Source organism: Vibrio sp. 2033 (assembly GCF_033339735.1).
This window is the reverse complement of sequence record NZ_JAWOVC010000010.1, coordinates 115,343-164,148: the sequence shown is the minus strand read 5'-3', so window position 1 is coordinate 164,148 and position 48,806 is coordinate 115,343. Positions and strand designations below refer to the sequence as shown.

Here is a 48,806-nt window from a genome sequence, read left to right as displayed (position 1 = left end):
TTTAAAATACAAAACGCCCGATGAAGTACATCGAGCGTTTTAGTTAAAAAGTGTCAACCCATATCAGGACGGGTCATTTTGCTTACGCGAGCTTAAAACTTGTAATCAACACCAACGTACAGGCTGTCAAAATCAAAATCTTCGCTGCCACCGTTTTCGGCATCAATACTTACCGAAGAAGCACGGTAGCCACCAGATACAACCAAACCTGAAGCGAACTCATAACCAGCCTCAACACCGTAGTTAAAGCCTACATCACGACCATCATCGGTAACAGTGCTAGATGATTTCACTTCATAAGAAACACTCATTACACCAAGGCCAGCAATCGCACCAACATAGAAGCCTGTACCTGCAAATTGGTATTTAGGCTTCGCATTGAAATTGAACGCAGAAGCATCAACACTAAATTTAACCGGCCACCCCATGTAAGAAAATGTTTCTTCAAAGTCGCCAAAGTATATGTACTCACCTTCAAAAGCTAGTTTGAAGTTTTCTGAATATTGAAGCTCTTTACCTACAGCAAAGCTAAGACCTGTCGCAGAAAAATCTTTTGACAAGCTTTTAACTTTAAGATCTGAATTTACCAAATCAGCACCAACATACCAGTTACCTTTTGCTTGAACTGATGCTGAAGCAACCACTGCACCTAAAGCCAATAATGGCAATACTTTTTTCATTATAATTTCCTAATTTTTCATACTGTTAGACAGCTTTTAAAAGCGCGGAGATTATAAATAGAGTTGAATACTTTCCTATTGATTTGTTTATAAAATGAGACACAAAACATAAACATGAACAATAAAACGTTTGCTTGATTAAACTCTAAACAGCTCGAGTCCTATTAAGTACTAGAGTTACCACAAGTAGCAAGTTTCCAAACCAGTCGCGTTTTTCAGTATTTTTACAGCAATATAATCCTTACGTTTACGGCTTTATTTATTACTCAATAGAGTGTATTTCATGAAAACAAGTTGGCTTGATATGCTGATTTAAAGTGTTTAGGACTGTCTTACTAAAGGTTTGTGCATCTCTAAGTAGCTGTTTAAAATAGTCAGATTATTGAGCTCACACTTGGGCAGTGAGCAGTGCCGACGGGAAATTTACATGGCAAAGCTAAAAGATATCGCCATTGAAGCGGGCGTCTCACTTGCAACCGTATCGCGGGTTTTGAACAACGACCCAACGTTGAGCGTTAAAGAAGAAACCAAATACCGCATTTTGGAAATTGCAGAAAAACTGGAGTACCGCACCAGTAGCTCGAAGAAAGGCATCAAAGAAGTTAAGCAAAAACATCACTTTTTAGCCTTATATAACTACAAACAAGAAACAGAGGTGAATGACCCTTACTACTTATCAATTCGTCATGGGATTGAAACGCAATGCGACAAATTAGGTATTACGCTAACCAATTGCTATAACAGTGAAATTGATGTTGAAACGAAAAAGATAACAGGTGTCCTTTTAGTCGGAAATGTCGACCAAAAGGTAGTAGATAAATTACCTAAACGTCTAGCCGATAGCATCTGCTACATAAACTTTTCAGATCCAACCTGCCCTTATGATTGCGTTGATGTCGACCTTATTCGAGTCAGTAGGCAAGTAGTTGATTTCTTTGTACAACGAGGCTACCGCCGCATCGGTTATATTGGCGGTCAAGACAAGCACGACGCAGCTGACACTCGTGAAAATGTGTTTTTGGACTATGGCTATCTAAAAGGCGTGGTTGCAGAACAAGATATACACTATTGTGCCTGCTCTAGTTTGTCCGGTTATAACTTAGCGAAAGAGATGCTAGCCAAAGGTGACTTCCCGAAAGCAGTATTCATTGATTCAGACTCCATCGCGATTGGCATAGTACGTGCAATCCATGAATTTGGCTTAAAGATACCAGAGGATATTACGTTGATTAGTATGAATGATATTCCTACTGCTCGCTTTACCTTTCCGCCGTTGTCTACAATTCGTATTCACTCTGAGTTGATGGGAACTCAGGGAGTGAACTTACTGGTGGAAAAATACCGAGATGGACGCTTACTCCCTCTTCATGTATACGTGCAAACAGAGCTTAAACTACGTGGTACAACTCAATGATACCTTTTCCATTAATCTCTTTTATGAATTAAACCTGGAACATCCCCCCCCTAACCCAAGACATTCATTTTGCACAATCAGTACTGTTTCGGTGTAACGCCGATAACTCAGCGGGTAGTAAGAAGTTCAACAACAAATCACTCTAAGCACCATGAGTGCCCCAAATGTTTATCATTTAGAGGTGATGGTCGAAGAAACCAACTCGCGTAGCCAAATGCCTTTGTCTTCATTGTTTCGGCTGGAATGCCACAGCATAGCAATATCAAAATCCGCAACGGCGATCGGCGGCTTAACGGTAACGAGATCGTCCGAAAAGCCCTCCGCCAATGCCATTTTTTCTGGCACGATGGCAATGAGATCGCGCTTTTTCAATAGATGCCGAATAGTGAGAAAGTTGCGCGACGCCACGGTGACTTTGCGGCTCAAGCCATGTTCTGCAAGCTTTTGGTCTACTTGTGTCTTTAAGCTCCCATCGGGACTTACCAGAGCTTGCTCTATGTTCGCGAACGCTTCCAGAGACAGCTGTGTTTCCCCTTTCAATGCCTGTTTATCACACATACACACGTGTTTTTCCGTGTACAAGTACAAGCTCTCAAAGTTGTCATCCAACACTGGCATGCTGCCAATAATGACATCGATCTTTTCGTGCTCAGTTAATGCCACGTAGTTGCTACGATTGACGTTAATAAAACTGATCTGGGCCTCTGGTGCGCGCTGGCGTATTTCGTCATAAAGCCGAGGAGCAAAAATAAACTCGGCATAATCCGTTAATCCAATGCGACATACACCCGCGTAATTTTCAGGTTGGAAGGCAGACTTAGTGAGCAAGTCTTTGGCGATAGAATCCAACAAGTGATGCACAGTTGGCGCGATGTGGTGAGCGTGCTCGGTGGGCTCCATCTTGTGCCCTTTTCGCTCAAAAAGCGGGGCGTCAAACAACAACCTTAAACGAGACAAACTATGACTCATCGCCGACTGGCTAACGTAACTTTTCTCTGCCGCGACGCTAACGCTTCGATAGCGATACAAGTAGGAAAACGTCACCAATAAGTTCAAGTCAATGTTGCGCCACTGAATGTCCTCTTTCACTCCAACATCCTCATCCCATTTCATTCATAGATGAAATTAAAATCATCAATTTGAGTCATTTTAGAGCATTCGATAAATTAGCAACAATGCTTTTTAGATAAACAGGCTCGACATGTTCACCATATTCAAAACTTTTTTCTGGCTGGGTTGGTTCAGCTTCGGCGGCCCGGCGGCTCATATTGGTTATTTTCGCCAAACATTTGTTGAGAAACTGAAATGGCTTGATGACAGCGAGTACGCGCAAATTGTCGCGCTCAGTCAGTTTTTGCCGGGACCGGGCTCAAGCCAAGTTGGCTTTGCTTTAGGCTATAAACGTGGCGGTTTAGGTGGCGCATGCGCAGCATTTGTCGGATTCACGCTTCCTTCAGTGGTCATCATGTTGGCGCTGGCGATGGTGAGCAGCCAAATCACCGACACCGCAGTGTTCCAAAACATCGTTCACGGCCTAAAACTGCTCGCAGTCGTCGTCGTGGCGGATGCGACTTGGGGCATGTACAAAAACTTCTGCCAAAGCAAACTGACCGCGGGTTTGTGCATCGCGACTGCGATTGCGTTGCTGGTGGCACCAAGCATCATGACGCAAATGTTCGTGTTGATCGCAGCAGGTTTTGTCGGAATGCGGTATCTGAAGAAAGACTCCGCGCCATCAGCCGAGTCGTTTAAACCGTCTATCGCGCCATTGGCTCTATTTGCGATGCTTTTACTCGGCTTACCGTTAGTGGCTCATACGTTACCTTTACTTGGGCTGTTTAGTGATTTTTTCCAAGCTGGTAGCTTAGTGTTTGGTGGCGGTCATGTGGTTCTGCCGCTTCTGCAAAACATTGTTGGCGACCAGCTCAGCCAAGATGCATTTTTAACAGGCTACGCCGCTGCACAAGCTGTACCAGGGCCAATGTTCACCTTTGCGACTTTTATCGGTTATGAGCTTTCGGATACGCCAATTTTAGGTGCGCTGTTCGCAACGCTTGGCGTATTCCTCCCAGGGTTTCTTTTACTACTTGGCGTTCTTAAGAACTGGCAAGCACTGGCAGGAAAACCGCTGGTCTCCGGCGCCATCAACGGTGTAAATGCCTCGGTAGTAGGGTTACTACTCGCGGCACTTTACCAGCCAGTATTTAGCAGCGCAGTTGTTGCTCCCATCGACATGGCGTTAGTGGTTGCAGGTTTTTATCTACACAAAAAGCTCAACCTTTCGGTTCTGTGGATGATCGTGTTTTTTGTGGCGGCAGGCCTTGTCACGGGCATGATGTAGCCTGCTGATACGCCAACTATTGAATCCAGATAAACCACGGGTACTCAAATACGAGTGCCCGTTTTCTCAACTAAGCTTAATGATATTGGAAGGATAGAGATGACGGATCATCAATGGAACAAGACAACAATTACGAGCTCAACCTTAGCTGGCAGCAAAAAGCATCGGCTTTACTCACATCAGTAAAGAATGAGTTATTGAACGATAAGATTTTCTACACCTATTGCTTTATATCGACTGCTGTCATTTATCTTTGTTCTTTGTATCTCGATTTCCCTATCGATTACTCTTTTACCACTTACCTTGAAACACTCATACAAGCTTTGTATGTCACAGGTTTAAGCTGGTGTATCTACTATTATTTCTATCTCATACTGCGCAAAGAAAAACAGCCAGCAAAGCGCTTCATACGAAAACTGAAGCATCTTATTTTTCCGCTGTACCGACCTGTATCAGTGTTTGTTTCGATGATGGCACTCAACCTGATTTTCTCTAATCACACGTTTTTGAAATCGCTGATTCCAATCATCAATCCATTCAAGTGGGATCTGACCTTTGCGAATATTGATTCGTTGCTACACTTCGGGTTTGCTCCGTGGGAGTTGACCCATGCATTATTCTCCAATGCTTGGGCCTCATTAGGGCTAAATGTAGCCTACAACGCATGGTTTTTTTGTATGTGGGGCATACTCATCTTTTTCCTTATCTACAAAAAATACCCGTTGGTAAGGCAACAGTTTTTACTCACGTTCGCATTGTCTTGGATGATTCTTGGTGTCTTCTTCGCCACGTTGCTTTCTTCAGCAGGCCCATGTTATGTGGAGCTTATCACTGGAGATGAACAGTTTGTTCCTCTGATGAAAACGCTCGAAGTCCAAAGCCAATATCTTACCAATGTAGACGCTGGGCAATTGTGGGCATTGCCTACACAGCAATATCTTTGGGATGAGTACATCGCGAATGCCAATGGTATTGGCTCTGGCATTTCGGCAATGCCGAGTTTGCACGTTTCCATTGCTGTTTTGATGGCGCTATCAATTTATAGACTCAACAAAACCATCGGCTACTTTGCTTACGCTTTCGCAGTCATCATTCAAATCGGTTCGGTACATTTAGCCTGGCATTATGCGATTGATGGCTACCTCGCAACACTCTTGACGGTGATGTTATGGAAGATAGTTGGTTGGGCTTTACGGCGCTATGCTTCTTACCCTGAAAGAAGCGAATGACGGCTAATTGAACAAACACCTTTGCAACGGGCTACTCCCCATAAATGAAAAAGCCACTCTATCTTGCAGAGTGGCTTTCTTTTAAAAGGGTCTTCAAATTTATTGGAGAAGCGCGGTAGAGGTATCCCCTCGCTCTCTCACCATTGCCAATGCTCGTTCTAGGTTTTTATTTGCCAGTTCATAGTAGGCAGGGTTCTTATCAATAGCCTGTTGTAAATAAGGAATCGCCTCTCCTGGTTTGCCTTGAAGGATCAAGAAATAGCCAACATTGTTGAGCGCTTCGGGTTCTGTCATGTGTCGACTAAAAATACTCAGAGCTTGTCGTGGCTGATCTTTAGCTAAAGCAATGAGACCTAAATTATTGATTCCTCTCTCATCTCCTGGCTTGATACTTAGTGCGGCTTGAGTAAAGTGCGCCGCTTTTGAGTAAGCTTTTTCCATGTAGTAGGAGTAGCCAAGGCTGACCAAAGCGTTTACGTTTCTTGAGTCAATATCCAACGCTTTTCGAATTAACGCCTGCGCAATATCGTGGTCGCCACGAATGTCGTAAAGCACACCTAGACCGGAGTAAGCAGAGACTGGTGATTTATCATCATAGCGATATGTTGCAACGCTCTCTGCAGTAATGTTGTCTTTAGTGATGGTAGGATCGCCATCCATGCGAATTTGGTCAGCATTCAAAGCGCGTATGTAGTAGCTTTTCCCGACGTCCTTTTCTCCACGCTTCGTGTATAAAGTACCAAGCTCAGTCAGGGAGCCAATATGATCGGGGTTCTCAGCCAAAGATGCTCGAAATGATTTATCGGCGAGTTCTGAATTCTCCCTAGCTAAATGGATGCGCCCCACGGTGTACAAGGTTTTATCTTTATGGACCGCATTAGGGAAAGAGAGCGAGCGAATATATTCATACAAGGCTAAGTCGACATTTTTGTTGCTTAATGCAATATCCCCTCGTGAGATTGCCTCTTCCTCTGTTTTGGGAGGTTCATCATTAGTGAGAGACTCAACGGGCTTACCTGAGTACAGCGTTGAATCGAAATCTGATGACTGTTCAGTTGTTGAACATGCGGTAAGCACCAACAACGAGATGATGACGTATTTCTTAATCCACATAACGATCCCTATTTTGCTTTTTAATTAGAAAATGCCTCAGCCAATGAAATTAACGCAGGTCCGATAGCCACTATAAAAAAGCAAGGCCAAATAAATAGCACCATTGGAAACATCATTTTGACTGGGATTTTTGCAGCAATTTCTTCTGCTGCTTGTTGACGCTTATCCCTGTAGTCTTCGGTATATTCACGCAAGGAGTTGACTAAACTCCCCCCTATTCGAGAGGCATGGCTAAGCATACTTACCAGCCCCATTAATTCTTCTAACCCTGTCCTTAATACTAGCTCCCTCAGCGCTTCTGGCATTGGTTTGCCCGCTTTAATTTTGTTGCACACCGTATCGATTTCATCAGCAAGCTCTGGGTGAGAGATAACCAATTCATCAGCAACCCGACGCAACGCTGCATTAAAGCCAAGCCCTGATTCGGTACAAACCACCAGCAAATCAAGCATGTCGGGCACACCTGCACGAATCGCTTGCTGACGCTTGTTCACCATTCGACGTAAAATAAAATCAGGAAATAAAAGCCCAATAAATACGGATAACGCCATATACGTGTACAGGTATTTAGATTCCGGAACCGAGAAATACACCAGTGCCGCCACCATCACACCTAAGATCGTCGTGACCGATTTAATGGCATAAAACATCGATAATGCATTGCTTTCATGAAACCCAGCATGCATCAGCTTATTGCGTGTCGTTTGGCGCTCTTTTTCACTGGTTGGGGAAGTTAAAGGCGCTAACGACTCCAAGGTGTCTGACATTTTTTTGTTGTGATGAGAGACTTCTTTCTTATCACCAGACAATTCGGCTAACTTTCGTTTAATTGGCGAGTTAACCCCGATAATTATCGAGCCTAACGTCATCACAACCAACACTGTAGTGATGAGGATCAACCCCATAAGCAGTGTTTCTTGGCCGACAGCAAAATCGTTTAACCATCCTTGAATACTTTCCATGGCTACACCTCAATATTGACGATTTTACGAATCCAAAGCGTGCCGATAAACAACGCTACCATCCCACCAATGACCATTTTGATCCCCATTGGATGCGTGTGGAGTAACTCAATATACTCAGGTCGAACAAGGGAAATGATGACGTACAAACCAAAAGGCGCTAATACTAATACCCATGCCGACATTCGAGATTCCGCCGAAATGGTTTTTATTTTTCGAGCGAGTTTGAAACGAGCACGTAGGATATGGGAGAGCTTCTCAATGTTTTCGACTAAGTTACCACCCGTTTCCTTTTGCAGTAACACCGCACTGGAGAAAGCAAGCATAGATACGGTAGGAGTTCTCTCCGACATTTGCATAATCGCCAAGCGGAGGTCATAACCATAGTTGAGTAAGTTAAAGGTATTCATGAACTCAGGACCAAGCGGTGCACTAACCTCTCTGCCTACTTCTCCAAACCCCTGCGTAATTGGCTGCCCTGCCTGCAAAACTCGCTTGATGATATCGAGAGCCTCTGGCAGTTGCTCTTCAAATTTCATTAAACGATCAGCAATCCTTTTCTGTATGTAGAAGTAAACAGACACCCAGCAAGCAAACGCAACGCCAGCACAGAGGTACCAAACTTGCCCGAACAAGAACAGAAATAGACCAACAGCAGTCCCTCCGAGGAATGTGAGGAAAATAAACCGACTGAACCCCATGTGTATCCCAGCCAGTTCCAACTTCTTCTTAAAGTTATCGAACAGGCTAAACCTCACAAGCCATCGCTCTAATGGCGATAGATTCTTGAGCGAGTTTTCCCTTAATAAAGAAATACTCTCTTGATCAATATGTTTATGGCTTTCGTGTATCCGCTTGATTAATTGCTTATGCTTAACCTTTTTACCCGCAGAAGGCAGAATTAACGCTTGGCTAATAAAGAATACGGACAAAAACAGCAGTACAAGAAAAAGGGGGAATTGACTATCCATAGCAATCTCCTAACGGGCTTTTTCATTGAATATTTCAAATGGTACGTCTAAGCCTCGTTTTACTAATTGGTCATGGCAGCTTGGTACAATCCCTGTAGCCATGTAATCACCTAACACATTGCCTTCTTGATCGACCCCTCTTCTTTGGAAGGTGAAGATCTCCGACATGGTAATAACGTCACCTTCCATGCCATTGATTTCTTGTACGCTAACCATGCGACGTTTACCGTCTTCCTGACGATCCATTTGCACAACAATATTGATGGCCGACGCGATCTGCGCTCTCAAGTTTTTTGTCGACACATTCCACCCTGCCATCGAGAACATATTCTCAATCCGGCTCAACGCATCTCTTGGTGTATTCGCGTGGATAGTAGCCAAAGACCCATCGTGACCCGTGTTCATTGCGGATAGCATATCCACCGCTTCTGAGCCACGAACCTCACCAACAACTATCCGATCGGGACGCATACGTAGTGAGTTTTTTACTAAATCACGCTGAGAAATTTCACCCTTACCCTCGATATTGGAAGGACGTGTTTCCAAACGGATAATATGTGGCTGTTGGAGTTGTAACTCTGCTGAGTCCTCAATGGTTACAATGCGTTGGTCGCTAGGAATAAAGCTCGACAAAATATTTAGCGTGGTTGTTTTACCAGAACCTGTACCTCCAGAAATCAGGATATTCATTTCCCCCACAACCGCCGCATTAAGAAACTTCGCCATTTCAGGAGACAACGATCCAAGTTCTAATAGGTTATCCATATTCAAACGTTCAACAGCAAAACGTCGAATAGAAACTGAAGGCCCATCAATAGCAAGAGGAGGTATAATCGCATTAAAACGTGAGCCATCTTTGAGTCGAGCATCCACCATGGGTGAAGCCTCATCGATCCTTCGACCCACTTGGCTTACAATACGGTCGATAATATTGCGCAAATGGCGTTCGTCTAAAAAGGTGTGCGGTGTTTTCTCCAACTTACCAAAACGTTCGACGAAAATATTTTTCGGGCCATTTACTAAGATATCTGAGATTGTTTGATCTTCAAGAAGTGGCTCAAGAGGCCCTAGGCCGAACACTTCATCTTCAATTTGATGTATTACGCGGTTTCGCGCTTCTGAACTCAATGGGTGTGTTTGATCTTCCGCAATGAGCTGAACAACCGCTTCGCGCAACTCCTCTTTCGCGCGATCTTCTTGCAAGTGCGATAGAAGCCCGAGATCCAAGGTATCCAGTAGTTTCTTGTGGTAGTAGTGTTTTATCGAGAGATCTTGTTCTAATTGCTTTTTCTGCTCCTCGATCGCTTTCATCTTGGCTTCTACCGGCGACAAAGACTTTTGCTCATCTGACGAGTCTTCATCAGATTTTGCCAACTCGACATTCACAACTTTGGATTCTTTTGTTTCATCTACGGAATTGAAAGAACTCCCGACGCCTTTCCGTTTGAAAAACATAACTCCCCCTTACTAAGAAAATAGTTTTTTTATCCAACTTTGATTCTCTTTGGTCGGACTTTCTAATAAGTGCGATATTTCAGCCAAAGACGCTTTCAGCGCACTATTTTTCTTAGATTGAACAATTGGGTTGCCCAAATTAGCGCTCTCGATAGCAATAGCAAAGTTATTAGGTACTAAGTGTATTGCATGTCCACTAACCGCATTTTCAATGTCTTTCAACGATATTGTCGATTTCTTTTCAAAACGATTAACAATTAGTTCAACCTGATGACTACTTAAACCATAGTCTAATTCTAAAGAACGTATATAACTAACAGCATGCTTCACCGAGGTAACATTCTGTTGCAGAATCAAAAAAACATGTGTTGCCGGAGAAACAATTTGTTGGTAAACGTGCTCAACGCCATGAGATAAATCCACAATAATATGTGAGTAAAACTGCCTCAAAATAGGTAATAATTTACTAACTTGAACCGCATGCTTGTAATTACCTTTTGGATCATTTTGGTTAAAACACAAATAATTCAAACCTGAAGGATGCTGGTAGACTAGTCCTTCTAGTGATAATTCATCTAAATCATTAACAGAATCAATCACATCATTAATATTGTATTTAGGCTTACAGTTTAAATAATCAGCGGCATCACTAAACTGCATATCCAAGTCAACGAGCAACACTTTACTCTTAGCATAGCTTGATAATTCTATTGCTGTATTAATAGCCAAAGTGGTTGCTCCAGAGCCACCTTTTGTATTAATAAACAATGTTAGATCGCCCATTTTCTTATTGGCAATCTTTTCATCCGCGGTAGATTTTAATAAAGGATATAGCTCGCCAAAATCAACCGAACGAGACAAATAATCTGTTGCCCCAAGCCTTAATGCCATTTTAAGGGATGCAGTATCGTTCTCGTCGCCAAATACAATCAAAGCGGTATGATTATGCTGTAAACTGCTGTCACTAGAATAAACATGAGCCACTTTCTGAGCCCAGCTTTCACCGGTTTCAATATAAATGAGATCAGGAACTTGCTTATTTTTCACAAAGTCCAAGTTAAAGGTATCTAGCTCTATCCAATCAATATTTAGATTTACACACCTTGATAGTTCATCAGCAATGTGAATTTTAAAATTTGATGTAGAATAAACTATCCAAATAATCAAGTTAGTTTTTAAACTTTTATGTGTTTCATTATCCATTTTGACTGGTTTCAACATAAAGCTACTCCGCGGAACAATCCGAATAAACAGCTGGGTTATCAGCTTCAGGCTTTAATACACCTAAGCTTTCTGCCGGCAATACAGTTTCAAAAGCAGGCGTTTTTCCTACTGCACTAATAAGCGCAGCTAACACAAAAAACTTAAATTCATAATCAACTGCTCTTGCTTGAACATATTTTATTTTTGAAAACTGAGCATCTAACACTGTAGATGCTGCAGGTGGAGTACTCAAAAAGTCCGACACATCAACAGTTGCACCTGTATCGTCTAAATATTCGATTTGTAAATTATTAGCGGTAAAACCTGAAGGATATAGACTCTCCAAAGCTTGATGATTAGGTATTTCATCACGTTCAGAAATAAAACAAACCGTAGCAAGTCGTGCCGCTCGCCTGGTAATTTCGTTGACCATTTGCACTGAATAAAAGTAGATTGCAAACTCAATAATCATGAACAGTACTAACATTACCGCAAGTGCAATTAACGAAAACTCAACTTGGGTCAGTCCTTTCTGTTTCCTTATCCATTGTTTCATGGGCTAGTCCTCATTGACGCAGAAGAGCCAATACTGAAAGCCAAAGAGGTTCCGGTAAAAGGTAAGGTTGAGAAAATAGGCTCATAATTATAAGTAGCCGATATGGTGACAACCTTATTGGTGTCCGTTGGTTGAGTCACAATAATGTCAGCAGCTTCAATATAGTCGATTACCGGCGTACCAACGCCACTCGGCGTGCCATAGATCACCACATTTTTAATATCAGATTCTTCAGCTATGCCTTCAAAATCTAACGTGCCATAAGTATCAACCACGGCATACCGTGCGCCATTTTGCAACGCTTTGTTGACCTCTGTGTATTGAATAAAAGCTCGGCTCACGTCGATAACTAATACGGTCAGCATCAGTAGCACTGGCAATGCAAGAATAAACTCTATAATTGCCAGTCCTTTCTGGTTAGCCATCTTTTTCATCTGATGCTTTCTATTGGAGTACATCATATTAAGACCCTCCACTTGACGGGTCTTTGTATAGAACGATTTTGTATGGCCCAACTCCATCTTCATCCGGATCTACCCCAGACGACGCATTTTTTACCGTACAATCCTCTAGAAACTGACCGAATATTTCCGATTCATTCCCCTTGTTTTGCACTTCCTGAGTAACAAAAAAGCATCCTAGGCCCAGTACTTCTAAATCCATCTTGCCGCCTTTTTTTGGAGCTTCATCACAACGAACGATCGGCACTCGTAATACCCTTCTATCGGTTTTCCCATCCGCTCGGTAATATTGCGACTTGCACGCGCCGGGCCCACCCGTACAAGCGGCTAACCCTTCGACATAATCAGCATAATAAAACGCATCGTTATCAACGGCCGGGTCTTCCGCATCCTGATATTGTTGTTGGTAATTGTCGTATGTTACGTTGGACTCTTCGATGTACTTATCTGAAGTAATGCCTTCATCTGGCTTACCCCCATCAAATCTCGTATTTAGACCTTGCGCTACTGGTCCCGTACCTTTACCAGTCTCTGTTGTGACTAAATCACCGACTGTTATGCACTCCTCAGTATCCCCTGCCAGCATTTCTCTTACTGTATTTTTACCGGAACCAAAGTCTAAAAGGTGATAGTTACCCGAACCAATGCCACCATCCGTGTGCCCTGATGGTTTCAATACATGAATAGTGTCAGCATCTCGATCTTGTGCACCATTGTAATTTGGGTTTGAAGAAGGAATGTATCCCCACGCCAGATCAGCTGAGCCTACATCGCCACACATAGCAATAGGCGACACGTTACATGTAGTAATGCTTGGCGCACTTGGTCCTGCAACAGCACTCGCTGACACCCCTTTGTCGAGCCCAAACATGCCACTTAAATACTGTGTCAACAGAACATTACTAACGGCAACACGAACATAGATGTCGCTGTCACTGCCCAAAGAGAACTCTCCAGCTTCAACAAATGAGCCTTTAGCGTTCGAATTTGAGAAAGTTACATCTATGTTTTCCCCCGTGTAAACTAATTCTTGGTTACCATCAGACGCAGCAGAATGAGTCAGAGCATCATTCGCCGCCTGCGTCGCTAAACTAAGCCGCTCAGCCAAATCTGCCGCGTCGGTCCTTTCATCGACGACAACCGCAGCCGCTAATGCAGCGGAGTCGACCGCGTTTTGTAGTCTTGTTTTATTGAGTACTTGGTGATTCAAATCAATACCAAAGGCTGCAACACCAAGTAAAAATAATAAAACTAAACTAATTAATACCAAGGTAATCCCTTTCTGAGCTCTCCTTGGCGCTATATGCATATTCCTTCGCATAGCCCCTCCTAAGTGAACGTATCACTTAATCATCTTTGGCTACCCCATTGTTGTTATATACCTCTAAGCTAACTTGTGTGCGCTCACCACTACCTTCCGGTAAGTAGCCCAAATTCTCATACCAGGCTTCTGGATTCAGAGTTTGTTCAGCGCGCAGCTGGCTAACCGAGATACCAAGCTCGGGGTCATTCGCACAGCCAAACAAGCCGAATGATGTGAAACAAATGGTCATTATCATTATGCTTTTCATCTTGTTCTCCCACTTATAGACTGTGCCCAAATTTGCCCTCAGAGCCACCTTCTGACGAACCGTATTGAATAAAATTGTTGTTAGTATCTTCTTCACTGATGTCGTTTAGCTGGTACCTATCGAAATCCAACTCAGCACCTTTACCAAGCAAATAGAACTCCACATCGTTTGGAGCAACAAAACCATCTGTTGGTAGCGTGATTCGACGTCGATCAATTGGGGTTGCTAATCGAGGAGTAACCAGAATGACTAGTTCTGTTTCCCCAGAGGTAAATTCTTCACTCTTAAACAAGCGGCCTAACACAGGTAGATCACTCGCACCAGGTATACCATTCGCAACGTTACGCGCGTTTTCACTCAATAGCCCCGCAATACCAATGGTTTGACCATCTGCTAGCTCAATCGTTGTACCAGCACTTCGTTTTGTGATTGGTGGAATAAAGAAAGTGGCATTCACTTCGTTTGGATTAAACGTCAACACACCAGAATTGGAAATTTCACTCACATTGACGTTCAGTTTGAGATTGATTCTCTTATCGCTCAAAATAAACGGAACAAAGTCGAGTTGAACACCGTACTCTTTGTAGTCGATGGTAATGCCATCTTCATTTGGTACTGGAATTGGGAATTCACCACCAGCGACAAACTCGGCTTGCGTACCACTTAATGCGGTAAGGCTAGGCTCTGCCAGCACTTTCGCTACGCCATTTTGCTTCGCCACATCAAGCGCAAAGGTAAACAAGGTATTACTGTCAATAAACGATCCGAGAAAACCGAAATCTTCGACTGTTGGGACGTTCAAAATCGGTCCAATGCCATCAATACCGCCACCAGCAGTCGTACCACCCCAAGTAAAGTCCCCACTTCTTTGGAAAAAGTGGAAGTTTGAGTCGAAGCGTCTTACAAGTGTGCGCTGTACTTCGGCAACGGTAACTTCTAGCGTCACCTGTTGAGCACCACCAATAGAAAGTAGATTGATGACCATACTTTCATCATCTTTAGAGCTATCATCTTCTTCATCTGCCGCTTCACCCAAAGCAAAGGTTTCAGCAATTTTGACCGCAGTGTCCATGTTTTGCTGACTGCTGACCAAGCCTCTAAGTACCACTTTTTCTTGCGCACTGTGCACTTCGATATTTTCATCCGGCAAGAACTGATAAAGCTTCGACTTAAGCGTATTTAGATCATGCGTGACTTCCACGTTAAACTGCTCAATTAACCGGCCTCTGCGATCCCACACCGACACATTCGTGGTACCTAACTTCTTACCAATAAGAAACAGCTCGTTCGATCTGAGCACTAAAATATCCAAGACTTCTGGATCCCCTAACGTCACTTTCTTTGCTTGGCCTGATATCATCAATTGAGTTGATTGGTGATGTGCAACGGTTACGACTTTTCCTGACTGCGCCGTAGCTGCGTTAACAGACAAGCTGACGAAAAGTAACTGGCTAACAAGTAATATTATTGTTTTCATAATTCACCTAATTGCTGACTCGGACACTGGATGCCTGAGATCCCTTAATAATGGTCACACTAGGTCGTGGCGTGTATTTTCTTGCTACAACAGGTTTATCCACTTCATGAGGGTTGCGCAGAGCAAGCTGTATATCGCCTTTGCTGTTCGCCGATAAGAGCTTTTCTGCCTCTTTCGGTGTTACTTCTAAAGTCACAGCGCGTACAATCACGGGTTTGTTATCATTCGTTTTGGCTGTTTGGTCCACCGCAAGAACATTGATATTTTTAAGCACTGTTTTTGTTGTGGCGTTTTTACCTTGTCCATAACTCACTGTATTCAGGACATCGACCTTGTTGCCTGGTAACAAAAAACCTGCCACACCGATAACGTCATTTACGCGAATAGTGATTGCTCGCTTGTTTTCTGGAATTAATGCAGCAAGTGTTGCGCCTTCACCAGGTAGGGCAAGGCGATGAGGGTTAACAAGTTCACCCGCGTAAATAGTATTGGCAACGATTCTTCCCAATGCCTGTTCTTTTACTTTCAATGTTTCATCATCTATCCAGTCCACTTCCATGAGCTTAGTAGACAAATGTTTCTCAGAGAGAATAGTTCCTGGTTCTAGCTCCATGGCGGCAACTAAAACGGGATGCCTTTCGACCTCTTCTAACTCGACTGTTGGTTGGTTTCTGCCATCCATCCATTGTTTAGCTATCAACACGGCAGCAAGGCCGAAAACAATGGAGAGTAGCAATAGCATGATGACTTGAGTCCGACTCATAATTTAGATCTCCCTATTCATCCACTGTGAAATACAGTCCCCAGGCACGAGTTAAAATGTCTGATGAGACGACTTTTCGTTTTCCTTCAAAAACGAGAACGTCTCTGCTAATGCCCAAAAGATCTTTAGGTAAGCATGGATAATTAGGCATTTTATTTTCACGGTGCAATTGATTTAATGTGTCAAAGAATTCAGGCGACAACGCGAGTTGCAAGTCTTTGGACAGCGATAACCAAAGCGCTTTATAGTCATCATCACCAAGTGGCTTAAACTCAATTTTGTACCCCAGACGGCGTAAAAAAGCAGGGTCAGCAATTTTGCTTGGTGCAAAATTGGATGAGAATGCCAAAGTAAGCATAAATGGCACCGTTACTTGTTGACCATTTGGCAGCGCCAGATGGTCAAATAAGTATTCCATTGGAACGATCCATCTATTTAGCAAGGCATCAACAGGCATTGACTGACGACCGAGATCATCAATCACTAAGATTCCGTTGTTAGCCATCATTTGAAGTGGCGCAATCCATACACGATTATGCTCGCTGTGGTTTACCTCAAGCATCTCCAATGTCAGCTCACCGCCCACTTGAATGTTTGGTCTTTCACAAAGAACCCAGCGTTTGTCGTAATGGGTTTCCAACTTAACGAAAACCTGAGAATGGGAGTTGTCTAAACGACGGTGATGATGCTCTGAGAACACTTTGATGATGTTGCCATCGGCATATACGGCGTAAGGAATAAACACCGAAGTGTTCATTGCATTGAGCACTCTTGATGCAACGTAACTTTTACCAGTACCCGCGTGGCCGTAAAGCAACAAAGCTCGTCCAGAGTTGATAGCAGGTCCGAGAACAGGAACTAAGTGATCCGAGCCAAAAACATCAGATAATGCACGCTCTACATCGATACGGGTAACAGGGTTTTTGCGTAGATCTTGTCCTTCAACAACGGTCCAATACTCTTCCAAAGAAACTGGAACAGGACCGATATATGGATCTTTTCTATATGCAATGTCTGCTTCCGCAAGTCCTAATTCCGTTAGACTATAACGAATGTTCGAGTACGAATGGTTTAGCTTCTCAGATGTAGGCTGATATACCTCAACCCAGCTTCGTTTCCTCAACTGCGCCAAAGCAAGTTCAACAATATTTGAAACCACACATAACCGCTGTGTTAACTCGATCAAATCACATTTCGGATAAGCTGACAGGTGTTTCAACACTAAGTTTTCAACGACTGAAGCCGGTATGCCAAGACCTTCTACCGATGAAGGTACTTTTGGTGGATTTATTTGTGGCACGAGTTTTTCCCAATACACAGAGCCCATCACACTTCCCCTCCTTGAAGTTGCTTAGCCAACTGATGCTGCATGCCATTTATTATTTTTATTTAGTGGGTATAGGAAAAATAAGCTAATCCAATTACGATTATCGGCGCGAATGGAATGACTAACGGCTTACTGGACCTAAAACCTGGTGTTACTTTTTCTAAGCAATACCCTTTAATCTGATGTGATAGAGCAACACTAGTCGATGACACATGTAGCATTAGATAAAAAATGCCGACAATGCCTCCAGCGAGTATTATCCCGGTAGACGCTTCCCCAAGGTTACTCAATCCCAACCATGCCCCTATGACGGCGAGTAACTTAACGTCTCCTCCAGCCATTACTTTGAAAAGATACAGCGCGAAACACACCGCAAACGCAACCAACCCACCATATAAATGATCCAAACCAGTTGTGGCTGGGTTGTAAATTACGTTTGCAGTTACTGCAACCAAAAGCATAAGCACCGCTTTATTCGGTATTCTGTGTTTCTGTGCGTCTGAAACTCCAATCGCAATAAGTAATGACCAAATAATTAACTCGCTAACCATTACGAAGAGCTAATACGACCAGCTACTGAAGTGAACTTGTTAGACAAGGTTGTCCAGAAGCCTGAAGTCAAGAATGCAGTAACAATTAGTGCCGCACCTAGGATGTACTCCAAAAGTGTTAGCCCCTCTTCGTCTTCCATGAAGTCCTTGATTAGATTGCGAAAGTTATCCATAAGATTATCCCCTTTATTTAACCAAATCTCGCTTGTCCATGACGCAGGTATCATATACACCCGAATCATGCTTAAACATTAGTCATCAAGAATTAGGGGGGTTAGGACTTTTTTGCCAAAGGTTAGTACTTTCTTGCCTGTCTGCGCTTCAGAGGCGAAATGTATCATAAATAAGACACATCACTGTAAGCTATGTGACACATTTCACACTTGCAGTATGACTATATAAGCCTAAGCTTAATAAACGAAAGGGTGAGGTCTGAAGCTCAAGGAATGAGGCTCGACTGACCTCAATGCATACTAACATTGGTGTAGTACGTACTGAGCAGGATTCATATGGATAAACAGACCAAAGCTTACTGGATAGGAGAGACCCTTTGCTCGCTGCCGGAACAATTTCGTTGTGAGTTTGATGGGTGCTTTGACATTATGGACTGCAGTAAAGATATCTCAGTCCTCAGCGATAAAGAACATAGCTATTTCTTTTACTACATAACCTGTGATCATCAAGAGCACTTGAAAGGTGTTATAACGCTCTGTAAAAACCTCGACAAAAAACTAATCGTCGTATCTCCAAAAGATACGGTTCCCCACTTGCCGCCCAAGCATATTTGTGCGGAATATTATAAGTTGAACGAGCTCACTCTTCCTATCTGGCTTTCACAAATAAAATTGAAATACTTTTTGCATAGTAAAGTAGACGAAGAACAAATCTCGGTAGATAAACTTTTCTCTCGAAGCGGCAAGTCAAACTTTTCAGACGTAGTCCATTACATCGCCAATAACGTTCATAAGGACCTAAGAGAAGAGGAAGCAGCCGCTCTTTGTCATTACTCGCCGAACTACTTTTCCAAAGTTTTCCACCGTAAAGTGGGTATGTGCTTTCGTGATTATGTCACGGCGAAACGCATTTCATTAGCTAAGAAAATGCTAATTGAAAATGAATCGATGAAAATTGCTTACATTGCTTATCAGTGCGGGTATCGAGACGTTTCTTACTTTTCTCGAATTTTTAAGAAAAAAACAGGTCTGTCTCCAGCAAATTATCGACAGCAGTTTTAGGCTTTATTTGTAGCAACTGACAGGACAACTAACGCTATCTTCCCCACATATTTCATCAAAATGCATTCCCGTGTCGCGATTTAACATGCTAAAGTTAACAATGCGTTAACAATTATAAATACAATGAGAAGACATGGAGTCACTTAAAATGAATCAGCCGAATCTAAATAGCGCTGCTGGTTGCGCTCTCCCACCACCAAATGAAATGATCCTCAAATGGGCTCAAGAGCGTCCAAATGAGGTCTACCTAAAACAAATTATTAACCGACAGTTTGTTGAGTACACATTCTCTGATGTTGCAGATCAAGCCTTAAAACTTGTCAGCGCACTACGCTCGCTTGGTGTAAAGCCTGGCGACAAAGTTGCGTTAGTATCTAAAAACTGTGCAGAATGGTTTATTTGCGATCTTGCTATGATGCTTGGTGACTATGTCAGTGTGCCAATCTTTCCTACCGCCGGTGCAGACACCATCGAATACTGTGTGACTCATAGTGAAAGTAAAGCGATCATTGGCGGAAAACTCGATGATCCCAAAGCAACTCAGCAAGTCATTGATGCTATGCCTGAACTCATTAGCATCGCTCTACCTTATGACACGGCACCAAAGTGTAAGCACGAATACCAAGCGCTCATTGCTGATGCAGTGCCAAGTAAAGAGCGTCCGCAGCATTACGATGACAAGCTAATGTCGTTGGTGTATACCTCAGGCACATCAGGGTTACCGAAAGGCGCGATGCTAACTTACGGCGCATTCAGTTGGTCTGTTCAGCAACTGATCAATCATATTGGTATCCAAGAAAACGACCGATTGTTCTCTTATTTACCGCTCGCTCATATTACAGAGCGTGTTTATATCTTCGGTTCATCGATTATGGGTGGCGTGCCAACAGCATTTCCAGAGTCACTGGACACTTTTATCGAAGATGTGAAGATGCACCGACCAACTCTGTTTATCTCCGTCCCACGATTATGGACGCTATTCCAGCAACGTATTCAAGACAAACTTCCACAGAAGAAGCTCAATATTCTGTTGAAAATCCCATTCGTCAATTCTTTGATCAAGAAAAAGCTAGCAGATGGTCTAGGTTTAGATCAGGCTCGAGTATTAGGCTGTGGCTCTGCACCTGTCTCGCCAGCGCTGTTGGAATGGTACCACTCAGTGGGCCTTGATATCACAGAGGCTTGGGGGATGACGGAATCATTTGCCTACAGCACGCTCAACTACCCATTTAGAGCTGACAAAATCGGTAGTGTCGGTAATGCAGGACCAGGCATTGAGTTAAAAATCGCAGCTGATGATGAAATCATGGTGCGTGGCAAAGGGCTATTTTCTGGCTACTACAAAAATGACATTGCCACCCAAGAGTCTTTTGATTCAGAGGGCTGGCTACACACAGGCGATATCGGCGCTATCGACTCAGATGGTTATCTAACGATTCAAGGCCGTAAAAAAGATAACTTCAAAACCGCCAAAGGTAAATTTGTCTCTCCGGTTCCTATCGAGAAAAAGCTTTTCGAGTACAGTCGCGTAGAGATGATGTGTCTCATCGGTTTAGGGCTACCCGCTCCGATTCTTTTGGTTGTGCCACATGACTTCCCTAACTTTGATCGAGAGCGATACGCACGTACCACACGTAAAGTTATTGCCAGGATGAATCAAGAACTCGCCTCTCATGAGCAAATCAAAGGTGTGTTAATGATTAAAGAACCTTGGAGTATAGAAAATGGCGTACTGACGCCAACGCTTAAAATTAAACGTCATGTGCTCGAACAAAAGTATCATGAGATAGGCCACAATTGGCCAAAAGATGAATTGGTCGTGTGGGAAGAAGACTTGTAATTTTGCTTGCACTCCTCAACACCATTGGGGAGTGCAACTTAACTTTGAGCTTGAATCAAACTCATAAACTACTCTCTCCAGAATGGCTTACTCACTTCACAACTAATCTCCCTTTCACCTAACCCAATATCGTCCCAAAGGTGCTTTGGTAACTCTCTCAAGTGACGACGTGTCTTATAGTTCCTTCTCCAAGCCGCCAGTTTAGAATAAATTAACTGTAACCCGCTCTGATGGGCAGTAGGTATAGTACGCTCACAAGTGTGTGTCATGTTTTCCATTTCAAAGATCCCTATACAATGTTGACCACTTAATAATCAGCGACTACGCTGATATCCTCAAACGATAGAATCTGCCATAGAGTTAAGGAAAACTAATGTGAAAGATCGAATGCCTCCCTTACAGGGCTTGTATTACTTTTTCGTTGCAGCAAAGGAAGGAAGCTTTAAAACGGCAGCAAAAGAACTGTTTGTTACGCCAGCGGCCATTAGTCAGCAAATTCGTCATTTAGAAGAGTTCTTAGGCACGGACCTATTTGTTCGTCAGCACAGAAAAATCGTGCTCACACCTGAGGGAGAGCTACTGTTTACTCAGGCAGAAAGAGGGTTTGCTCATTTGCAGCAAGGGGTTAGATTAGTCAATCAAGATCCAAACCCGAACCACCTTTCGATATCAACACTCCCCTCTTTCGCTCATCATTGGTTGGTCCCGAAGATTACGGCTTTTCGCCAGCGTCACCCTGATATCGCCTTGCTATTAGAACCAACCAATGATTTGGTGTCTTTTCAAGATAGCCAGATAGATTTATGTGTTCGTTACGGTTTAGGAAAATATCCCAATTTAGAATCACAATGGCTGATGGACGAAGCTTTTTATCCAGCTTGTCATCCGGTGTATCAGAAAGAGCATGGGATCTATAACATCGAGGATTTAAGCAAAGCTGAGCTAATTGAAGATGTTTGGCCTGATCTTGATTGGAATATGTGGTTAGCAACCTTGGGTCACTGCGCAGCAAAGCCTACTCTAAAATACAGTGGATCACATCTCGTGCTTGAGGCTGCACTATCACTTCAAGGCGTGGCATTAGTAAAACACAGTTTAGCTCATCAATATTTTCGTTCTGGCAAATTGGTCCGAATTGGAGATGTCGCCATCAAGCCCAATTTTGCGTATTACTTGTGCGCGCCAAAAGGCTACTTAAAAAGACCTAAAGCTCAATTGTTTGCGCAATGGTTGAAGGAAGAAATAGAAATATTTGAAAAGTCAGTGGTACCAGACTTTAGGACCATTGACCTAAAAGGCAACAGCACTAGAACGGCATCATAACAATCGTCAAAACAAACGCTAAATAGGAATAAAACAAACACGCTCTGCGTATAAGACTGCTAGATACAAAAAGCCCCGCACTAAGCGGGGCTTTCAAGTTATAGAGTTAACTTAAGAATTACTTCTTAGCGTTACGCTCTTTAACGTCAGCAATTACTTGCTCTGCAACGTTTGTTGGACATGGTGCGTAGTGTGAGAACTCCATAGAGAACTGACCACGACCAGAAGTCATAGTACGTAGAGTACCGATGTAACCAAACATTTCTGATAGAGGTACATCACCCTTGATACGTACGCCAGTAGACGCTGCTTGTTGGTCTTTGATCATACCACGACGACGGTTAAGGTCACCGATTACGTCACCAACGTGATCTTCTGGAGTGAACACGTCAACTTTCATGATTGGCTCAAGAAGTTGCGCGCCAGCTTTAGGCATAGACTGACGGAATGCACCTTTCGCTGCGATTTCGTAAGCGATAGCTGAAGAGTCAACTGCGTGGAAACCACCGTCGAATAGTTCAACTTCAACGTCTAGAGTAGGGAAGCCAGCTAGAACACCGTGCTCCATCATTGACGCAAAGCCTTTCTCAACTGCAGGCCAGAATTCTTTAGGTACGTTACCACCAACAACTGTAGATTTGAACGTGAAGCCAGAGTTTGGCTCACCTGGTTTGATGCGGTAGTCGATCTTACCGAACTGACCAGAACCACCAGACTGTTTCTTGTGCGTGTAGCTATCTTCGATTGCTTGAGTGATAGTTTCACGGTAAGCAACCTGTGGAGCACCAACTTCTAGCTCAACGCCGTAAGTACGCTTAAGGATATCTACCTTGATGTCTAGGTGAAGTTCACCCATACCTTTCAGGATAGTTTCGCCTGAATCTTCATCAGTCTCAACTTGGAATGATGGATCTTCTGCAACCATTTTACCGATCGCGATACCCATCTTCTCAGAACCGCCTTTATCTTTAGGTTTAACTGCGATAGAGATTACTGGATCTGGGAAGATCATTGGCTCAAGAGTACATTCGTGCTTAGGATCACATAGAGTGTGACCAGTTTGAACGTTCTTCATACCAACTACAGCGATGATGTCACCAGCTTGTGCTGAATCGATCTCGTTACGCTCGTCCGCGTGCATCTCAACCATACGGCCGATACGCTCTGTTTTACCAGTTGCAGAGTTAAGGATTGTGTCACCTTTCTTCATCTTACCAGAGTAGATGCGGATAAAGGTTAGAGCACCGAAGCGGTCATCCATAATCTTAAATGCAAGAGCACGTAGTGGCTCGTCTGCAGATACAGTCGCAACTTCACCAGTTGGCTCACCAGTCTCTGAATCAGTTAGAGGCTGTGGATCAACTTCTGTTGGAGATGGTAGGTAATCAATTACCGCGTCAAGAATAAGTTGGATACCTTTGTTCTTGTACGCTGAACCACAGTAAGTTGGGAAGAATGCTAGATCACGAGTACCTTTACGGATACAACGTTTGATGTCTTCTAGAGATGGCTCTTCGCCTTCTTCTAGGTAAGCCATCATTAGATCTTCGTCTTGCTCTAGAGCAGTTTCGATTAGCATTTCACGGTATTCAGCAGCTTTCTCTACCATGTCTGCTGGAATATCTTGAACTTCGTAGTTCTCTGGTTGGCCAGACTCATCCCATACGTAAGCTTGTTGGCTTAGTACGTCTACAACACCTACGAAATCTTCTTCGATACCGATAGGTAGAGTCATAACTAGAGGTGTAGCACCTAGTACGTTCTGTACTTGATCTACAACTTTGTAGAAATCTGCGCCCATACGGTCTAGTTTGTTAACGAAGATCAGACGTGATACGTGTGATTCGTCAGCGTAACGCCAGTTAGTTTCTGACTGAGGCTCAACACCACCAGAACCACAGAATACACCGATACCACCGTCAAGTACTTTTAGAGAACGGTAAACTTCGATAGTGAAGTCAACGTGTCCAGGAGTATCGATGATGTTTAGACGGTGATCGTTCCAGAAACAAGTTGTTGCTGCAGACTGGATTGTGATACCACGCTCAGCTTCCTGCTCCATGAAGTCAGTAGTAGTTGAACCGTCGTGAGTGTCACCGATCTTATGGATCTTACCAGTTAGCTTTAGGATACGCTCTGTAGAGGTAGTTTTACCCGCGTCTACGTGAGCAAAAATACCAATGTTTCTGTATTTTGATAAATCAGTCATTGTCTTACTCTGTTAATAAGGTATAAAGTGCGCGCAGAGTATATCACATTCTGTCAATACTGATACCCTTGCGTGCGGATGGAAGAAAAAAAATTTTAACGTGAAATTTCCGTCCCCAAAGCATAGTCAAACACAGCAATTTATGTACTTTATTCGCATTTTATTGAGGACGGATAGAACAGTTTGTGATTGCACAAATACCATTCTTATGAGCATTACAGCTCGTCAAAAGCCTCTATAGCTTCCGACAATTTCTTAACGCCGTGAATTTGCATGCCAGGGATGCCACCTTTCGGCATGTTGGCTGCTGGCACAATGGCTTTCTTGAAACCATGTTTGAACGCTTCATTCAAACGCTCTTGCCCACTTGGCACTGGACGGATTTCGCCCGCAAGCCCTACCTCACCAAAAATCACCACATCTTTAGGGAGTGGACGGTCACGAAAACTCGATAAAAGCGCCATAACTAAAGCAAGATCAGCGCTCGTCTCCGTCACCTTAACACCGCCAACCACATTAACAAAGACATCTTGGTCTGCCATTTGTAAGCCACCATGCTTATGCAACACAGCGAGCAAAAGTGATAGGCGGTTCTGCTCCAAGCCGACCGCAACACGACGAGGGTTGGCTAACTGCGAGTAATCCACCAGCGCTTGAATCTCTACTAGCAGAGGGCGCGTACCTTCCCAAACCACCATGACGGAAGAGCCTGATGTTTCTTCTTCACCACGAGAAAGGAAGATCGCTGATGGGTTACTCACTTCCTTCAATCCTTGGCCTGTCATTGCAAATACACCAAGCTCATTCACAGCGCCAAAACGGTTTTTATGACTACGCAAAGTGCGGAATCGGCTATCCGTTCCACCATCGAGTAGTACCGAACAGTCGATAATGTGTTCAAGAACTTTGGGGCCCGCAAGGGTACCATCTTTTGTTACGTGACCAACAATAAATACCGCAACATTATTCTGTTTTGCGTATCGTGTCAGAGCCGTCGCAGATTCACGTACCTGAGCAACACTGCCAGGCGACGATTGAACATCAGAAACGTGCATCACCTGAATCGAGTCTATTACCATTATACGAGGCTGCTCTTTTTCGGCGATTTGGCAAATTTTGTCGACGTTCGTTTCCGATAGCATTTTTAAATGATCTTTCGGCAAGCCCAATCGGGAAGCACGCATTGCCACCTGCTGTAATGACTCTTCACCGGTTACGTAAAGCGTTGGCATTTGCGCAGATAAACTACACATGGTTTGCAACAGAAGGGTTGATTTACCTGCGCCAGGGTTACCGCCAATCAAAATTGCGGCACCTGGCACAACACCACCACCCAACACGCGGTCAAGCTCTTTAAACCCACTGGTGAAGCGAGGTACTTCTTGCAGATCAATTTCGGATAGCGTTTGAACCGTAGCTTCTGTTGCGGAACCAGCGTAGCCGCTTAAGCGTTCATTGCGAGCAACGGTTGGCGATGCAGCGATACGTACTTCTGTTATCGTATTCCATGCACCACATGCGTTACACTGCCCCTGCCAACGGGGAAAGTCCGCGCCACAATCATTACAAACATACGCTCGTTTTGCTTTCGCCATGATGCCTCAATTTTTTCTACAAATGTGACTAAGCACAGCCAAGTCAGACCTGAACTGAAATGAACTATTGATATACTTAAGTATTACTTCGCTTAGCCGATACAATTTAAAGTAACGACATACTCTAACAGAAATAATGCAGCAATCTGAAATTCTCTCGCTCGCAGAACGACTCATTCCCGTTTACGGTACGAATGACTTTGACTTTGTCCTTGGCCAACTGACCGAGGAAGAGCCGCCTTCGGCCAAAATTTTGGTTAAAATGGAACTTAACCGCTTAATGGCTCCATGCAAAAAAAGCATTGATTTGCGAGGTCGCGTTCAAGGCGAATGTCGCGAGTATATTTTGGATGGTATTCCACATTGGTTGGATGATGTTGCTTTCAACGCTTACCATAAAAACATCAAAAAGTTTGGCTGCTACACGGAAGGAATGTGGGAAGCATTGGTCAACACGCGAAATAACTTTCGCGTAATGAGCAAGCGCCTTACTCAGCAAAAAACGCAATCGTTAACGGATCCTAAAAGCCCGTTCTTAGCAGAACCCGTTCACCTAGGCTACGATTTAAAGCGCCAAGAAAAACGCTTGAAAGTCCAATCTCAAGTTGAAATTTGCCGTTCTAAAGGACAGCTTCTTCATGGATTAAGCATTGATTTATCTAGCTCTGGCGCAAAGTTCAAAGTCCCGAGCGCATTTAAATATAACCTTGGGGAAATTATTCAGGTCACGTTTACTGAATTTGCCAGCAAATCTAACGTTGCAGGTATAGAGAAACCGCTTGCATACCGCATACTCGCGGTTGATGACTGTTACGAAAATGACTCAGTTCGATACCTCAGAACCATACGCTTAACTGATACCAATGTCGTCACCAGAGTGATAGATGAAGCGCTCAACAGTGCTGCTAAAAGGGCTCGTCACGACAATCAAGACAAGATTATTCGAGCTCGAACTCGCGGTTATGAGCACATCGCACTAAAGCACACTAGCAGCTTGCCTCTATTCTTTGATGGTAGTGACCTAAAATTAGCAATGTTAACGCCAAACAATCAAAAGCTTTGGCAATACTGGCACGATGAGAGAAACCAGCAAATGTTTGGTTCCTTATTCAACGAGCAACGCATCGCGTCACTCATTAAGCCTGGTGTTAAAGGAACAACCAATGTCCTTTATTCATTTACTCACGAGCACGAGAATCGAACCTATTTCTATTCGATGTTTCGCCCAGAAGCAACTCGCGAACAGCGCCAGCTATTTTGGCATTTAGGTGGCAAACGAGAGAGTTGGCGCGCCTTTAGAATTTCAATCTTTGAACTATCAGAGCAAGAACAGGAAGACCTAGCAGCATTCTCTCCAGAGTTGGCAGAAACGTCTCAATCACTGACTCATATTGGTATTTTGCAAGAAATTGCTGACGAAAAGTCAGGGCAGGATTACCTGCTAACTGAAAAGCCGCGCTTACCCGCTAATACATTAAACGCGTTTCGCCATCCGAGAAGAGTTATCGGCAATCCAAAGGGCATTTATTTTGATGCAAAGTCTCGTCGAAAAGAGCCTCGTTATCGTTTTAAAACACCTTTAGAGTTGTACTCAGGACAGACTAAAACAGGCGGCAGTACTGTTGACCTTTCCAAACGAGGACTCGGAATTAGGCTAAGTGAGCCCACAATGTTACGTTCTGGGCAAGAGGTAAGAATCAACTTTCGAGAATTACAACTCTACGATAAAAAATTGCCGTTAATGTCGGTGCCATACCGAGTAATTCGTGTAAGCCCAGACGGTTGTAGCGTGCAGCTAGTTATTGATGAAAGCAGCCAAACCATGAAGGTAATCGCTTTTTTCAACAGCATTATCGAGCACAATCAAGACAAGCTAATCCCGCAAAAAGAGACGCTACCAAGTAATGCTCTACTTGAAAGGCTGCACTGCATGTTGCTCTCGCGTACGCTGAGCACGCCCATTTTTATCAGTAAAAGTACGTCATCTTCAATAAAAACCCCCGTTATCGGGGTGAACTTGCCGCTACCTAAACACATTGAGCTTTTTGCCCGTCTTGGGCATGACCAACTGTTGTCACTTGAACCTATCTTTAAAGGCCGGACAAGCACATTAATCGCAGAGCCAATAAAACGTGTAGAAGGTGCTCAAGCCAGACATCAGGATATCTACATAAGCGCCGTAAAAGTAGGCAATAAAATTACAGGTATTGAGTCAAAGCTTCATCAAGAGTTCAACAGCGTAAAAGAGCGGATTCAATTTATAAAGAAAGCGCGAATGATGGGTGACTTTTACGTGCTTCGCCTTTCTACTGCGCCAATTTTCGATCCGATGACATCATTACTGCAACAAGATTTAAGTGACTTAACCCAATTTGGTGTACATCAAGCAAGCAAGTTAGAAAAAGAGTTGACGGCGCTCGTTGGTTACAGTGAATTTGAAGACATTACTGAAGAGGTTGTAATTAGATTGGAGTTAACCGAGTAAATTCAAAGTCATACCAAATTGAAAAAAAACACCGCCTTTCTGGCGGTGTTTTTGAATGGGTGGTTAAGGTTTAGCTTTCCAGCTGACCTTTTGCTGCTTCACCAATGCGCCAGATAAAATACAGAGCACACCGCCCAACCCTGCAAAGCGAATCGCAGATTGCGCTTGAGCTTCCACTTTTGGTTTTGCGTGATACGCAATCCCTAATCCAGCCACCGACATCATCACAAGATCATTAGCGCCATCACCGACAGCAACCGTGTTGTGCTGCTCAATTTCATATTCATCCGCCAATTCCACTAGAATGTCAGACTTCATCTGCGCCGTTACCACATCGCCAAGTACGTTACCCGTGAGTTTGCCGTCAATAATTTCTAATTGATTGGAACGAGCAAAATCTAGGTCGACTTTATCTTTGATGTAATCAGAGAAGTAAGTAAAACCACCGGAAGCAATCGCTGTTTTCCAGCCCAAGGCTTTCAACGTCGCAATTAGCGCTTCAAAGTCCGGCATGAATGGTAACTGGGAACGAACTTGTTCAAGAATTGATTCATCGGCACCTTTGAGCTTACCAACTCGCTGACGTAAACTTTGCTCAAAATCCAACTCACCTTGCATGGCACGTTCAGTGACTTCAGCGACCTCATCCCCTACTCCTGCCAGTTTCGCGATTTCATCAATACACTCTATCTGGATCGCCGTTGAATCCATATCAAATACAATCAACCCTTGGGTTGATAGATCGGGCACTTCATTAAGCGAGGCGTAATCTAGGTTGAGACTTTGTAAGATCGTTTCATGTTGAGGAGTTAATTCTCCGGCCATCAGGGCTACTTCATATTGGCCAACTTTCCACGTTTCTAGTATCGGGTTGTAAAAGCCGGTGAAGAAATCAATGTCTTCGAAGTGACTTGGCGAAAGGTACTCAGCAAATACGATCCAGTTTGCTTTTGCTTTATCTAATTGGGAGGCAAATCGAGTCTCGGGTAATCGTTTTAAAAGTGTCGTATGTTTTCTGATAGGCAAGCTTTTTGACGCGTCCATGTATATAATCCCTTATGACTTTGCTAAAACGTTACCTCAACAAACTAAAAAGGCAAGTCTTTGTTTTATTTTAAATGGATGAGTAAAGAGCATGAGTGAATCTTTGTTCTCAGTAAGGAATGCCCTAAGAATTCTGGCACTAATCCTACTGTGTGTGATGTTGTTTATCACAATAAAAAACAGTGTTGTGATCAGTAAGGGTAATGAGAAAATTCAAGCACAACAGCTTGAAACACTCACCAAAGTTTTGATTTCACAGGCGTCTCTTTCTGCCAGTGAGATGATTTTAACTAAAGATCAAGAACGATTACTTCAGCTAACAAACCAACTAGCACAAGACCGTTTAGTGTTTGATGCAACAATCTACGATGCACAGGGTGTACGTTTAGCGTCTAGTGAAGAGGCATTATCGGTACGCGAAGTTCTTGGCCTGGATACGCCTTTGGCAACAGCTTCCATTGGTCGCCAGCAGTTGGTTGAACCAGTTTTTGCAGATGGTGCGCTTATCGGTTTTGTTCGCGTGACTTTTGAGACGGGCCGGGTGACGGCTATTTCTGACCACCACTATCGCAAGAGCGATCGTTATATGTACATGATGGTCTTAATGAGCTTTGTCTGTGGCATGTTGTTCATCTTGATTTTACGTCGACAACCGATACGTCGTAAAAAAGCGCCAAACCTGCTGCTAACCAAGTAACTAGGTAGCGCTAACAACTCATATAAAAACAGCCCGCAATGTGCGGGCTGTTTTTTTAGCTCTTGAGAGCGAAAAATAGAATGACTCTTCGTCGCTTACTCTTCGTCACCAAGCAATACTGAATCTAGTGCAATTAGCATCATGTCGTTGAATGTCGTTTGACGCTCGTCAGATGTAGTCTGTTCGCCAGTCTTGATATGATCAGAAACCGTACAGATTGTCAGAGCTTTTGCACCGTATTCTGCCGCAACACCGTAAATACCAGCCGCTTCCATTTCAACACCAACAATGCCGTACTTGTCCATTACATCGAACATTTCTGGATCTGGCGTGTAGAAAAGCTCTGCTGAGAATAGGTTACCAACTTTAACGTCAATACCGCGAGCTTTTGCAGCGTCTTCTGCCGCACGAACCATGTTGTAGTCTGCGATTGCCGCGAAGTCATGACCTTTAAAGCGGATACGGTTCACTTTAGAGTCAGTACATGCACCCATGCCGATCACAACATCACGCACTTTGATGTCTTCATTCACTGCGCCACAGCTGCCAACACGGATGATTTTCTTCACGCCGAAGTCTTTGATTAGTTCAGTCGCGTAAATCGAGCATGATGGGATACCCATACCGTGGCCCATTACCGAGATCTTACGGCCTTTGTATGTGCCTGTGTAACCAAACATATTACGAACGTCACACACTTGAACGACATCTTCAAGGAAAGTCTCTGCGATGTATTTTGCACGTAGTGGATCACCAGGCATCAGTACGACGTCTGCAAATGCACCCATTTCAGCATTGATATGTGGAGTTGCCATTTTCTTTTCCTTAACCTTTCTCTAGCGCTCCGCGCTTAAGGCGATATAAGCCAGAGTATTCTCATTTCCGACAAGCAGCATTTACATACTGCAAACATAAAACTAGGAGCAATCAAGCTCCTAGTTTTCAAAAACCTAACTAATTATAGGAAGTTCTTACCGTAATCCATTGGAGAAGTACCGAAGTAACTTGCCAATGTTTGACCGATATCTGCGAATGTTTCGCGGCGGCCAAGAGAACCAGCTGGTACTTTTTGACCATAAACCAATACTGGGATGTGCTCACGAGTATGGTCAGTGCCTGGCCATGTTGGGTCACAGCCGTGGTCTGCCGTTAGGATAAGCACATCGTCTTCTTCCATAATCTCTAGCACTTCGTTGATACGACCATCGAAGTACTCAAGTGCCGCTGCGTAACCCGCTACGTCACGACGGTGACCGTAAGCTGAGTCGAAGTCTACAAAGTTAGTGAATACGATCGTGTTGTCGCCCGCTTCTTTGATTTGCTCTAGCGTTGCTTCGAACAATGCAGGGATACCTGTCGCTTTCACTTTCTTAGTGATGCCGCAGTTTGCGTAGATATCAGCAATCTTACCAATAGAAACCACGTTGCCTTGCTTCTCATCAACGAGCTTCTGAAGAACCGTTGCTGATGGTGGCTCTACAGAAAGGTCACGACGGTTACCGGTACGCTCAAATTGACCTTTACCAGCACCAACAAATGGACGCGCGATAACACGACCAATGTTGTAATCTTCTAGCTCTTCACGTGCGATTTGGCAAAGCTCTAGTAGACGGTCTAGACCGAAAGTCTCTTCGTGACATGCGATTTGGAATACAGAGTCAGCAGACGTGTAGAAGATTGGTTTGCCAGTCTTCATGTGCTCTTCACCAAGATCGTCAAGAACTTGAGTACCAGATGCGTGGCAGTTACCTAGGAAACCGTCAAGACCTGCACGCTCAAGAATGCGGTCAGTCAATTCTTTCGGGAAGCTGTTTGCTTTGTCAGTGAAGTAACCCCAGTCAAACAGAACAGGAACACCTGCGATTTCCCAGTGACCAGACGGCGTGTCTTTACCTGAAGAAAGCTCTGCTGCATGACCGTATGCACCAATGATTTCAGCGTTTGCGTCTAGTCCAGGTGCGAAGCGACCTGTCGATTCTTTATGCGCCATTGCCAAACCAAGTTTCGATAGATTTGGAAGGCGAAGTGCACCTTGGCGATTGTCGTTATCTGCTAAGCCTTTTTCACATTGGTCAGCGATGTGACCTAGTGTGTCTGAACCTACATCACCAAATTCTTTAGCGTCGGCAGTTGCACCGATACCGAATGAGTCTAGTACTAAAATAAATGCTCTTTTCATTGCTCGTTCCTTAGGCCCACTCGGCTTTTTATTATGGTTGAGTAGGCCTTGTGTAATTGCTTGTTCTATTAGATATCTTCTGCACGAATTTGGCGGTAAACCTCTGGAGTTGGTGTATATTCACCACCTACTTTGATTGCACTGCGCAGTGCTTTTGCCGCTTCTTCCCATTGCTCTTCAGTGCGAGCGTGGATGACCGCAAGAGGTTTATCACTGTCTGCGACCTCACCTAGGCGGATGAACTCGTCGAAACCAACTGCGTAGTCGATTTCATCAGTAGCAACTCGACGACCACCACCCATAGCAACCACTGCCATGCCGATAGCACGTGTATCCATTGCAGAGACAATGCCCGTTTCTGTTGCGTAAACTGGCTTGATGATTTCTGCTTTTTCTAAGTAGTTGTCGTAGTTTTCTACGAAGTCCGCAGGGCCGCCTAAGCCAGCAACCATCTTGCCGAAGCACTCAGCCGCTTTGCCGTTATCCAGCACTTCCATCAGTTTTGCGCGTGCGTCTTCTGTGTTCTCAGCAAGCTTGCCAAGTACTAACATTTCAGCACATGAAGCCATGGTCACTTCAAGTAGACGAGGGTTACGGTATTCACCCGTTAAGAAACGAACCGCTTCACGAACTTCCACTGCGTTACCCGCTGAAGACGCCAATACTTGGTTCATGTCCGTAAGAATTGCCGTAGTTTTAGTGCCAGCACCGTTTGCTACCGCAACGATTGATTTTGCTAGCTCTTCAGACGCTTCGTAAGTTGGCATAAATGCACCTGAACCCACTTTTACGTCCATCACTAGCGATTCCAGACCCGCCGCCAGTTTCTTAGAAAGGATCGACGCCGTAATCAGGGAGATATTGTCTACCGTTGCGGTAATATCACGAGTCGCGTAAACACGCTTATCCGCAGGAGCAAGGTCACCAGTTTGACCGATGATCGCCACACCAGCGTCTTTGGTTACTTGACCAAAAACATCGTTGCTCGGCGTAATGTTGTAACCAGGGATAGATTCAAGTTTATCCAGCGTACCGCCTGTATGACCAAGACCGCGGCCAGAGATCATAGGTACGAAACCGCCACACGCTGCCACCATTGGGCCAAGCATTAAAGAAGTTACGTCACCCACACCACCGGTTGAGTGTTTGTCGACAATTGGACCACCGAAGTTCATGTGGCTCCAGTCGATAACCATGCCCGAATCACGCATTGCACACGTTAAGGCGATGCGCTCATCCATGGTCATTTCATTAAAGAAAATCGTCATAGCAAACGCCGCAATCTGACCTTCAGATACCGTGTTGTTCGCTACGCCTTGAATAAAGAAGTTGATTTCGTCGGCGGTTAGGACTTCGCCGTCACGTTTTTTACGAATGATTTCTTGTGGTAAATACATTAGTGCCTCCCAAGCTCTTTTGAGCCATGGTTGTAGTAGGATAGAAGAGGTTTGGTAGCACCCGTTTAGGTGCTACCGTTCAGACGTATTATTGGAATTAGTACGCTGTTGGATCAGCGACGTCGTCCGATACTTCTAATGTATTTAGTAGGTTGGTTAGCAGGCTAGACGCACCAAAACGGTAGTGACGAGCATCAACCCAGTTGTCACCTAGGATTTCGTCAGCCATTGCTAGGTATGCTGCTGCGTCTTCAGCAGTGCGCACACCACCTGCTGGTTTGAAACCAACAGTTTCTGCAACACCCATGTCGCGAATAACTTCAAGCATCATGCGAGCGTATTCTGGTGTTGCGTTTACTGGCACTTTACCAGTTGAAGTTTTAATGAAGTCAGCACCTGCTTCAATACAGATTTGAGATGCTTTCTTGATTAGTGCTTCTTCTTTTAGTTCACCTGTTTCGATGATCACTTTAAGAAGAATGTCACCACAAGCTTCTTTACATTGCTTAACTAGTTCGAAGCCTACTTTCTCATCACCCGCCATTAGCGCGCGGTAAGGAAAAACTACGTCAACTTCGTCTGCACCGTAAGCAACCGCCGCTTTTGTTTCAGCAACTGCGATTTCAATGTCGTCGTTACCATGTGGGAAGTTCGTTACTGTTGCAATACGAACCTCTGGCGTACCTTGCTCACGAAGTGTCTTCTTAGCAATAGGAATAAAGCGAGGGTAAATACAAATTGCAGCTGTGTTGCCTACTGCTGTTTTCGCATCATGACATAGTGAGATCACTTTTGCATCAGTGTCATCGTCATTCAACGTAGTTAGGTCCATAAGTTTAAGTGCACGTAGCGCTGCTGCTTTTAAATCGCTCATTTCTATCTCCGATCAATATTCAAAAAATTCACTACTCAGCCTTACATCACGTCTTTAACTATAATCAACAAGTCGAGACAATGTGAGTAAATGGCTAAACAGTCTATTAATGAACGGACTTGGTTCCCTGAAGACTCGGCATATACAGCGAAAATTTATCATATGCCAATTGCTATCCTTGTCACCGCACAGTACCAGTTTGGCCTATGGCACAACAATCTATGATTGCGGTGTCTTTAATATCACATCACAAAGCAAAACGCCTATTAGATCTGATATTGCAGGGCAATTCATTTGCCCATCGATTATGTAATATTCATTACGTGATTAAGAATCAAGCTTAACCACTATCCTGTGATTAATACATTATAGAGTTTCACCGCAAAACTGTAGCACCAAATAGAGCGCAAACGGTTTGTATCTCAAAATTTCCTAGCCCCTATTCCATTGACTGCGTAATACCTCGACTAAGGCAAACACCCGATGAAATTTTGGAGCCCGAAAAACGAAAAATGCCCCGCAGCAATCTCTTGCTACAGGGCATGATGTAAAACGGCGTCTATATATTAAGAACCGATTCTAATTATAGTGCTGCAAGGCTTAAGCAGAAGCCTGCAATTGTCGCTGCCATAAGGTTAGACAACGTACCTGCAAGAACTGCTTTAACACCCATGCGAGCGATGTCACTACGACGGTTTGGTGCAAGGCTACCTAGACCACCAAGTAGAATCGCGATAGAAGAAAGGTTCGCGAAACCACATAGTGCGAATGAGATGATAGCTGTTGTCTTCTCAGACATTACTTCACCAGTTGCCGCGATTACTTGAGCGTTTTCACCTAGGTATGGTGTGAAGTTCAAGTAAGCAACGAATTCGTTCACTACGATTTTCTGACCGATGAATGAACCAGCTGTTACAGCTTCTGCCCATGGAACACCGATTAGGAATGCTAGTGGAGAGAACGCGTAACCTAGGATTAGCTCTAGTGTTAGTTCTGGCATGCCGAACCAACCACCGATGCCACCTAGCATACCGTTGATTAGCGCGATTAGACCAACGAATGCGATTAGCATTGCACCTACGTTAAGCGCAAGTTGTAGACCAGAAGCCGCACCGCCCGCAGCTGCGTCGATTACGTTAACTGGTTTGTCGTCACCGCCGTCCATCGCTTCTTCGATACTTTCGTGAGGCTGGTCAGTCTCAGGGTGAAGAATTTTAGCGAACAGTAGACCACCTGGTGCTGCCATGAATGATGCCGCAACTAGGTACTCTAGTGGAACACCCATAGATGCGTAACCAGCTAGTACACCACCAGCAACAGAAGCTAGACCACCACACATTACCGCGAATAGCTCTGATTGAGTCATTTTTGGAACGAATGGACGAACAACTAGAGGTGCCTCAGTTTGACCTACGAAGATGTTAGCTGCCGCTGACATTGATTCCGCACGCGAAGTGCCTAGCGCTTTTTGTAGTGCGCCACCAAGAATCTTGATAACCCATTGCATAACGCCAATGTAGTAAAGAACTGAAATCAGTGCAGAGAAGAAGATCAGTGTAGGAAGAACACGGAATGCGAAGATGAAACCGCCGCCGCCGAATACTTCGAACATCTTGTCAGAAACAAGACCACCGAACAGGAATGATGAACCATCGTTACCGTAGTTGATAACGTTAGAAACACCTGAAGAGAAACCGTTTAGTAGATCACGGCCCCAAGGTACATACAGAACAAATGCACCTAATGCGAATTGGATAGCGAATGCGCCACCCACAGTTCTAAAGTTGATAGCTTTTCGGTTGTTAGAAAATGCCACTGCAATCGCAAGAAGCACTACCATACCGATTAGGCTCATAAACAGGCTCATAGTTTATGACTTCCTTATAAGTTATTTATTGGCGTGTTACAAAATGGAGCTATAAAGCGGGGGCAATTATACTCATGCAGAATCAATTAAAGTAATGCCAGCCTCACACTTTCCTATAAGATTCATGATTGATTCAACCAGCTTTGTGAGTTAATTCACAATAAGCAGGAAAACGTTTTCGATTTCAAACCACATCTTTAGATTTTATTCACATATCGAGAAAGCAAAATTGCTATTTTTCCACAGCTGAGAGGCAATCGATTGCTTTCGGCCGTTATGCAACTCTACGAGCTCATTAAAGACGTGAATGAGTTTGGCTGGGTGATTTGACTCCCCTTGATATCCAAGTATAGGCATATCTGGTGCGTCTGTTTCGATTACTAGGTTTTCGAGTGGTAATTTTTGAATTGCGTCGCGTGTTTTCTTGGCTCTTGGGTAGGTAATCGTTCCTCCTACACCGATAAAAAAACCTAATTTGACCCACTCCATGGCTTGCTGATAACTCCCAGAAAAAGCGTGTAGCACACCACCTCTAGGGAGATTCGCCGCTTTCACCATTTGAATGAGGCGATTGTGCGCTTTTCGGCTATGTAAAATAACTGGGAGTTCGAAGCGTCTAGCCAGCTCAAATTGAACTTCAAGTATCTTTTCTTGCAACTGTGGATCAACATCAATGGCAAAATCTAAACCACACTCTCCTATTGCCACGCACTGCTGCCCTTTTTGATTTAGATAGCCTTCTAGCTCTGTAAGGTGCTGCTCAACGTTATCTTCAAGAAAATACGGATGAAAGCCGAGCGCATAATACAAATTGGCATGTTGCTCTGCCAAAGTTTGAATACGAGCCCAGTTTTGCGGACCGACGGAAGGAATCAAAATTCTTGCGACGCCTTGCGTTTGAGCAAGCTCAAGTTGATGTGCAAAGTCATCTTGAAACACATCAAAATCAAAGTGGCAGTGCGTATCAAAGAGCTTCATCTTGACGCTTTTTATCTGTATCTGCGGGCAGAAAATCAGAGGATGGTTGGGCTTCACTCTTCTCTTCAGTTTGATGGGCTGGGTCTTTTCGATATGGGACACAACTGCGTTTCTGATCGGGAGTTAACCCCATCTCTTTACACCAGTTGTCGTAACGCTTTAGCCCACGTTTAAACCAATTCATATCTTATCCTTATATAAAAACGCCCTTGGCTAAGTTTATAGCCAAGGGCGTTTTAAAATCTAGTTTGCGTTAAGGCTTACCCTAACCGCGCAAATTAGTGCTCACGCGTCGCACGGAAATCAACGTCAGGGAAACGCTCTTTCGCCAAGTTTAAGTTAACCATTGTTGGAGCGATATACGTTAGGTTATCACCACCATCCAATGCTAAGTTCGCTTGATTCTTGCGTTGGAACTCATCCAGTTTCTTCGCATCACCACACTCAACCCAACGAGCAGTTGCAACGTTAATGCCTTCATAAATCGCTTCAACGTTATACTCAGATTTCAAACGAGCCACAACAACATCGAACTGAAGTACACCAACGGCACCAACGATCAGATCGTTGTTCTGTAGAGGACGGAATACCTGTACCGCACCTTCTTCTGATAGCTGAACCAAACCTTTGAGAAGCTGCTTCTGCTTTAATGGATCTTTCAGGCGAATACGACGGAATAGTTCCGGAGCGAAGTTTGGAATACCAGAGAACTTCAGTGATTCACCTTGCGTAAAGGTATCACCAATCTGAATAGTGCCGTGGTTGTGTAGACCAATGATGTCACCGGCGTAAGCGTGTTCTGCACGTGCACGGTCACCAGCCATAAAGGTTACTGCATCAGAGATACTCACTTGCTTGCCAAGACGAACGTGGTTCATCTTCATACCTTGCGTGTAAGTGCCCGATACAATACGCATGAATGCGATACGGTCGCGGTGTTTTGGGTCCATATTCGCTTGGATCTTAAATACGAAACCAGAGAACTTCTCTTCGGTCGCTTCAACTTCACGTTCAACCGCTTGACGAGTTTTCGGCGCTGGAGCCCATTCAGTTAGACCGTCTAGCATATGATCCACACCAAAGTTACCTAATGCAGTACCGAAGTAAACTGGCGTCAGGTCACCTGTTAAGAACATTTCCAAATCAAACTCAGGGCAAGCACCCATGACAAGCTCAAGCTCTTCTCGAACACTTTCCGCAAGGCCTGCACCAACTTTTTCATCAAGCTCTGGGTTATCGAGACCTTTGATGATTCGAACTTCTTGAATCTCATGACCGTGACCTGATTCGTATAAAATCGTTTCATCACGGTGAATGTGGTAAACACCTTTAAACTCTTTACCACAGCCGATTGGCCATGTGATTGGCGCACACATCATGCCCAATTCGTTTTCTACTTCATCCAATACTTCCATTGGATCACGAACGTCACGGTCAAGTTTGTTCATGAAGGTTACGATTGGCGTGTCACGTAGACGTGTAACTTCCATTAGTTTACGAGTACGGTCCTCAACACCTTTCGCTGCATCGATAACCATCAGACATGAGTCAACTGCCGTTAGAGTACGGTAAGTATCTTCCGAGAAGTCTTCGTGTCCAGGCGTATCAAGTAGGTTTACCAGACAATCGTTGTAAGGGAACTGCATTACAGAAGTAGTAACCGAGATACCACGTTCCTTTTCCATTTCCATCCAGTCTGATTTTGCGTGCTGTGCGTTACCACGACCTTTAACCGTACCTGCTTTTTGGATCGCGTTTCCGAATAACAGTACTTTTTCAGTAATGGTGGTTTTACCCGCATCCGGGTGAGAAATAATAGCGAACGTTCTGCGCTTAGACACTTCGCCTAAAAAAAGGGGATTTGACATTAGTTAATCTTCTAAATTACTTTCATGCTCACAAAATAGGCAAGCATATCTACTATTCGATATTGTGCGGTATTCTCGCTTATTATCGCTGTGCTAGCAAACTGGAAAGACATGAACTGAATTTACTCGGCTCACCAGCCTTTACCTGCAACTAACAAGGGAAAGCCAGCTCCACACAAAGAGATGTAAAAATTCAAAAAATTATTATTACATATTCAAAAGCCTCGAATCCGGATACGCATTTAAAGCATAAGTGTTGATGAGGTAATTAGTAACGGCCTAAAACTAACTCAAAAATAAGTAACTCATGATAATGGCGTCTTCCTTACCATTTCCCGATTTAGCTGGGTAATAGTTGTAACGACGGTCCACTTCATTAAAACCTGCTTGCTCATAAATATGGATAGCTGGGTGATTACTTTCACGCACTTCTAACCAAGCACTCTCTGCTTTGGCTTGTTCACAGTATTCAATAAACGCGTCCAGCAATTTTTGCCCTAGCCCTCTGCCCTGTTGAGAAGGCGCTACTGCAATATTTAATAGTGTCACTTCTCCAACAATATTCTGTCCATAGAAGTAACCAACCACTTGAGAGCCTTCCAGCATCACATGATGGCAAGCACCGCGACTGGATAAGTCACGAACCAAAGATTCGGCCCAAGGGTGAGAATGTGCTTGCTGCTCGATTTGCCAAACTTGGTCGAGGTGCTCTGCACGCATCGGCGTAATTTCAATTGTCACGCATTAGCTCCGTTAAGAAGAGTACGAACAGATTTGTTGCCACAATGCGCGGCGCTGTTCGTTATTACCATCAATATCTTGTAATAGTGGCGAGGTCAGGTGCTTTGCCTTGATGCTTTGATCAGCCTCACAGCCTGCAAACCACACCCACTCTAGCTGATGTTCACCCAGCATGGATAAGCGCTCAGGCTCTAGGTGTAGCGCATCATCAAGCGTGAGCTTAATGCTTTTTAATACGCGCTCAAACATCAATGCCGTCTCGTTTTCTGGACATATTGGCGATACCAATAGGAGTTTACATGAACTTTGCAAATCCAATAATGGCGATTGATAGCCTTCCAGTCTTTCAGGGTGTACCAGCTCCCATGTGCTGATCCCCATTTCACGTAAATACTGTTTCTCGTTAATTGACATTTTCCGTCACCTATTTGAACGAGGGCAATCCTATCAAATTATCGCGATTATACCTAAAGGACTTCAAGGAACACCTGAACACAATGAGATGATTTGGATATTCCTGAACATAGCGTTTTGCCAACGGCCACACATTAGGTATGACATATGAGGTACATTATGAAATTCTTAAATACGCTACTACTTTGCACACTGGTAGCCGCCACCAGCATGAGTGTTTTTGCTAATAACAGCGATGAGTGGGAGCTGATTGCAACGAAAACCGTTAACTTTCATACAGAAACAGATACCGTGACACCAAATAGCCTATTCCGAAACCGAAGCTTCAGTAAAATAAAACTAAAATGTGTGCAAGGAACGGTAGACATTAATGGTTTAAAAGTCGTCATGACAGATGGTAGTGAGAAAAAGCTTTCCTCTATGGGCGTACTAACAAGCGGATTGTCGACTCGTGCCTGGAGCCTTCCAGGTACAAAAGAAGCCAAGCTAAAACAGATTGAAATGACTTACAGTAGCTGGGGAAGCACAAAACTCAGCCTGCTAGGGGTAAGTAAAAAAGCGAAAATAGAGGTCTGGGGCAAAAAGAAAAGTAACCAGTCATCCTAACCTCCCTATCTCAGTTTTCAGTGAATAAGAAAGAAGCCCACTTAGTCGTGGGCTTCTTTCATTTACAGTTCAGAGAACTCTGGCGCATAGTCTATGCGTCCGGAGCGTCCAGCACATTGACCTTCGACCAACTCTGCGATTCGAAATGCACCTTTAGGGACATCCCAAGCACATTCAAAGCCCATCTCGTCGCATGATTGAAAACCCTGGCGCGCGTAATAATCAGGATCGCCCAACACCACACACACTGGGTAGCCAAAATCACGCAGTGAATCGAAACCTTCTTTGATCAACTCTGCAGCGATGCCTTGGCGACGGTAATCTTCATGAACAGCTAATGGCGCTAGCCCTTGCCATGACAAATCTTCACCATTTAAGGTCACAGGGCTAAATAAAGCATGGCCTATCACCTCTCCCTCATCTGTACACGCGACTAAGGAAAGTGTGAATTTGCTGTTTTCGCGCAAACGCATCACAAGCTCAGCTTCAGCTTCCGTTGGGAAGGCGTGTTTCAATAAGCGGTCAATGGTAAGAATGTCCGCAGGGGCTTCAGTTCGAATAAGCATTCGCTACTCCGGTTGGTTGTGCAGGCGCTTGAACTCCTTTCTGAACAAAATCAGCCAATTGATTCAAAGCGACTTGCATTGCTTTCGGTAACTGCTCTAAGTCGACACTGTCCATTAAGTTTTTCACTTCTAAGCCAAGCTCAGTATCACCTTCAATTGAAAGGCGACGTTGGAAGAACAGTGTGTCAGGGTCTTCTTTACGACCAGCAATCAGTACTAGGTCGTTTAGATTACCACTAAAACTCACATCTTCCTGAACTGGTTTTTCAGCTACCATCAATTTTTCGTCTTGATAGCTGATGTACCATGCTAAGTTCAAGTCTTTAATCGCAACTTTTAACCACTTGTCTTCAAGGAACTCAAAGTCACCATCTTCCAAGGCTTCTTTAAACACCATTTTTAGCCCTTCCAGCAACGCTTTTTGCTGAATTGGCTGTGGTAATAACTGGACTGGAGAACGCAAAATATTAGCTGCGTTCTTTACTAGTTGACTGCGAATCTTGTTTAACACGTTCATTATCCGTTACTTTGTCATTAGGTTGCTTATATTAAGCAATCGTGGCGATGAGATTACTGTTATGTATCAATAAAGTGCTTATTTTAGATTGGTGGTTTATTGCTCACTAACGCTTCTTTTTTTGAACTTACGTGTATTATTGATGCGAACAGGTGGATAAACACTTTTACAACCGTATTTTCAAAGTTATAGTTATCTGAGCGTATCCATGTGATTGTCGACTGCACAGCTAAAACCGCGAGCCCTTTAATGGCAAGTAACACTTTAGCTTGGTGGTAGACCGCCGCAGGCTTATCAGGGTGTCGCTTTTTATACACGGACGAATAATCTGGCTCATTGGAGATCGGTAATACCCTAATGCCTTCCCAGCAATTAAAACATTGGTTTGCCACGCTAACCTCAAATAGCCCTTTCTTCTTTGCCATTCTTGATAAAAAACACAATTATCGAATGGTAAGTGACCGTTACTGCGATATCGCAGGTTTAAGTCATGAGGAAATCGTCGGCTTAAACGATTGCCAAGTGCTGGGTGAACAGTTTTATAAGAAGCTTGCACCATACTATCAGCGCGCGTTCAAAGGGGCACATGTCGAAGCCGAAATCACGCTCGATGAAACCGACCTTGAAACCAGTCTTCACTTTAGTCTTTCGCCAGTTTTTGAAGGTAACGACATTCGCTTTGTTGTTTTTCACGCTGTCGATACTTCAGAAAAGCAGATACTCGTTCGCTCCTTAGAAGAGTCCGAAAGTAAGTTTGCGAAGTTAACACAACTGCTACCAGACGGCTTACTGCTTATCGAAGATGATATTGTCATCTCTGCGAACCCCGCATCAGCGCGCCTTCTCGGACTTAACTCTCCTCATGAATTGTTGGGCGAAGAGCTAAGTCGTTTATTCATCGATGAAAACAGTAAAAAGGTATTTAGTCATCGATTGAGTACATTAATTTCTGACAAACCTTTTGTCTGCTTAACCAGCGCAAGATGCGGCTTTGAACGGAAAGTTCAGCTACACGCGGATTCCACGGCGATATTAGGTAGCGAATCTCAAATTATCCTAATCCAAGATGCTGATGATGCGCCCAAAAACCTGTCTTCTGCATCGAATGAAGACATACACATTGACTCGCTCACCAAACTCTACAACCGCTTTGGCTTCACCAAACGTTTGGAACAGCTGATCAAAAAGCAAACACCGCTTCTGGTGTTCTATTTGGATATCGATAACTTCAAAAACATTAATGACTCACTTGGTCACCATATTGGCGATAAAGTGATTCAAGAGGTATCGGCCCGTCTTAAACGGTTACTGCCAAACCAAGCGATTATTGGTCATTTGGGTGGCGATGAGTTTGGTGTCATTCTGCCGGAGCCAGAAAATACCCGCATGGCTGAAATTTTGTCCGATCGCATTATCTCGTTGATCAACCAGCCTTTCGATTTACACCACTTCAGCAAACGCCTTGCCTGTTCAATTGGTAGCGTTCGATACCCTGAAGACGGACAAGATGCGCGAATCCTACTCCAAAATGCCGATACTGCGATGTATGAAGCCAAAGATCGTGGTAGAAATCGTCTGATCAAATTTAACGATCAAATGAACAAAGAAGCGCGTATGCGTTTGTGGCTTGAAATCGAACTGCAAAAAGCATTGCAGCAGAACGGTTTGGAAGTGTGGTATCAACCTAAGGTTAACGCGCGAGACTTCAGTATCAACGGCGCAGAAGCGCTCGTTCGTTGGAAGCATCCAGTCGAAGGGTACATTAGTCCTGGCTCATTCATTCCTGTCGCCGAGCGCGCTGGGTTAATCGAACACCTTGGACGTGTCGTGATGCGTGATGTTTTCAATACGGTAAAACGTTGGAAGCAACAAAGCATACTGCCAGGCCGTGTCGCCATCAACCTCTCTCCCGAGCAATTTGGCAACCCACAGCTGATCGACTTTATGGAAAAGCTGCTTCGCACTACCGAGCTTGATCCAAGCTGCATTACCTTCGAGCTAACCGAAAGTGCCGTGATGAGTGATAGCGAACATACACTGCAAATGTTGAATGCGATTAAAAAGCTTGGCTTCGCTCTCTCTATCGATGACTTTGGTACCGGCTACTCTTCTCTTTCCTACTTAGCGCGTTTCCCTATTGACGAGCTAAAAATCGACCGCGCTTTTATTAATGATATCGACACACTACCGAAACAAGTCACTGTGATTGAAAACATCATTAACCTAGGTAAGTCGCTCGACTTAACTGTCGTTGCCGAGGGGGTGGAAACCCACCAGCAAGCGACCCTGCTCTCTAACCTTCAATGTAATGCGATTCAAGGATTCCATTTTTATCGCCCGCAGCCAAAACATGAAATTGAAGAGCTGTTTGTACAGAATCGTCGTCACAAGAACTAACCCCGACCCGATACCCTTACTCGCAAGGGGTAAATATCGACTTTATTGAGCTAAACCTAACTTAGGTCAATTTCGCTATTCATAATTCTTCATAAAATGCGGACACCTTTTTATTCTCAATGATTGTGAGCATATGGAACTCTTGTGTCCCGCGGGTAACCTGCCTGCGTTAAAAACTGCGATTGATTGCGGTGCCGATGCCGTCTACATTGGTTTCAAAGATGATACCAACGCCCGTCACTTTGCTGGCCTCAACTTTAACGGCAAGAAATTAGAAAAAGCGGTGCAATACGTTCATGACCGCAATAAAAAAATTCATGTCGCGTTGAATACCTTCGCTCATCCCAATGGCTTCGAGCGCTGGACGAACGCAGTAGACAATGCAGCGGCACTGGGTGTAGACGCGCTGATTGTTGCAGACATTGCAGTGCTGGAGTACGCGGCTCGCAAATATCCCCATCTGGAACTACACCTTTCAGTGCAAGCATCAGCGACCAACGTCGCAGCCATTGATTTTTACAAACAAAACTTCAACGTAAAACGGGTAGTGCTACCCCGCGTTTTATCGATTCATCAGGTCAAACAGCTCTCACGCAACATCACTAGCGATGTCGAGTTAGAAGTCTTTGCTTTTGGTAGCCTTTGCATCATGTCTGAAGGTCGCTGCTACCTATCGTCATACATGACAGGCGAGTCTCCAAACACTGTGGGAGCATGCTCTCCAGCTAAGTACGTTCGCTGGCAAGAAACAGAAAATGGTCTGGAATCCCGCCTTAACGACATTTTGATCGATCGCTACAGCGCCGGTGAAAATGCGGGCTACCCTACCTTGTGTAAAGGTCGTTTCGAAGCAGAAATCGAAGGCGAGAAAAAACGCTACCACGCACTGGAAGAACCAACCAGTTTGAACACCCTCTCTATGCTGCCAGAACTATTTGCTGCAAATGTGGCGTCTGTAAAAATTGAAGGTCGCCAACGTAGCCCTGCTTACGTAGAACAAGTCACTCGAACATGGCGAGCCGCGATTGACCGTTACCAAGCAAACCCAGAAGCTTACCAAGTCGAAGCGGCTTGGGATGCCGCATTGGCAAACGTGTCTGAAGGTACGCAGACCACACTTGGTGCTTATCACCGCAAATGGCAGTAGAGGTTAAGATGGATAATTCAATGAAATACGCGCTTGGCCCGCTGTTGTACTTCTGGCCAAAACAAGACATCGAAGCGTTTTATGAACAAGCGAAATCAAGCTCCGCGGACATCATCTATCTTGGGGAAACCGTATGTTCAAAACGTCGAGAAATGAAGCCTTCGCATTGGCTTGAAATCGCAAAAGAGCTGTCTGCATCTGGCAAGCAAGTGGTGCTATCAACAATGGCACTACTAGAAGCTCCGAGTGAAGTAAACATAATGAGGAAGTACATCGACAACGGTGACTTCGCGATTGAAGCAAATGACGTATCTGCTGTTCAATTGGCATCAGAGCATAAAGTGCCTTTCGTCGTTGGCCCTGCAATCAATACTTATAACGCACACACGCTCAACTTATTTTTGAAGCAAGGTATGATGCGTTGGTGCATGCCTGTCGAACTCTCTCGCGAATGGTTAAACGATACTTTAGTTCAGTGTGACGAGCTTGGTATTCGTAACAAGTTTGAAGTTGAGGTATTTAGCCACGGTTATTTGCCTTTAGCGTATTCCGCTCGCTGTTTCACAGCCCGAGCTGAAAACCGAGCGAAAGACGATTGCGAAACCTGCTGTATCAAATACCCTACGGGTATCCAGGTCAGCAGCCAAGAAGGGCAAGAAGTCTTTAACCTTAACGGCATTCAAACACAGTCAGGGTATTGCTACAACCTCATCAATGACTTACCAAGTATGAAAGGGCTGGTTGATGTGGTCCGGTTAAGCCCTCTTGGTATCGACACTTTTTCAGAGTTAGAGCGTTTTCGCTCAAACGAATACGGCGATAATCCTGAAAAGCTCGAAAGCCGCCAATGCAATGGCTATTGGCATCAACTAGCGGGCTTAGAAGTAAAAACCATTTAATCCTTAAAGATAAAAGCGAGGCCTAGCCTCGCTTTTATCTGTTAGCTTTTGTTAGCAGGCTTGCACCCTTGGTTCGACAGAACTCTCATTAAGCAGCTTTTTCACATCTCGCCACAACATACTGATCACGACCAAACTCAATGCAATGTTAGACAATGGGAAAGCTAACCAAATGCCTGTCACGCCGAAAAGTTTCGGCATAATGAATAAGAATGGCAACTGGACCAGCATGTTGCCTAGTGTTACAAACATGGCTTTGCTGCCTTTGTTTACTGATTGATAGTACGCGGCCGCCACAACTAAAAAACCATCTAAGAACAACGCAAACATGTGTAAACGAATCCCGATCACCGTGCTATCAATCAACTGTTGGTCTGCATTATTAAACACCGAAACCAGTTCGTACGGGAAAAGGTTCATCAAAACAACGAACGCCACCCCGCCAAGCACAGATGTCCCCATCGCGACCTTTAATAACTTTCTAATGTTATCCTGATTACGTGCACCGTGGTTGAAGCTCACTAAAGGCTGCATACCATTCGCAATTCCTTCGGCTATCAGATAGTAAACCGTCACGATGTACCCCAAAATCGCGTACGCTCCGATCAACATTGCACTTCCGTATTGAGCAAATAACGCGTTGTGCAGTGCCACCATCACAGAGCCGTAGGCGTACATAAAGAAACTTGATGTACCTATCATGATAATCTTTGGTGCAGCATCAACCTGAACTTTGAAGTCGCGGATACGAAGGCGTAATGTTGCTTTTGAAGTAAAGAAGTAACCAATACCGAGCACAGTGACCACTAATTGTGCAAGTGCAGTGGCAATAGCGGCTCCGGTTAACTCCCACTCCAACCAAGCAATAAATACGTAGTCTAATACAATGTTAATAACGGCACCGATGACCATCAAAATCGTTGCTAAGTTCGGGCTGTCGTCATTGCGTAATAAAAACGGAACTGCGATAGAACCCAACGTGAATACGCACGCGACAATCAGAATATGCAAATATTGCAGCGCAAGTTCAAACACTCGCCCTTCCGCACCTTGCCAGCGAATAAATTCATCCGAGAACAAGAACAATATTGTAGCAACGATCGGCATCAATGCCGCTAACAACGTCAATCCGGTCGTTAGGATTCGCTTAGCGCCTTCATGATCGTTCTCTCCTTGCTTGATCGAAGTCAGCGCGCCAGTCCCCACCCCAATCATCATTCCTATACCGAGGATCGAACCGATAATAGGCCACGCAACATTGATCCCAGCTAATCCGTCAGCGCCAACATAACGGCCAATAAAAATGCCATCAACTATTTGATACAAACCGTTCACGAGCATTGCTGCGACGGTTGGAATCGTATATTTCCAAAACTGTCTATAAATTGAGTTTTGCATGACTGTCACCAGTAGTTAGCAAAGCTAACCATTTAATTAGCAAGGCTAACTAAATGGTTAAATTAAATAAAAAAAGATGAAACAACAAAAACTAAACCATACAGCTGAGGCCTTTGCTTTAGTTTAAAATGACTTATTACTCAATGCTTTATTCAATAAAGCTTGTAACTGTTCAGCTTCTTGCTGATTTAATTGTTGCATCATTTGGTCAGAGATATCTTTGTACACTACCTGCTCCAAAGACATTTTTTCTGCGACTTCTTCCGTAAGCAACACACGCTTAGCACGAGCATCCTCATTACATGCGATGCGTTTCACCAAACCCTTTTTTTCCAAACGCACAACCATTGTCGATGCGGAAGGCTTAGTCACTTGCAGCTCTTCTGCAAGATCGGTTATTCGCACACCCTCAGGGTAAACCTGAATCACACGTAAATAATCGAACTCATTAAAGCT

47 protein-coding genes (1 of these 47 cut by a window edge) are annotated in these 48,806 nt (G+C 44.1%); 13 read left to right on the top strand and 34 right to left on the bottom strand.

The genetic code is table 11. The features are described from left to right. Positions 1-92: 92 nt before the first annotated feature. The gene (locus tag R7P74_RS14705) at positions 93-680 is read right to left on the bottom strand and encodes an outer membrane beta-barrel protein (RefSeq protein ID WP_005380175.1); all 588 of its coding nucleotides are present in this window, start codon (positions 678-680) and stop codon (positions 93-95) included. A 427-nt stretch (positions 681-1,107) separates the two neighbouring features. Here R7P74_RS14705 and ebgR point away from each other — a divergent pair, with 427 nt between their 5' ends. Next, positions 1,108-2,094 carry a transcriptional regulator EbgR gene (gene ebgR, locus R7P74_RS14700; RefSeq protein WP_149192403.1) on the top strand — a complete coding sequence of 329 codons (987 nt, stop codon included), beginning with the start codon at positions 1,108-1,110 and terminating at the stop codon, positions 2,092-2,094. 171 nt (positions 2,095-2,265) lie between these two features. On the opposite strand, the gene R7P74_RS14695 is transcribed toward ebgR, so the two are convergent. After that, complete coding sequence (locus R7P74_RS14695; RefSeq protein WP_406707374.1) at positions 2,266-3,183, bottom strand: LysR family transcriptional regulator; 918 nt, start codon at positions 3,181-3,183, stop codon at positions 2,266-2,268. A 112-nt stretch (positions 3,184-3,295) separates the two neighbouring features. Here R7P74_RS14695 and chrA point away from each other — a divergent pair, with 112 nt between their 5' ends. Both chrA and R7P74_RS14685 read left to right on the top strand, forming a co-directional pair. Beyond that, on the top strand, positions 3,296-4,435 hold the full coding sequence (gene chrA / locus R7P74_RS14690; protein WP_225473665.1) for a chromate efflux transporter: 1,140 nt from the start codon (positions 3,296-3,298) through the stop codon (positions 4,433-4,435). Positions 4,436-4,548: 113 nt separating this feature from the next. Then, positions 4,549-5,664 carry a phosphatase PAP2 family protein gene (locus R7P74_RS14685; RefSeq protein ID WP_213912240.1) on the top strand — a complete coding sequence of 372 codons (1,116 nt, stop codon included), beginning with the start codon at positions 4,549-4,551 and terminating at the stop codon, positions 5,662-5,664. Positions 5,665-5,763: 99 nt separating this feature from the next. On the opposite strand, the gene R7P74_RS14680 is transcribed toward R7P74_RS14685, so the two are convergent. The 14 genes from R7P74_RS14680 to R7P74_RS14615 form a co-directional block, all read right to left on the bottom strand. Then, positions 5,764-6,777: a tetratricopeptide repeat protein gene (locus R7P74_RS14680; protein WP_005386465.1), complete on the bottom strand. Its 1,014-nt coding sequence runs from the start codon at positions 6,775-6,777 to the stop codon at positions 5,764-5,766. A 20-nt stretch (positions 6,778-6,797) separates the two neighbouring features. After that, a complete protein-coding gene (locus R7P74_RS14675) occupies positions 6,798-7,739 on the bottom strand; it encodes a type II secretion system F family protein (protein ID WP_005386462.1) in 942 nt (313 codons plus the stop codon). Between the two features lie 2 nt (positions 7,740-7,741). Beyond that, entirely contained in the window at positions 7,742-8,710 is a 969-nt protein-coding gene (locus R7P74_RS14670) for a type II secretion system F family protein (protein ID WP_046875024.1), read from the bottom strand. A gap of 9 nt (positions 8,711-8,719) precedes the next feature. Then, positions 8,720-10,165, bottom strand: coding sequence for a CpaF family protein (locus tag R7P74_RS14665; protein WP_005386456.1), 1,446 nt, complete (start codon positions 10,163-10,165; stop codon positions 8,720-8,722). A gap of 12 nt (positions 10,166-10,177) precedes the next feature. Beyond that, entirely contained in the window at positions 10,178-11,386 is a 1,209-nt protein-coding gene (locus R7P74_RS14660) for an AAA family ATPase (protein WP_005386455.1), read from the bottom strand. A gap of 4 nt (positions 11,387-11,390) precedes the next feature. Further along, complete coding sequence (locus R7P74_RS14655) at positions 11,391-11,924, bottom strand: TadE/TadG family type IV pilus assembly protein (protein ID WP_005386454.1); 534 nt, start codon at positions 11,922-11,924, stop codon at positions 11,391-11,393. Then, positions 11,921-12,385, bottom strand: a complete 465-nt coding sequence (locus R7P74_RS14650) for a TadE/TadG family type IV pilus assembly protein (RefSeq protein WP_031781046.1) — start codon at positions 12,383-12,385, stop codon at positions 11,921-11,923. Before R7P74_RS14650 ends, R7P74_RS14655 begins: the two co-directional genes overlap by 4 nt. 1 nt (position 12,386) lies before the next feature. Then, positions 12,387-13,706 (bottom strand): pilus assembly protein TadG-related protein, encoded by a 1,320-nt coding sequence (locus R7P74_RS14645; RefSeq protein ID WP_137282334.1) that lies wholly within the window; start codon positions 13,704-13,706, stop codon positions 12,387-12,389. A 25-nt stretch (positions 13,707-13,731) separates the two neighbouring features. Next, positions 13,732-13,956 (bottom strand): hypothetical protein, encoded by a 225-nt coding sequence (locus tag R7P74_RS14640; RefSeq protein ID WP_031781045.1) that lies wholly within the window; start codon positions 13,954-13,956, stop codon positions 13,732-13,734. Between the two features lie 13 nt (positions 13,957-13,969). Next, complete coding sequence (locus tag R7P74_RS14635) at positions 13,970-15,433, bottom strand: type II and III secretion system protein family protein (RefSeq protein ID WP_005386449.1); 1,464 nt, start codon at positions 15,431-15,433, stop codon at positions 13,970-13,972. A 7-nt stretch (positions 15,434-15,440) separates the two neighbouring features. Beyond that, the gene (gene cpaB / locus R7P74_RS14630; protein WP_005386448.1) at positions 15,441-16,196 is read right to left on the bottom strand and encodes a Flp pilus assembly protein CpaB; all 756 of its coding nucleotides are present in this window, start codon (positions 16,194-16,196) and stop codon (positions 15,441-15,443) included. Positions 16,197-16,209: 13 nt separating this feature from the next. Then, positions 16,210-17,523, bottom strand: a complete 1,314-nt coding sequence (locus tag R7P74_RS14625; RefSeq protein WP_165401630.1) for an AAA family ATPase — start codon at positions 17,521-17,523, stop codon at positions 16,210-16,212. 62 nt (positions 17,524-17,585) lie between these two features. After that, positions 17,586-18,074: an A24 family peptidase gene (locus R7P74_RS14620; RefSeq protein WP_031781044.1), complete on the bottom strand. Its 489-nt coding sequence runs from the start codon at positions 18,072-18,074 to the stop codon at positions 17,586-17,588. Beyond that, a complete protein-coding gene (locus tag R7P74_RS14615; RefSeq protein ID WP_031781043.1) occupies positions 18,074-18,247 on the bottom strand; it encodes a Flp family type IVb pilin in 174 nt (57 codons plus the stop codon). The genes R7P74_RS14620 and R7P74_RS14615 overlap by 1 nt, the downstream gene beginning before the upstream one ends. A 336-nt stretch (positions 18,248-18,583) precedes the next feature. Between R7P74_RS14615 and R7P74_RS14610 the strand changes: the two genes are divergently transcribed. Both R7P74_RS14610 and R7P74_RS14605 read left to right on the top strand, forming a co-directional pair. Beyond that, positions 18,584-19,309 (top strand): helix-turn-helix domain-containing protein, encoded by a 726-nt coding sequence (locus R7P74_RS14610; protein ID WP_151515083.1) that lies wholly within the window; start codon positions 18,584-18,586, stop codon positions 19,307-19,309. A gap of 148 nt (positions 19,310-19,457) precedes the next feature. Beyond that, entirely contained in the window at positions 19,458-21,149 is a 1,692-nt protein-coding gene (locus R7P74_RS14605; RefSeq protein WP_025768211.1) for an AMP-binding protein, read from the top strand. Positions 21,150-21,217: 68 nt separating this feature from the next. On the opposite strand, the gene R7P74_RS14600 is transcribed toward R7P74_RS14605, so the two are convergent. Further along, the gene (locus R7P74_RS14600; protein WP_224721253.1) at positions 21,218-21,418 is read right to left on the bottom strand and encodes a DUF1127 domain-containing protein; all 201 of its coding nucleotides are present in this window, start codon (positions 21,416-21,418) and stop codon (positions 21,218-21,220) included. A gap of 106 nt (positions 21,419-21,524) precedes the next feature. Here R7P74_RS14600 and R7P74_RS14595 point away from each other — a divergent pair, with 106 nt between their 5' ends. Then, on the top strand, positions 21,525-22,472 hold the full coding sequence (locus R7P74_RS14595; protein WP_225473663.1) for a LysR substrate-binding domain-containing protein: 948 nt from the start codon (positions 21,525-21,527) through the stop codon (positions 22,470-22,472). A 118-nt stretch (positions 22,473-22,590) separates the two neighbouring features. Here the strand turns inward: R7P74_RS14595 and fusA are convergent, their stop codons facing one another. Further along, complete coding sequence (gene fusA, locus R7P74_RS14590; protein ID WP_005386444.1) at positions 22,591-24,681, bottom strand: elongation factor G; 2,091 nt, start codon at positions 24,679-24,681, stop codon at positions 22,591-22,593. Positions 24,682-24,896: 215 nt separating this feature from the next. Beyond that, positions 24,897-26,276 (bottom strand): DNA repair protein RadA, encoded by a 1,380-nt coding sequence (gene radA / locus R7P74_RS14585; protein ID WP_005386443.1) that lies wholly within the window; start codon positions 26,274-26,276, stop codon positions 24,897-24,899. Positions 26,277-26,412: 136 nt separating this feature from the next. Between radA and R7P74_RS14580 the strand changes: the two genes are divergently transcribed. Beyond that, positions 26,413-28,761, top strand: a complete 2,349-nt coding sequence (locus R7P74_RS14580) for a PilZ domain-containing protein (protein WP_225473661.1) — start codon at positions 26,413-26,415, stop codon at positions 28,759-28,761. Positions 28,762-28,824: 63 nt separating this feature from the next. On the opposite strand, the gene serB is transcribed toward R7P74_RS14580, so the two are convergent. After that, complete coding sequence (serB, locus tag R7P74_RS14575; protein WP_005386439.1) at positions 28,825-29,805, bottom strand: phosphoserine phosphatase; 981 nt, start codon at positions 29,803-29,805, stop codon at positions 28,825-28,827. A 91-nt stretch (positions 29,806-29,896) separates the two neighbouring features. On the opposite strand from serB, the gene R7P74_RS14570 reads away from it, so the two are divergent. Then, a complete protein-coding gene (locus R7P74_RS14570; protein ID WP_005391677.1) occupies positions 29,897-30,502 on the top strand; it encodes a YtjB family periplasmic protein in 606 nt (201 codons plus the stop codon). A gap of 95 nt (positions 30,503-30,597) precedes the next feature. Here the strand turns inward: R7P74_RS14570 and deoD are convergent, their stop codons facing one another. The 4 genes from deoD to deoC form a co-directional block, all read right to left on the bottom strand. After that, on the bottom strand, positions 30,598-31,317 hold the full coding sequence (gene deoD / locus R7P74_RS14565; RefSeq protein WP_005380140.1) for a purine-nucleoside phosphorylase: 720 nt from the start codon (positions 31,315-31,317) through the stop codon (positions 30,598-30,600). A gap of 143 nt (positions 31,318-31,460) precedes the next feature. Next, positions 31,461-32,681, bottom strand: coding sequence for a phosphopentomutase (locus tag R7P74_RS14560; RefSeq protein WP_158156824.1), 1,221 nt, complete (start codon positions 32,679-32,681; stop codon positions 31,461-31,463). A gap of 68 nt (positions 32,682-32,749) precedes the next feature. Beyond that, positions 32,750-34,078 carry a thymidine phosphorylase gene (gene deoA / locus R7P74_RS14555; RefSeq protein WP_005380134.1) on the bottom strand — a complete coding sequence of 443 codons (1,329 nt, stop codon included), beginning with the start codon at positions 34,076-34,078 and terminating at the stop codon, positions 32,750-32,752. A 97-nt stretch (positions 34,079-34,175) separates the two neighbouring features. Continuing rightward, complete coding sequence (deoC, locus tag R7P74_RS14550) at positions 34,176-34,952, bottom strand: deoxyribose-phosphate aldolase (protein WP_005380133.1); 777 nt, start codon at positions 34,950-34,952, stop codon at positions 34,176-34,178. A gap of 90 nt (positions 34,953-35,042) precedes the next feature. Here deoC and R7P74_RS14545 point away from each other — a divergent pair, with 90 nt between their 5' ends. Then, a complete protein-coding gene (locus R7P74_RS14545) occupies positions 35,043-35,177 on the top strand; it encodes a hypothetical protein (protein WP_005391675.1) in 135 nt (44 codons plus the stop codon). A gap of 358 nt (positions 35,178-35,535) precedes the next feature. Here R7P74_RS14545 and R7P74_RS14540 read toward each other — a convergent pair whose 3' ends face one another. The 6 genes from R7P74_RS14540 to R7P74_RS14515 form a co-directional block, all read right to left on the bottom strand. After that, positions 35,536-36,819: a NupC/NupG family nucleoside CNT transporter gene (locus R7P74_RS14540; protein ID WP_005380131.1), complete on the bottom strand. Its 1,284-nt coding sequence runs from the start codon at positions 36,817-36,819 to the stop codon at positions 35,536-35,538. Positions 36,820-37,023: 204 nt separating this feature from the next. Beyond that, positions 37,024-37,797, bottom strand: a complete 774-nt coding sequence (locus R7P74_RS14535; RefSeq protein WP_005380129.1) for a TatD family hydrolase — start codon at positions 37,795-37,797, stop codon at positions 37,024-37,026. Beyond that, entirely contained in the window at positions 37,784-37,981 is a 198-nt protein-coding gene (locus tag R7P74_RS14530; protein ID WP_005380125.1) for a DUF5363 family protein, read from the bottom strand. Before R7P74_RS14530 ends, R7P74_RS14535 begins: the two co-directional genes overlap by 14 nt. 94 nt (positions 37,982-38,075) lie before the next feature. Continuing rightward, the gene (gene prfC / locus R7P74_RS14525) at positions 38,076-39,665 is read right to left on the bottom strand and encodes a peptide chain release factor 3 (protein ID WP_005380123.1); all 1,590 of its coding nucleotides are present in this window, start codon (positions 39,663-39,665) and stop codon (positions 38,076-38,078) included. A gap of 285 nt (positions 39,666-39,950) precedes the next feature. Further along, a complete protein-coding gene (gene rimI / locus R7P74_RS14520) occupies positions 39,951-40,406 on the bottom strand; it encodes a ribosomal protein S18-alanine N-acetyltransferase (RefSeq protein WP_005380122.1) in 456 nt (151 codons plus the stop codon). A gap of 12 nt (positions 40,407-40,418) precedes the next feature. Further along, the gene (locus R7P74_RS14515; protein WP_005380121.1) at positions 40,419-40,820 is read right to left on the bottom strand and encodes a DNA polymerase III subunit psi; all 402 of its coding nucleotides are present in this window, start codon (positions 40,818-40,820) and stop codon (positions 40,419-40,421) included. A 159-nt stretch (positions 40,821-40,979) separates the two neighbouring features. Here R7P74_RS14515 and R7P74_RS14510 point away from each other — a divergent pair, with 159 nt between their 5' ends. After that, entirely contained in the window at positions 40,980-41,426 is a 447-nt protein-coding gene (locus R7P74_RS14510; protein WP_031781040.1) for a hypothetical protein, read from the top strand. Positions 41,427-41,488: 62 nt separating this feature from the next. Here R7P74_RS14510 and R7P74_RS14505 read toward each other — a convergent pair whose 3' ends face one another. Further along, positions 41,489-41,992 (bottom strand): GNAT family N-acetyltransferase, encoded by a 504-nt coding sequence (locus R7P74_RS14505; RefSeq protein WP_017820425.1) that lies wholly within the window; start codon positions 41,990-41,992, stop codon positions 41,489-41,491. Beyond that, on the bottom strand, positions 41,976-42,503 hold the full coding sequence (ubiT, locus tag R7P74_RS14500) for a ubiquinone anaerobic biosynthesis accessory factor UbiT (RefSeq protein WP_213910003.1): 528 nt from the start codon (positions 42,501-42,503) through the stop codon (positions 41,976-41,978). Before ubiT ends, R7P74_RS14505 begins: the two co-directional genes overlap by 17 nt. A 363-nt stretch (positions 42,504-42,866) precedes the next feature. Here ubiT and R7P74_RS14495 point away from each other — a divergent pair, with 363 nt between their 5' ends. From R7P74_RS14495 to R7P74_RS14485, 3 genes are all read left to right on the top strand, one after another. Continuing rightward, positions 42,867-44,906 (top strand): sensor domain-containing protein, encoded by a 2,040-nt coding sequence (locus R7P74_RS14495; protein WP_065274794.1) that lies wholly within the window; start codon positions 42,867-42,869, stop codon positions 44,904-44,906. A 133-nt stretch (positions 44,907-45,039) separates the two neighbouring features. After that, positions 45,040-46,053, top strand: coding sequence for a ubiquinone anaerobic biosynthesis protein UbiU (gene ubiU, locus R7P74_RS14490; protein ID WP_064376538.1), 1,014 nt, complete (start codon positions 45,040-45,042; stop codon positions 46,051-46,053). A gap of 20 nt (positions 46,054-46,073) precedes the next feature. Next, on the top strand, positions 46,074-46,952 hold the full coding sequence (locus R7P74_RS14485) for a U32 family peptidase (protein WP_064354271.1): 879 nt from the start codon (positions 46,074-46,076) through the stop codon (positions 46,950-46,952). A 51-nt stretch (positions 46,953-47,003) separates the two neighbouring features. Here the strand turns inward: R7P74_RS14485 and R7P74_RS14480 are convergent, their stop codons facing one another. Together R7P74_RS14480 and R7P74_RS14475 are read right to left on the bottom strand one after the other, a co-directional pair. Beyond that, complete coding sequence (locus R7P74_RS14480) at positions 47,004-48,350, bottom strand: MATE family efflux transporter (RefSeq protein ID WP_225473660.1); 1,347 nt, start codon at positions 48,348-48,350, stop codon at positions 47,004-47,006. Between the two features lie 123 nt (positions 48,351-48,473). Next, positions 48,474-48,806: the 3' portion of a MarR family winged helix-turn-helix transcriptional regulator gene (locus tag R7P74_RS14475; protein WP_005380103.1), read on the bottom strand. 90 nt of this gene lie beyond the right edge of the window; 333 of the gene's 423 nt are visible here — the last part of the coding sequence; the start codon falls outside the window, past its right edge; the stop codon is at positions 48,474-48,476.

Excerpts from the sequence above, each read along its gene's own strand:
- R7P74_RS14620 (WP_031781044.1), bottom strand. The coding sequence starts at position 18,074 with ATGGTTAGCGAGTTAATTATTTGGTCATTACTTATTGCGATTGGAGTT.
- R7P74_RS14545 (WP_005391675.1), top strand. The coding sequence starts at position 35,043 with ATGGCTAAACAGTCTATTAATGAACGGACTTGGTTCCCTGAAGACTCG.
- R7P74_RS14485 (WP_064354271.1), top strand. The coding sequence starts at position 46,074 with ATGAAATACGCGCTTGGCCCGCTGTTGTACTTCTGGCCAAAACAAGAC.
- R7P74_RS14570 (WP_005391677.1), top strand. The coding sequence starts at position 29,897 with ATGAGTGAATCTTTGTTCTCAGTAAGGAATGCCCTAAGAATTCTGGCA.
- R7P74_RS14675 (WP_005386462.1), bottom strand. The coding sequence starts at position 7,739 with ATGGAAAGTATTCAAGGATGGTTAAACGATTTTGCTGTCGGCCAAGAA.
- R7P74_RS14670 (WP_046875024.1), bottom strand. The coding sequence starts at position 8,710 with ATGGATAGTCAATTCCCCCTTTTTCTTGTACTGCTGTTTTTGTCCGTA.
- ebgR (WP_149192403.1), top strand. The coding sequence starts at position 1,108 with ATGGCAAAGCTAAAAGATATCGCCATTGAAGCGGGCGTCTCACTTGCA.
- R7P74_RS14535 (WP_005380129.1), bottom strand. The coding sequence starts at position 37,797 with ATGAAGCTCTTTGATACGCACTGCCACTTTGATTTTGATGTGTTTCAA.
- R7P74_RS14480 (WP_225473660.1), bottom strand. The coding sequence starts at position 48,350 with ATGCAAAACTCAATTTATAGACAGTTTTGGAAATATACGATTCCAACC.
- R7P74_RS14685 (WP_213912240.1), top strand. The coding sequence starts at position 4,549 with ATGGAACAAGACAACAATTACGAGCTCAACCTTAGCTGGCAGCAAAAA.
- R7P74_RS14580 (WP_225473661.1), top strand. The coding sequence starts at position 26,413 with ATGCAGCAATCTGAAATTCTCTCGCTCGCAGAACGACTCATTCCCGTT.
- deoC (WP_005380133.1), bottom strand. The coding sequence starts at position 34,952 with ATGAGCGATTTAAAAGCAGCAGCGCTACGTGCACTTAAACTTATGGAC.
- R7P74_RS14560 (WP_158156824.1), bottom strand. The coding sequence starts at position 32,681 with ATGAAAAGAGCATTTATTTTAGTACTAGACTCATTCGGTATCGGTGCA.
- R7P74_RS14635 (WP_005386449.1), bottom strand. The coding sequence starts at position 15,433 with ATGAAAACAATAATATTACTTGTTAGCCAGTTACTTTTCGTCAGCTTG.
- R7P74_RS14600 (WP_224721253.1), bottom strand. The coding sequence starts at position 21,418 with ATGACACACACTTGTGAGCGTACTATACCTACTGCCCATCAGAGCGGG.
- deoA (WP_005380134.1), bottom strand. The coding sequence starts at position 34,078 with ATGTATTTACCACAAGAAATCATTCGTAAAAAACGTGACGGCGAAGTC.
- R7P74_RS14625 (WP_165401630.1), bottom strand. The coding sequence starts at position 17,523 with ATGGGCTCTGTGTATTGGGAAAAACTCGTGCCACAAATAAATCCACCA.
- R7P74_RS14680 (WP_005386465.1), bottom strand. The coding sequence starts at position 6,777 with ATGTGGATTAAGAAATACGTCATCATCTCGTTGTTGGTGCTTACCGCA.
- R7P74_RS14530 (WP_005380125.1), bottom strand. The coding sequence starts at position 37,981 with ATGAATTGGTTTAAACGTGGGCTAAAGCGTTACGACAACTGGTGTAAA.
- cpaB (WP_005386448.1), bottom strand. The coding sequence starts at position 16,196 with ATGAGTCGGACTCAAGTCATCATGCTATTGCTACTCTCCATTGTTTTC.
- deoD (WP_005380140.1), bottom strand. The coding sequence starts at position 31,317 with ATGGCAACTCCACATATCAATGCTGAAATGGGTGCATTTGCAGACGTC.
- R7P74_RS14495 (WP_065274794.1), top strand. The coding sequence starts at position 42,867 with ATGCCTTCCCAGCAATTAAAACATTGGTTTGCCACGCTAACCTCAAAT.
- R7P74_RS14505 (WP_017820425.1), bottom strand. The coding sequence starts at position 41,992 with ATGCTTATTCGAACTGAAGCCCCTGCGGACATTCTTACCATTGACCGC.
- R7P74_RS14640 (WP_031781045.1), bottom strand. The coding sequence starts at position 13,956 with ATGAAAAGCATAATGATAATGACCATTTGTTTCACATCATTCGGCTTG.
- serB (WP_005386439.1), bottom strand. The coding sequence starts at position 29,805 with ATGGACGCGTCAAAAAGCTTGCCTATCAGAAAACATACGACACTTTTA.
- R7P74_RS14705 (WP_005380175.1), bottom strand. The coding sequence starts at position 680 with ATGAAAAAAGTATTGCCATTATTGGCTTTAGGTGCAGTGGTTGCTTCA.
- R7P74_RS14540 (WP_005380131.1), bottom strand. The coding sequence starts at position 36,819 with ATGAGCCTGTTTATGAGCCTAATCGGTATGGTAGTGCTTCTTGCGATT.
- R7P74_RS14645 (WP_137282334.1), bottom strand. The coding sequence starts at position 13,706 with ATGCGAAGGAATATGCATATAGCGCCAAGGAGAGCTCAGAAAGGGATT.
- R7P74_RS14615 (WP_031781043.1), bottom strand. The coding sequence starts at position 18,247 with ATGGATAACTTTCGCAATCTAATCAAGGACTTCATGGAAGACGAAGAG.
- chrA (WP_225473665.1), top strand. The coding sequence starts at position 3,296 with ATGTTCACCATATTCAAAACTTTTTTCTGGCTGGGTTGGTTCAGCTTC.
- R7P74_RS14655 (WP_005386454.1), bottom strand. The coding sequence starts at position 11,924 with ATGAAACAATGGATAAGGAAACAGAAAGGACTGACCCAAGTTGAGTTT.
- R7P74_RS14660 (WP_005386455.1), bottom strand. The coding sequence starts at position 11,386 with ATGTTGAAACCAGTCAAAATGGATAATGAAACACATAAAAGTTTAAAA.
- R7P74_RS14665 (WP_005386456.1), bottom strand. The coding sequence starts at position 10,165 with ATGTTTTTCAAACGGAAAGGCGTCGGGAGTTCTTTCAATTCCGTAGAT.
- ubiU (WP_064376538.1), top strand. The coding sequence starts at position 45,040 with ATGGAACTCTTGTGTCCCGCGGGTAACCTGCCTGCGTTAAAAACTGCG.
- R7P74_RS14650 (WP_031781046.1), bottom strand. The coding sequence starts at position 12,385 with ATGATGTACTCCAATAGAAAGCATCAGATGAAAAAGATGGCTAACCAG.
- fusA (WP_005386444.1), bottom strand. The coding sequence starts at position 24,681 with ATGACTGATTTATCAAAATACAGAAACATTGGTATTTTTGCTCACGTA.
- radA (WP_005386443.1), bottom strand. The coding sequence starts at position 26,276 with ATGGCGAAAGCAAAACGAGCGTATGTTTGTAATGATTGTGGCGCGGAC.
- R7P74_RS14605 (WP_025768211.1), top strand. The coding sequence starts at position 19,458 with ATGAATCAGCCGAATCTAAATAGCGCTGCTGGTTGCGCTCTCCCACCA.
- R7P74_RS14515 (WP_005380121.1), bottom strand. The coding sequence starts at position 40,820 with ATGTCAATTAACGAGAAACAGTATTTACGTGAAATGGGGATCAGCACA.
- R7P74_RS14510 (WP_031781040.1), top strand. The coding sequence starts at position 40,980 with ATGAAATTCTTAAATACGCTACTACTTTGCACACTGGTAGCCGCCACC.
- prfC (WP_005380123.1), bottom strand. The coding sequence starts at position 39,665 with ATGTCAAATCCCCTTTTTTTAGGCGAAGTGTCTAAGCGCAGAACGTTC.
- R7P74_RS14610 (WP_151515083.1), top strand. The coding sequence starts at position 18,584 with ATGGATAAACAGACCAAAGCTTACTGGATAGGAGAGACCCTTTGCTCG.